Source organism: Thermonema rossianum DSM 10300, assembly GCF_000426825.1.
Taxonomy (GTDB): Bacteria; Bacteroidota; Bacteroidia; order Cytophagales; family Thermonemataceae; genus Thermonema; species Thermonema rossianum.
The window spans coordinates 115,344-173,014 of record NZ_AUGC01000001.1 but is presented as its reverse complement, the minus strand read 5'-3'; the positions used below and the strand labels follow the sequence as shown (position 1 = coordinate 173,014).

The 57,671-nt window shown below is 48.8% G+C and carries 55 protein-coding genes and 1 tRNA gene (2 of these 56 cut by a window edge); 26 read left to right on the top strand and 30 right to left on the bottom strand.

Features of this window, described 5'->3' with window-relative positions:
• Window positions 1–386, top strand: partial view of a TIGR02757 family protein gene (locus K384_RS00815; protein WP_038028455.1) — the final stretch only. Its footprint begins 403 nt before the window's first position; 386 of the gene's 789 nt are visible here — the last part of the coding sequence; its start codon lies off the left edge, out of view; its stop codon occupies window positions 384–386.
• A gap of 39 nt (window positions 387–425) precedes the next feature.
• On the opposite strand, the gene K384_RS00810 is transcribed toward K384_RS00815, so the two are convergent.
• Window positions 426–498, bottom strand: a tRNA-Met gene (locus K384_RS00810).
• A 113-nt stretch (window positions 499–611) separates the two neighbouring features.
• Between K384_RS00810 and era the strand changes: the two genes are divergently transcribed.
• From era to K384_RS00785, 5 genes are all read left to right on the top strand, one after another.
• Window positions 612–1,508, top strand: a complete 897-nt coding sequence (gene era / locus K384_RS00805) for a GTPase Era (RefSeq protein ID WP_038028454.1) — start codon at window positions 612–614, stop codon at window positions 1,506–1,508.
• 54 nt (window positions 1,509–1,562) lie between these two features.
• Window positions 1,563–2,870 carry a ribosome biogenesis GTPase Der gene (der, locus tag K384_RS00800; protein WP_038028452.1) on the top strand — a complete coding sequence of 436 codons (1,308 nt, stop codon included), beginning with the start codon at window positions 1,563–1,565 and terminating at the stop codon, window positions 2,868–2,870.
• 51 nt (window positions 2,871–2,921) lie between these two features.
• Window positions 2,922–3,158, top strand: coding sequence for a hypothetical protein (locus K384_RS00795; protein ID WP_038028450.1), 237 nt, complete (start codon window positions 2,922–2,924; stop codon window positions 3,156–3,158).
• A gap of 101 nt (window positions 3,159–3,259) precedes the next feature.
• The gene (locus K384_RS13545) at window positions 3,260–3,946 is read left to right on the top strand and encodes a sugar transferase (protein ID WP_071837409.1); all 687 of its coding nucleotides are present in this window, start codon (window positions 3,260–3,262) and stop codon (window positions 3,944–3,946) included.
• A 51-nt stretch (window positions 3,947–3,997) separates the two neighbouring features.
• The gene (locus K384_RS00785; protein WP_051632982.1) at window positions 3,998–5,119 is read left to right on the top strand and encodes an MraY family glycosyltransferase; all 1,122 of its coding nucleotides are present in this window, start codon (window positions 3,998–4,000) and stop codon (window positions 5,117–5,119) included.
• A 28-nt stretch (window positions 5,120–5,147) separates the two neighbouring features.
• On the opposite strand, the gene K384_RS00780 is transcribed toward K384_RS00785, so the two are convergent.
• From K384_RS00780 to K384_RS00750, 7 genes are all read right to left on the bottom strand, one after another.
• On the bottom strand, window positions 5,148–6,110 hold the full coding sequence (locus tag K384_RS00780) for an AAA family ATPase (RefSeq protein WP_038028449.1): 963 nt from the start codon (window positions 6,108–6,110) through the stop codon (window positions 5,148–5,150).
• 13 nt (window positions 6,111–6,123) lie between these two features.
• Window positions 6,124–7,488, bottom strand: coding sequence for a peptidylprolyl isomerase (locus tag K384_RS00775; RefSeq protein ID WP_038028447.1), 1,365 nt, complete (start codon window positions 7,486–7,488; stop codon window positions 6,124–6,126).
• The gene (locus K384_RS13690; protein ID WP_038028444.1) at window positions 7,472–8,329 is read right to left on the bottom strand and encodes a hypothetical protein; all 858 of its coding nucleotides are present in this window, start codon (window positions 8,327–8,329) and stop codon (window positions 7,472–7,474) included. The genes K384_RS00775 and K384_RS13690 overlap by 17 nt, the downstream gene beginning before the upstream one ends.
• A 1-nt stretch (window position 8,330) precedes the next feature.
• Entirely contained in the window at window positions 8,331–10,625 is a 2,295-nt protein-coding gene (locus K384_RS00765; protein ID WP_038028442.1) for a peptidylprolyl isomerase, read from the bottom strand.
• A gap of 66 nt (window positions 10,626–10,691) precedes the next feature.
• The gene (locus tag K384_RS00760) at window positions 10,692–11,120 is read right to left on the bottom strand and encodes an ATP-binding protein (protein WP_038028440.1); all 429 of its coding nucleotides are present in this window, start codon (window positions 11,118–11,120) and stop codon (window positions 10,692–10,694) included.
• On the bottom strand, window positions 11,110–11,451 hold the full coding sequence (locus K384_RS00755) for an STAS domain-containing protein (RefSeq protein WP_038028439.1): 342 nt from the start codon (window positions 11,449–11,451) through the stop codon (window positions 11,110–11,112). The genes K384_RS00760 and K384_RS00755 overlap by 11 nt, the downstream gene beginning before the upstream one ends.
• 92 nt (window positions 11,452–11,543) lie before the next feature.
• Window positions 11,544–12,437, bottom strand: a complete 894-nt coding sequence (locus K384_RS00750) for a class I SAM-dependent methyltransferase (protein WP_038028438.1) — start codon at window positions 12,435–12,437, stop codon at window positions 11,544–11,546.
• Between the two features lie 244 nt (window positions 12,438–12,681).
• On the opposite strand from K384_RS00750, the gene K384_RS00745 reads away from it, so the two are divergent.
• The 4 genes from K384_RS00745 (at window position 12,682) to infB (ending at window position 18,578) form a co-directional block, all read left to right on the top strand.
• Window positions 12,682–13,668 carry a Ppx/GppA phosphatase family protein gene (locus K384_RS00745; RefSeq protein ID WP_051632981.1) on the top strand — a complete coding sequence of 329 codons (987 nt, stop codon included), beginning with the start codon at window positions 12,682–12,684 and terminating at the stop codon, window positions 13,666–13,668.
• A 100-nt stretch (window positions 13,669–13,768) separates the two neighbouring features.
• Entirely contained in the window at window positions 13,769–14,245 is a 477-nt protein-coding gene (locus tag K384_RS00740) for a ribosome maturation factor RimP (protein ID WP_051632980.1), read from the top strand.
• A gap of 14 nt (window positions 14,246–14,259) precedes the next feature.
• Window positions 14,260–15,504, top strand: a complete 1,245-nt coding sequence (nusA, locus tag K384_RS00735; protein WP_394330432.1) for a transcription termination factor NusA — start codon at window positions 14,260–14,262, stop codon at window positions 15,502–15,504.
• A 143-nt stretch (window positions 15,505–15,647) separates the two neighbouring features.
• Window positions 15,648–18,578: a translation initiation factor IF-2 gene (gene infB / locus K384_RS00730; protein ID WP_157629992.1), complete on the top strand. Its 2,931-nt coding sequence runs from the start codon at window positions 15,648–15,650 to the stop codon at window positions 18,576–18,578.
• Window positions 18,579–18,772: 194 nt separating this feature from the next.
• Here infB and K384_RS00725 read toward each other — a convergent pair whose 3' ends face one another.
• From K384_RS00725 to K384_RS00710, 4 genes are all read right to left on the bottom strand, one after another.
• Window positions 18,773–19,711 carry a polymorphic toxin type 23 domain-containing protein gene (locus K384_RS00725; protein WP_169737591.1) on the bottom strand — a complete coding sequence of 313 codons (939 nt, stop codon included), beginning with the start codon at window positions 19,709–19,711 and terminating at the stop codon, window positions 18,773–18,775.
• Complete coding sequence (locus tag K384_RS00720) at window positions 19,629–20,414, bottom strand: ABC transporter substrate-binding protein (RefSeq protein WP_245605264.1); 786 nt, start codon at window positions 20,412–20,414, stop codon at window positions 19,629–19,631. Before K384_RS00720 ends, K384_RS00725 begins: the two co-directional genes overlap by 83 nt.
• Window positions 20,415–20,453: 39 nt before the next feature.
• Window positions 20,454–21,530: a M42 family metallopeptidase gene (locus K384_RS00715; RefSeq protein ID WP_038028431.1), complete on the bottom strand. Its 1,077-nt coding sequence runs from the start codon at window positions 21,528–21,530 to the stop codon at window positions 20,454–20,456.
• A 153-nt stretch (window positions 21,531–21,683) separates the two neighbouring features.
• Window positions 21,684–22,139 (bottom strand): Hsp20/alpha crystallin family protein, encoded by a 456-nt coding sequence (locus tag K384_RS00710; protein WP_038028430.1) that lies wholly within the window; start codon window positions 22,137–22,139, stop codon window positions 21,684–21,686.
• A 230-nt stretch (window positions 22,140–22,369) separates the two neighbouring features.
• Between K384_RS00710 and hemG the strand changes: the two genes are divergently transcribed.
• Window positions 22,370–23,692: a protoporphyrinogen oxidase gene (gene hemG / locus K384_RS00705; RefSeq protein ID WP_038028428.1), complete on the top strand. Its 1,323-nt coding sequence runs from the start codon at window positions 22,370–22,372 to the stop codon at window positions 23,690–23,692.
• A gap of 59 nt (window positions 23,693–23,751) precedes the next feature.
• Entirely contained in the window at window positions 23,752–24,537 is a 786-nt protein-coding gene (locus K384_RS00700; protein WP_038028426.1) for a polyprenol monophosphomannose synthase, read from the top strand.
• Here the strand turns inward: K384_RS00700 and K384_RS00695 are convergent.
• On the bottom strand, window positions 24,512–25,150 hold the full coding sequence (locus K384_RS00695; RefSeq protein WP_157629991.1) for a hypothetical protein: 639 nt from the start codon (window positions 25,148–25,150) through the stop codon (window positions 24,512–24,514). The genes K384_RS00700 and K384_RS00695 overlap by 26 nt on opposite strands.
• Before the next feature lie 83 nt (window positions 25,151–25,233).
• On the opposite strand from K384_RS00695, the gene K384_RS00690 reads away from it, so the two are divergent.
• Genes K384_RS00690 through K384_RS00680 form a run of 3 tightly spaced genes read left to right on the top strand, consistent with a single transcriptional unit; the run spans window position 25,234 to window position 28,939 of the window.
• On the top strand, window positions 25,234–26,175 hold the full coding sequence (locus K384_RS00690) for a bestrophin family protein (RefSeq protein WP_071837415.1): 942 nt from the start codon (window positions 25,234–25,236) through the stop codon (window positions 26,173–26,175).
• Window positions 26,176–26,189: 14 nt separating this feature from the next.
• Entirely contained in the window at window positions 26,190–27,536 is a 1,347-nt protein-coding gene (locus K384_RS00685; protein ID WP_038028425.1) for a LysM peptidoglycan-binding domain-containing protein, read from the top strand.
• A gap of 5 nt (window positions 27,537–27,541) precedes the next feature.
• The gene (locus K384_RS00680) at window positions 27,542–28,939 is read left to right on the top strand and encodes a serine/threonine protein kinase (protein ID WP_038028424.1); all 1,398 of its coding nucleotides are present in this window, start codon (window positions 27,542–27,544) and stop codon (window positions 28,937–28,939) included.
• Here the strand turns inward: K384_RS00680 and K384_RS00675 are convergent.
• Entirely contained in the window at window positions 28,919–29,806 is an 888-nt protein-coding gene (locus K384_RS00675) for a fructosamine kinase family protein (protein ID WP_084147062.1), read from the bottom strand. The genes K384_RS00680 and K384_RS00675 overlap by 21 nt on opposite strands.
• Before the next feature lie 87 nt (window positions 29,807–29,893).
• Here K384_RS00675 and K384_RS00670 point away from each other — a divergent pair, with 87 nt between their 5' ends.
• Entirely contained in the window at window positions 29,894–31,795 is a 1,902-nt protein-coding gene (locus tag K384_RS00670; protein WP_038028422.1) for a leucine-rich repeat domain-containing protein, read from the top strand.
• Here the strand turns inward: K384_RS00670 and rimO are convergent.
• The 8 genes from rimO to K384_RS00635 all read right to left on the bottom strand — a co-directional run bounded on the left by rimO (window position 31,737) and on the right by K384_RS00635 (window position 40,660).
• Window positions 31,737–33,062: a 30S ribosomal protein S12 methylthiotransferase RimO gene (rimO, locus tag K384_RS00665; protein ID WP_038028420.1), complete on the bottom strand. Its 1,326-nt coding sequence runs from the start codon at window positions 33,060–33,062 to the stop codon at window positions 31,737–31,739. The genes K384_RS00670 and rimO overlap by 59 nt on opposite strands.
• A gap of 43 nt (window positions 33,063–33,105) precedes the next feature.
• The gene (locus tag K384_RS00660) at window positions 33,106–33,624 is read right to left on the bottom strand and encodes a carboxypeptidase-like regulatory domain-containing protein (protein WP_051632976.1); all 519 of its coding nucleotides are present in this window, start codon (window positions 33,622–33,624) and stop codon (window positions 33,106–33,108) included.
• On the bottom strand, window positions 33,581–34,549 hold the full coding sequence (gene ftsY / locus K384_RS00655; RefSeq protein ID WP_038028417.1) for a signal recognition particle-docking protein FtsY: 969 nt from the start codon (window positions 34,547–34,549) through the stop codon (window positions 33,581–33,583). Before ftsY ends, K384_RS00660 begins: the two co-directional genes overlap by 44 nt.
• Window positions 34,550–34,637: 88 nt before the next feature.
• On the bottom strand, window positions 34,638–34,796 hold the full coding sequence (locus K384_RS13540) for a DUF4295 domain-containing protein (protein ID WP_071837408.1): 159 nt from the start codon (window positions 34,794–34,796) through the stop codon (window positions 34,638–34,640).
• Window positions 34,797–34,839: 43 nt separating this feature from the next.
• Window positions 34,840–35,028 carry a 50S ribosomal protein L33 gene (rpmG, locus tag K384_RS00650; RefSeq protein WP_038028416.1) on the bottom strand — a complete coding sequence of 63 codons (189 nt, stop codon included), beginning with the start codon at window positions 35,026–35,028 and terminating at the stop codon, window positions 34,840–34,842.
• A 102-nt stretch (window positions 35,029–35,130) separates the two neighbouring features.
• Window positions 35,131–37,083: an ABC-F family ATP-binding cassette domain-containing protein gene (locus K384_RS00645; protein WP_038028415.1), complete on the bottom strand. Its 1,953-nt coding sequence runs from the start codon at window positions 37,081–37,083 to the stop codon at window positions 35,131–35,133.
• Window positions 37,084–37,163: 80 nt separating this feature from the next.
• The gene (gene porZ, locus K384_RS00640; protein WP_038028414.1) at window positions 37,164–39,449 is read right to left on the bottom strand and encodes a type IX secretion system anionic LPS delivery protein PorZ; all 2,286 of its coding nucleotides are present in this window, start codon (window positions 39,447–39,449) and stop codon (window positions 37,164–37,166) included.
• Window positions 39,450–39,463: 14 nt separating this feature from the next.
• A complete protein-coding gene (locus tag K384_RS00635) occupies window positions 39,464–40,660 on the bottom strand; it encodes a hypothetical protein (RefSeq protein WP_038028413.1) in 1,197 nt (398 codons plus the stop codon).
• A 188-nt stretch (window positions 40,661–40,848) separates the two neighbouring features.
• Here K384_RS00635 and K384_RS00630 point away from each other — a divergent pair, with 188 nt between their 5' ends.
• On the top strand, window positions 40,849–41,694 hold the full coding sequence (locus tag K384_RS00630; protein ID WP_051632975.1) for an OmpA family protein: 846 nt from the start codon (window positions 40,849–40,851) through the stop codon (window positions 41,692–41,694).
• Window positions 41,695–41,776: 82 nt separating this feature from the next.
• On the opposite strand, the gene K384_RS00625 is transcribed toward K384_RS00630, so the two are convergent.
• The 4 genes from K384_RS00625 to K384_RS00610 all read right to left on the bottom strand — a co-directional run bounded on the left by K384_RS00625 (window position 41,777) and on the right by K384_RS00610 (window position 45,316).
• On the bottom strand, window positions 41,777–42,589 hold the full coding sequence (locus tag K384_RS00625) for a hypothetical protein (protein ID WP_157629990.1): 813 nt from the start codon (window positions 42,587–42,589) through the stop codon (window positions 41,777–41,779).
• Window positions 42,590–42,641: 52 nt separating this feature from the next.
• The gene (locus K384_RS00620; RefSeq protein WP_157629989.1) at window positions 42,642–43,337 is read right to left on the bottom strand and encodes a hypothetical protein; all 696 of its coding nucleotides are present in this window, start codon (window positions 43,335–43,337) and stop codon (window positions 42,642–42,644) included.
• Between the two features lie 17 nt (window positions 43,338–43,354).
• A complete protein-coding gene (locus K384_RS00615) occupies window positions 43,355–44,653 on the bottom strand; it encodes a hypothetical protein (protein WP_038028409.1) in 1,299 nt (432 codons plus the stop codon).
• 273 nt (window positions 44,654–44,926) lie between these two features.
• Complete coding sequence (locus K384_RS00610) at window positions 44,927–45,316, bottom strand: energy transducer TonB (protein WP_051632974.1); 390 nt, start codon at window positions 45,314–45,316, stop codon at window positions 44,927–44,929.
• Window positions 45,317–45,367: 51 nt separating this feature from the next.
• Between K384_RS00610 and K384_RS00605 the strand changes: the two genes are divergently transcribed.
• The gene (locus K384_RS00605; protein WP_038028408.1) at window positions 45,368–46,144 is read left to right on the top strand and encodes a carboxylesterase family protein; all 777 of its coding nucleotides are present in this window, start codon (window positions 45,368–45,370) and stop codon (window positions 46,142–46,144) included.
• Here K384_RS00605 and K384_RS00600 read toward each other — a convergent pair.
• On the bottom strand, window positions 46,119–47,537 hold the full coding sequence (locus tag K384_RS00600) for a methyltransferase RsmF C-terminal domain-like protein (RefSeq protein ID WP_051632973.1): 1,419 nt from the start codon (window positions 47,535–47,537) through the stop codon (window positions 46,119–46,121). The genes K384_RS00605 and K384_RS00600 overlap by 26 nt on opposite strands.
• Before the next feature lie 89 nt (window positions 47,538–47,626).
• Between K384_RS00600 and K384_RS00595 the strand changes: the two genes are divergently transcribed.
• Genes K384_RS00595 through K384_RS00585 form a run of 3 tightly spaced genes read left to right on the top strand, consistent with a single transcriptional unit; the run spans window position 47,627 to window position 50,126 of the window.
• Window positions 47,627–49,012: a UDP-N-acetylmuramate--L-alanine ligase gene (locus K384_RS00595; protein ID WP_038028407.1), complete on the top strand. Its 1,386-nt coding sequence runs from the start codon at window positions 47,627–47,629 to the stop codon at window positions 49,010–49,012.
• A gap of 15 nt (window positions 49,013–49,027) precedes the next feature.
• Window positions 49,028–49,843, top strand: coding sequence for a 3'-5' exonuclease (locus K384_RS00590; protein ID WP_038028406.1), 816 nt, complete (start codon window positions 49,028–49,030; stop codon window positions 49,841–49,843).
• 49 nt (window positions 49,844–49,892) lie between these two features.
• Window positions 49,893–50,126 (top strand): DUF2061 domain-containing protein, encoded by a 234-nt coding sequence (locus tag K384_RS00585; protein ID WP_038028405.1) that lies wholly within the window; start codon window positions 49,893–49,895, stop codon window positions 50,124–50,126.
• Here the strand turns inward: K384_RS00585 and bshA are convergent.
• Entirely contained in the window at window positions 50,123–51,262 is a 1,140-nt protein-coding gene (gene bshA, locus K384_RS00580) for an N-acetyl-alpha-D-glucosaminyl L-malate synthase BshA (protein ID WP_051632972.1), read from the bottom strand. The two genes, K384_RS00585 and bshA, sit on opposite strands and share 4 nt — an antisense overlap.
• 161 nt (window positions 51,263–51,423) lie before the next feature.
• Here bshA and K384_RS00575 point away from each other — a divergent pair, with 161 nt between their 5' ends.
• Genes K384_RS00575 through K384_RS00560 form a run of 4 tightly spaced genes read left to right on the top strand, consistent with a single transcriptional unit; the run spans window position 51,424 to window position 55,946 of the window.
• Entirely contained in the window at window positions 51,424–51,984 is a 561-nt protein-coding gene (locus K384_RS00575; RefSeq protein ID WP_038028402.1) for an NUDIX domain-containing protein, read from the top strand.
• Between the two features lie 4 nt (window positions 51,985–51,988).
• The gene (locus K384_RS00570; protein ID WP_051632971.1) at window positions 51,989–52,951 is read left to right on the top strand and encodes a YihY/virulence factor BrkB family protein; all 963 of its coding nucleotides are present in this window, start codon (window positions 51,989–51,991) and stop codon (window positions 52,949–52,951) included.
• Window positions 52,938–54,818: a DUF4153 domain-containing protein gene (locus K384_RS00565; protein ID WP_084147060.1), complete on the top strand. Its 1,881-nt coding sequence runs from the start codon at window positions 52,938–52,940 to the stop codon at window positions 54,816–54,818. Before K384_RS00570 ends, K384_RS00565 begins: the two co-directional genes overlap by 14 nt.
• A 9-nt stretch (window positions 54,819–54,827) precedes the next feature.
• Window positions 54,828–55,946, top strand: a complete 1,119-nt coding sequence (locus K384_RS00560) for an endonuclease/exonuclease/phosphatase family protein (RefSeq protein ID WP_051632970.1) — start codon at window positions 54,828–54,830, stop codon at window positions 55,944–55,946.
• On the opposite strand, the gene K384_RS00555 is transcribed toward K384_RS00560, so the two are convergent.
• Complete coding sequence (locus tag K384_RS00555) at window positions 55,909–56,982, bottom strand: AI-2E family transporter (RefSeq protein WP_038028400.1); 1,074 nt, start codon at window positions 56,980–56,982, stop codon at window positions 55,909–55,911. The two genes, K384_RS00560 and K384_RS00555, sit on opposite strands and share 38 nt — an antisense overlap.
• Before the next feature lie 85 nt (window positions 56,983–57,067).
• Here K384_RS00555 and K384_RS00550 point away from each other — a divergent pair, with 85 nt between their 5' ends.
• A complete protein-coding gene (locus K384_RS00550; RefSeq protein WP_038028399.1) occupies window positions 57,068–57,565 on the top strand; it encodes a hypothetical protein in 498 nt (165 codons plus the stop codon).
• 20 nt (window positions 57,566–57,585) lie between these two features.
• Here the strand turns inward: K384_RS00550 and K384_RS00545 are convergent, their stop codons facing one another.
• Window positions 57,586–57,671 carry the 3' end of a tetratricopeptide repeat protein gene (locus K384_RS00545; protein ID WP_038028397.1) on the bottom strand. 634 nt of this gene lie beyond the right edge of the window, so 86 of the gene's 720 nt are visible here — the last part of the coding sequence; its start codon lies beyond the right edge, outside the window; the stop codon is at window positions 57,586–57,588.

Below are 57,671 nucleotides of genomic sequence, written 5' to 3'. Positions count from 1 at the left end.
ACGTAGGTCCCCATCTTGACTCTTTTCATCGCTACTTTTTCAGTCTTCCTTATGCCCCCCGGCGTACACGCAAACATATACCTACGCCTGCCCGGCAGTCGGCATGCAAACGCCTGGCTATGTATTTACGCTGGATGGTGCGCCGCGACCAACAAGGTGTGGATTTTGGCTTATGGCAAAAAATCAAGCCGGCTCAACTCATCTGCCCATGCGACGTGCATGTGGTGCGCACCTCCCTGCGTTTGGGCTTGCTTCAAAAAGAGCAAGTCAATTGGCGGGCGGCTGTCTCACTTACCGCGCAGCTGCGTTTGCTCGACCCGAACGACCCCGTACGCTACGATTTTGCCCTTTTTGGCATGGGGCTCGAAAGCCGGTACGGTAGCTAAAAACAAAAACGACCGGCGATTGCCGGTCGTTTGCCTTAGTAGCGGGGGCAGGACTCGAACCTGCGACCTTCGGGTTATGAGCCCGACGAGCTACCAACTGCTCCACCCCGCGATGTTGTCTCATTTGCGATTGCAAATATATGCGATTGTTTAAAACAAAACAAGTATCTTTGCAAAAAAATTTAAGTTACTTAAATCTTTTACACAGTACACAATTCATTTTCAATGCAAAACGAAGCAAAACACAAGGCAGGATTTATTAGCATCATTGGCAAGCCCAACGTGGGAAAATCCACCTTGATGAATGCCTTGGTTGGCGAGAAGTTGTCCATTGCCACCCCCAAAGCACAAACAACCCGCCACCGTGTCACAGGCATTCTCAACGGTGAAGACTATCAGATTGTTTATCAGGATACGCCCGGTATTCTGGAACCCAAGTATGAGCTGCACAAGCGTATGATGAACTATGTGCAGCAAGCCCTCGAAGACGCCGATGTGCTATTAATCGTGGTGGAACCACAAGAGCAGTGGGAAGATTCTGCCTTGCTTGACTACCTCACCCACACTGCCCAACCTATTATTGTGGCCATCAACAAAGCCGACACCACCGAACAAGGACAATTGGCACAGGCAGTAGCATACTGGGAAAGCCGCCTGCCCAATGCCAAAGCTGTCATTCCGGTATCTGCGCTTTACAACTTTAATTTGGATACGCTGCTGAGTGCCTTGCTCTCTTACCTGCCCGAACACCCCCCTTATTTCGATAAGGAACAAATCAGCGATCAAAGCGAGCGCTTTTTTGCAGCTGAAATCATCCGGGAAAAAATATTTCTGCTTTACCGCGAAGAAATCCCTTACAGCTGCGACGTGCAGATCTTTTCTTTTAAAGAAAAAGAGCATATCATTCACATACAGGCAGATATTATTGTAGAGCGGGAAAGCCAAAGAAAAATACTGATTGGCAAGGGCGGCAGTGCCTTGAAGCAGGTAGGTATTGCAGCCCGCAAAGACTTGGAAGCTTTTCTTGGCAAAAAAGTCTATTTGGAGTTGCACGTGAAGGTCATCAAAAACTGGCGCCGGCAAGAGCGCTGGCTCGAGCGGTTCGGCTATAAAAAGCCGTAATCTCCCTCTTTTCTTTTCGTCATATCAAAGAATACTGAAAACAGAAAAATACTTATGGGAAATATAGTAGCAATCGTAGGGCGCCCCAATGTGGGGAAATCTACGTTTTTTAACCGTCTTATTGGCGAACGCAAAGCCATCATGGATGACGAAAGCGGCGTGACGCGCGACCGCCACTACGGAAAAACCGAATGGACGGGCGTGCCTTTTACCGTGGTGGACACAGGCGGTTACGTTGTAGGTTCGGAAGATGTTTTTGAAGCCGCCATTCGCCGCCAAGTAGAAGTGGCCATCCAAGAGGCCGATGTCGTGCTGTTCATGGTAGATACGCAAGCCGGCTTGCACCCCCTCGATGAAGAGTTTGCCAAAGTGCTGCGTCGCTACGAAAAGCCCGTACTCTTGGTTGCCAATAAAGCCGAAACACCGGATCGCACACAGCAGGCGGCCGAGTTTTATGCTCTTGGCTTCGACAAGATTTTTCCTATTTCGGCACAAACAGGCAGCGGCACGGGCGATCTGCTCGACGAGGTAGTGAAGCACTTAACCCCCACCCCCGACGTTGACCCATACGAAGGCATTCCCCGCATAGCCATTATAGGAAAACCCAACGTCGGAAAATCGTCTTTTGTAAACCTGCTGTTGGGAGAGGAGCGCAACATAGTAACCGACATTGCGGGTACCACGCGCGATGCCATAGACACCCACTACAAAGCCTTCGGCAAAGAGTTCATTTTGACCGATACCGCCGGCTTGAGGCGCAAAAACCGCATCAAAGACAGCATTGAGTTCTACTCGGTAATGCGTACTTTGCGCGCAGTAGAACAAAGCGATATTTGTATTATGATGGTCGATGCCCAAGAAGGCATCACCGCTCAAGACATTTCCATTTTGCGCCTTGCAGAAAAGGACGGCAAAGGCATGGTGCTGATGGTCAATAAATGGGACCTTATAGAAAAAGACCACATGACCTATAAGCACTATCTGGATGCCATTCGCCAAAAACTCAGCCCCATGGATTATATCCCGGTGCTGTTCACCTCTGTGCTTAACAAACAACGCGTCTTTCAAACCATCGAAACAGCCATCCGTGTATATGAAAACAAACAAAAACGGGTGCCTACCTCCAAGCTCAATGATGTGATGCAGCAGGTGATTGCACACTATCCGCCGCCGGCATACCGTGGGCATCATATCAAGATTAAATACATAACCCAACTGCCGACGCGTGTTCCCTCTTTTGCTTTCTTCTGCAACCATCCCAAATACATACCCGAAACCTACCGTCGCTATCTGGAAAACCAGCTCCGCAAACATTTTGACTTCGAAGGGGTTCCTATCCGCCTTTACTTCCGGGAAAAATAGGCATCATTTTTGCTTTTGTAAACAACAGAAAGTATTAAAAATTCAACAATCATGAAAAAAGCTATTTACCTGTCTCTATTGTTTGTTGCAAGCCTATTGGTTGCATGCTCCGGAAGCGAACAAACCCAAGAAGGCAATAAGGCAGACAGCACAAACTCTACGACCGGCGTGCCTTCTTCTGCAGAAAAAGCTCCGGTTGAAATGCAGCCGGAATCTACTACTATACCCGCTGACAGCGCTCCGGAAGAAGTAAAGGTGGTGAATAAAACAGAGGTAGAGACTCCATGAGGAGAAAGGCAACTTTTTTCACATGTCTCAGATTATTTTTATTACTTTGTATTCTTGGCAAGAAGTTTGAAATTGGTATAACTTTGTAAAATTAAAAGCTTATGTTACAGCAAGTATCCAAAATCCCTTCCTCAACTTCATCATCATTTTTGTCTCCCAATTTCAAAATATCTATCACTACCCCCTTAGACAAGCCGGGCAATGCACTGCTCAAACGGGGGTTCGACATTGTCTTTTCGCTATTGGTCATCCTATTTATTTTCAGCTGGCTCATGCCCATACTCGCTCTGCTTATTAAGTTGGACTCTCGCGGTCCTGTTTTTTTCATACAAGAGCGTGGTGGAAAAAATGGCAAAACTTTTCGATGCATTAAATTCCGAACCATGAGGCACGCCCCCCATTGCAACAAATATCAACCAACTCTAAAAAATGACTTTCGTGTAACACGCATAGGAGCTTGGTTGCGCAAAACCAGCTTAGACGAGTTGCCTCAATTCTTCAATGTGCTGCTTGGGGATATGTCGGTGGTAGGTCCTCGCCCTCATGCAGTGCAAGAAGATGAGAAGTTTTCCCAGCTCATAGAGAACTATTCTTTACGATACTTAGTAAAACCGGGTATCACGGGCTTGGCGCAAATCAACGGAAATCGTGGCTTTGACATCCAACTCTATAAAAGCCGGGTCAAGTATGACTTGTATTACATTCAGAACTGGAGTTTCTGGCTTGATTTAAAAATAGTTGTTTATACCGCACTCAAAGTAGTTTTTGGAGACAAATATGCTTTTTAAAAGTCTAAAAAATATGTATCTTTAAAGGATGGACAAGGATGAGATAGGTGTATGTATTACCAATTGGCTTTAGTATTTGTATGTGCGGCACTGGGGGCGTGGGTCAGTATATCGGCAGTTATCAGGCTTGCCCGGGAAAAGGGCTTGCTGGATTACCCGGATGTCCGCAAAACGCACTTCATTCAAACCCCCACCTTAGGTGGCGTGGGTATTTTCATTGGTTTCATCCTTAGCTTTACCATATTTAGCACCTACGATACCAACGGTCACCAACTCTTGGGAATTATAGCGGCGGTCATATTTCTCTTCTTTACAGGCACAAAAGACGATTTAGTGCCCTTGCCGCCACTCAAGAAGCTGCTTGCTCAGCTCTTTGCCATCTGTTTGGCAACATTCAAAGGGAATGTATGGCTGCACGGTTTATATGGTTTGTGGGGGATTGACGCTTTGCCGCCCGTGCTCGCTTACACACTCACTTTTTTTGTATATGTGGTCATCATCAATGCAGTAAATTTGATAGATGGCATCAATGGGTTGGCCGGCAGCTTGGTTTTTATAGGCACCCTGTACTTGGGCTTTTGGTTTACCATCCATGATGTACAGTATCTTGCGGTCATAAGTTTTGCGGTATCCGGCAGTGTGCTTGCTTTTCTTTACTTCAACTTTCGCACTCAGGCCCAAGTATTCATGGGCGATACCGGCTCCCTGGTCTTAGGCTTTTTATTGGCAGTCTTGTGTATTGGATTCATTGAGCATGCTCATCAACAGCAGGTCTATTCGCCGGGCGTTGCCCCTGCCATGGCCATGGCTGTGTTGGCAGTGCCGCTGATTGACACAGTCAGGGTGTTTATCATACGGGTTATGAACAAGCGTTCGCCGTTTTCCGGTGACAGGAACCATCTGCATCACTCTTTGCTCAATGCGGGCTTCAGCCACCTGCAGGCAAGCGGTTTCTTGCTTGTATTTCAGCTGTTGGTGTTAAGCAGCATGTCTTTCTTGCCCGACAATGCCATGCATATTCACCTTTATGCACTCATTTTTTGGGGCATTGTACTGCACCTATTGCTTGCCTCTTTGGAGAAACGGCACCGCCTGCTTATTCGGCAGCAGTCGGCAGCATCACAACAAAAAACCAAGCATCAGAAGGCCTCTTCCCAACCGCCGGCAGCTTAGGGCATATGTTTTTCTTTTGCCTTCTGCTTTATAAAAGTTGCCCAATAATTGTATCAAGACCAATACCCTCTGCTTCTGCCTTGAAGTTCCGCACAATACGGTGGCGCAACACAGGCAAAGCAACTGCCTGCACATCTTCTATATCGGGCGATAGCTTACCATGCAGCAAAGCATGACATTTGGCGCCCAATATCAGATATTGCGAAGCGCGTGGTCCTGCCCCCCACTCTAAGTATTCTCTTGCTACTGTGTTTTTTTCGTCGGTAGGGCGCGTTTTCTGAACCAAACGAACGGCATATTCTATGACGTTGTCGGCAACCGGCACCTTGCGCACCAAATCCTGGAAAAGCAACAACTCCTTTTCCTCCAATACCTTATTGACCTCCGCAGTGTAAGCACCGGTTGTGCGTTTGATTACTTCCACTTCTTCCTCAAAAGAAGGATAGGTAAGCTGAATTTCGAACATAAAACGGTCAAGCTGCGCTTCGGGCAAGGGGTAAGTCCCCTCCTGCTCAATGGGGTTTTGGGTTGCCAGCACAAAGAAAGGGTTGGGCAAAGGATAACGCTGCCCTCCTATGGTTACTGCCCGCTCCTGCATGGCTTCAAGCAGGGCAGCCTGCGTTTTCGGGGGCGTACGGTTGATTTCGTCTGCCAGAATAATATGTGCAAAGATAGGTCCTTTGACAAACTTAAAGTTGCGCTCTTTATCCAGCGTTTCCGAGCCGGTAATATCTGCCGGCATAAGGTCGGGGGTGAACTGTATCCGGTGAAAAGAAAGGTCGAAACATTGGGCTATGGTTTGTATGAGCAAGGTTTTTGCCAAACCGGGCACGCCTACCAACACACAATGGCCTTTTGAAAACAAAGCTATCAACAATTGGTCTATCACTTCATCTTGCCCCACAATCACCTTGTGTATTTCTTCCTTCAGCTTGTGATAGGCGGTGGCAAAAGCCTTGGCTGTGTGGTTATCTGCTTGATGGTTTTCCATAGGTTGTCGCGGGTTAGTCTATTCCAAAGATTTTGCATGTGCGGTACTCCGGCGCTACTTGAATATACAATTCATCTTTGGCTTTTAAAAACCATTCATTGAGTGCTTTGTTTTTCTTTTCCTCCAAAGCCATTTCGGCAATGCGGTCAAAATCTGTTTCCAAAGAAGCAAAATGAGCCGGATATTTTGCCTTGAAATAAATAATGCGCAGGGCACGCTTGCCATCAGGCATACGATATTCCATAGGCTCCGAAATAGTGCCTACTTTCATGGTGTCGAGCACACGGTAAAGGTAAGCGTCCAACTCTTTGTCAGGCACACGGTAGCTTCCTTTACGGCTCATAAAATAGCCCCCGTTGGCAGCCGTATTGAGCGATTGCATGCCTTTGTCTTGCGAAAACTCAATGGCTGCTTTTTCAAAGGTGATGCTGTCTGCCATGATAACCTGCCGCAGGCTGTCCAAAAACTTATACTCTTGCTCCTTTTCAACCTTCGACCAATCGGGGATAATAAGAATGTGCCGGCAGCGGAATTCGTCGCCACGGCGCTCTTCCAGCTTTACAATATGAAACCCGAAGGGGGTCTCAAACACACGGGACACTTCGCCGGGCTTCAGCCGGAAAACAACCGCCTCGAACTCAGGCACCAAGTTGCCACGACGCTGCCAGCCCAAATCACCTCCAAAATCCCGGGTGCCGTCTTGCCCGTAGAGCTTCGCAAGTTTTTCAAAAGGTTCACCGTCTTCCACAATACGCTTTCTGATGGACTCGAGCTGTTCTTTTACCCGCTGCCGCTCTTCTTCCTTCAAAGGCAAGACACGCACGATTTGCGCCACCTCAAATTCGGTAGAAATGATGGGGATGCTGTCTTTGGGCAAACGTTTAAAATAGCGCTTTACTTCGGCAGGTGTCACCTCAATGCCTTCGGTTATTTTTGAACGCATGGTTTGCGTAATGCGCTCTTCTTTGAGCGATTGCTGTAGTTCCCGCTTGAGGTCTTCGAACGATTTTCCATAGAGCTCTTCCAGTACTTTGGGCGAGCGGCCTTGCAAAAGGGCATCGATACGCTGCTCCGTTTCAACCTCAATCAGTTGGTCATTCACGGTCACGGAGTCAATTTCTGCCTTGGCAAGCAGCATCTTATTTATCAGCATGCTTTGTAAAAGCTGACACTTGGCCTGTTGGGTGCGCGGCAAGCGCCCATCGTTGACCAGTTCTTCGAAATACAACTCCAAATCCGACTGCAAAATAACATAGTCATCGACCCGGGCGATAATCTTATCGAGCACTTGTTGCTGAGCCTGAACCATGAAATGATTGGTGCCAAACAACACCAATGAAAAGATAAGGGATAAATAAACTTTAGTTGTTTTTTTCATAAATCTCAAATAATTTTTTCTGTTCTGCTTCTTTGTACACATCTTCTTCCAAGCGCTGAATGGCTTGTATGCGTCGCCGGTTGTAAATCATCTCTTTGATGCGGTCTTCTACATACTCGAGTGGTGCGGTAGCCCCTGCCGGCAAAAAATCCTTGACATACAGCAAAGCCACGCCGGCTTCGGTGGCTTTTTCCCAAATCTGCCCTTTCTGTAGCAAACGGCCGGGGTTCTCTTCTTCGGCAAAAGGCGTAGCCACAAGCACTTGACGCAAAGATACCCAGTTGGTATCGTTCAAAGAACAATTAAGCGCATACTGCAAACAAAACGCTTTCAATTGGCTTACATCTTCCGGTTTATTGCTTTTTATCTTGCGTTTGATGTCTTCCAGCTGCTTGCTTTCCGCGGGAAGCTCCACCAGGCGCACTTGTACCAATGGCTCTTGCAGCTTGAATTCTTCCTGATGCTTTGTATAAAAAGAATCGAGCTCGGCCTGCGTAATGAGGGTATCTAAATGCTGCTCAAGGTACTGTTCTTCAAATTCAAACAAAATCAGTGAATTGCGATAATCTTCTACTTTTCGCTCCAGTGCTTTTTCATCAATTTTTGTTTCTTGTAAAGCTTTTTGTATGAGCAGTTGTTTACGCACCCAGAGGTCAATATAGCGCTTGACCAGCAAAGCGCTGTCCTGTGGTGTAGCGCCTTTGGGCACTACTGCCTGCAAATCGTCTTCATACAGCACCTTGTCTTTGACACGCGCTACTATATGCTTATTGGTACCGCTCTCCACCTGGCATGCCACCAGCAACAAAGCGGCACCCCAAACCAACAAATAATTTTTCATTTTATTTTTTTACTAATGCCAACAGGTTTTCTTCTATAATACGCACAGGATAACGCGCCTGTAATTCCTTCACCCATTCTTCTTCAAGAAACTTCTGATAGTCATTGATTACTTCGCCCCGTGCTTCCTTATAGTCTTTTAAACGAGCAGGTTCCACTTTTATGATGCGCACAAAATAGTGCTTACCCTCCTTGGAAAAAGTATAGTCGCCGGGCTTTAGTTCGACATTGTCCAAAACAGGCTCTTTGCCTACTTCAAACGCGCCGGAGCGCACCTCTACGCCATCGACCAAGCCGGCAAGGTTTTGGGGGTCGGTGGAAAATACCTGTAACTCTACTTTCCGGCTATTGCGATAATGCATATAGTCTTTTTGTACAATCTGTGTGGAAGTAACTCCCCGCTGCGTCAAGTATTGCACGACGGCTTCGATACGGCGCTTCGAAAGCCCCGCCGGTTCTTGCTTTTCTTGATAGCCTGCCACTTCAATCTTCATACTCTCGTCGTCGAGCAGAAGACTCACCAATTGGTCTATTTTGGTAAGATGTGCACGGGCAAAAGTCGCCTCACCTTTAGCATAAGTAATCACATAGGGCTCGGCTATACGGTAGCGCCCATTAGCGGCTTTTAGCAGGTCTATTGCGTGTTGAAGTGCTTTTTTGTCTTGACTTGCCATCACCAGAGCCTCTACCCGTTCCGGATATTTGTAACGCTCGCGATGCTGTTCAAAGAAACGGCGTGCCCCGGCCGTGTCCTCAATGGCACGTGTCCACACTTTGTCGGTCATCACTTGGAAAAGCAACATCCCCTCATAGTATTCACGCAGCAAGTGACGATATTCAGGATATTTTTCGCTTAAATGGGCTTTTTCAAAAGCCAAAGCTTGCTCATTTGTGTAGCGCTCGAAAAGCGCATCTAAATACATTTGTGGCGACATGTGTGCTTGAGGAACCTGCACCCGCTTCACATAGTCCACAAACTCTTTTACTGTCAGTTCTAACTTTTCTTGTACTTGCGGATGCTCAAAAGAAATCAAAAGCTCGTTCAATAGTTTTTCGGGTAAAACAGGCGCCCAATGAGCCTGCAGCAGCGATGAGTCGGCATAAGCCCGGAGTTGCTTATATGCTTTTTCATTGACTTTTAAATTATTTTCCCGCTTCAGGCGGCGCACCAAGGCTTGTTCGCTCACCTTCGAACGGCTATCACGCGCCACACGCCGTTTGATGAGCTCTTCCACCTCCTCGTAGGGCTCCAGCTCTTGCCGCTTGATGAGCTTGACAATATGCCATCCATAAGGGGTCAAAAAAGGCTCGGAAATATCGCCGGGCTTTTGCAAGGAAAAAGCCACAGCTTCAAACTCCGGCAAGGTAGTCCCTACGGTAAAGGGCGGTAGCTCCCCACCTCTGCTTTTGGTGTTTTGGTCTTCAGAATACTTTTTACATAGCTCATCCCAAGATTCGCCTTGCTGCAAGCGGCGATAAATATCCCAAACTTTATTGCGCAGTGCAATGGAGTCTTTTTCGGAAATGCCTTTGGGCACACGCAACATGATGTGGGCTACCTGCACCTTGCCACTGTTGGGACGCTTGTCGTGTACTTTCAAGATATGATAGCCGTACTTGGTACGGAAAACGGGCGAAACCTCCCCCACAGGTGTTTGGTATGCCATGTTTTCGAAGGGATACACCATCTGCAGTGCAGTAAAATAGCCCAAATACCCCCGGTTGGTTTTGGCCGAAGGGTCGTCGGAATGGCGGCTTGCCAGCACACCAAAATCCGCCCCGCTGACTGCCTCCCGGCGTATTTGCTCTATACGTTCATAGGCACGCAGGGTATCGGCCGGTGCAGCGTCTTCGGGCACGGCTATCAATATGTGTGAAGCACTGACTTCTGTTTTCATGCGTTCGTAAGCCTGCTTTGCCAAAGAGTCAATGGTGCGGGTATCTTTTAAATAAGGCTTGGCAAGCTGCTCTTTGTAGGTTTCAAACTCCTGCAAAAACTGCCCGGTCGTATCAATACCTTGCTCACGCGCATACAACACCTTCAGCTTAAACTTCACATACAAGTCCAAATATTCGCGCAAGCTTTGCTCGCTGTAAGCCGCCTCGTCTTGGGCAAGGTTCTTCTCATAAACAAATAAAAACTCTGAGCGGCGAATGGGCTCATTGCCTACATAAGCAATGATAGGGTCTTGTTCTTCAAGGCGGGCTTGTTGTTTGGCGGTATGTGCTGCCGGCTTGCACGATACTAAAAAAAGGAGTAAACCTCCTATCAAGTAATAGACTCTGAAAAGATTCATATAGCTTTACTGTTTGCCTTTGAGAGAAATGGCATCTGCAATTTTACGAATTTTCCACGAAAGGAACTAAGAGGCTTTTTCAGATACCAGCGCCTTCTGCAGACGCCACACGCGGCAACCTTCTCTTTCAAAAACATCTACTTTATCCATGATAGAGCGCACCAAACGCAGCCCCAAGCCCCCTTTACGGCGGCTTCGAATCAAAGCTTGAATGCGGGGAGGCACATATTCTTTCATGTCAAAAGTGGAGCGCCCCGAAGTATCGACTATTTCAATAGTAAGCCACTCATCTTGAACAATAATCTCTACGGCAATGCGGTCGGTAGCAGCTGCCGGCACATGAATAATCAAATTACTGCATACCTCATCAACAGCCAACACCAGCTGATTCAATGTAATTTCAGATAACTCCAACGGACGAAGCGCACGCCAAACGAAACGGCGCAAGTCAGACAAATAACGACTATCGTAAGGTATGTGCAGGTTAAGCCTCATTTAAATAAGCATTAGCTTCACTTCGGTTATGGTAAATATTGAGCAAACGATCCACGCCTAAAATTTCAAATACATTGGCAACTTTGGGCTTCATCGAGCAAATCGCCAGCTTGATATGCTTCTCTTCAAATTCATCCAAATGCGACAAAATCACCCCCAAGCCGGCAGAAGAGATATACTCCAACTCTTCAAAGTCTATGAGTATCTTTTGAGCACCTTGGGCTTCCGCTTTTTCTATCGCCTCATCGAAAACAATAGAAGAAGCTGCATCCAACTCGCCCTTCGGACACAATACCCATATGTCGCCTTCTTGTATAATAGCCACTTCCATTTTATCTCTTTGCTGTTTGATGATACGCAGGTAATCAAATGAAGGTTTTAAAAAAGCAAATTGAGCAAAGCATCTTTGGTAAAGAAAACCACCTACACCATGCTTTTAAAGCGCAAATAGGTTCCTAAAGGAAGTTTGCGCCGGGCGTGGTCTGCCACATAAAGTTCGCCCACCTCCGGCTGCCGGGCGGCCGGTAAATGCCGGAACACTGTCTTCACCAAACTCTCGGCCACCAAAGCCGAAAAGCCCACTGAATAAAGATTCAGGAGGAAGAAATGCCGGCGCTCATCGAGCAATTCCGCACACAAATGCACAAGCTCGTTGATATGCTCCTCCAGCACCCACTTTTCCCCGTTGGGACCTCTTCCGTAAGCCGGCGGGTCCAATAAAATGCCTTGGTATTTACGTCCGCGCTTCACTTCCCGGCGTACAAACTTCATGGCATCCTCTACTACCCACCGGATGCCATCCAGCTTAGATGCTTCTTGGTTCTGACTTGCCCAATTCACTACCTGCCGCACTGCATCCACATGCACCACTTCGGCGCCGGCCTGCCGGGCAGCCAATGAAGCCCCGCCCGTGTAAGCAAACAAATTCAAGACTTTTGGCTGTTGCAACTGCCCACACACCGAAGCGATGTATTCCCAGTTGGCAGCCTGTTCAGGAAACAAACCTACATGCTTAAAGGCAGTGAGTGCCAATCGAAAACGGAGCCTCAGTTGCTTGCTCTTGTAGTGCACAAACCAAGGCTCTTGCACCGGGCGCCGGTGGCGCCACTCGCCCCGCTCTTCGCGTCCTCCTTTGCCCGTCAATGCAAAGTGCACGTCTGCCAAGCGGTTCCACTCCTCTTCGGGCAAAGCGGGGTCCCATACCGCCTGAGGTTCCGGACGCGATAGCACATATTTTCCGAAACGTTCAAGCTTATAACGATTGCCACTATCTATAAGCTCATAGTCTTGCCAGCGGGGTGTTTCTATCTGAATCATAGCCGGTACATTCTAAACTTCAATACCCGGCAAAACTATGCAAATTCGACAGATGTTTTTTATTAAGAAAAGCCACCACCGGACACTTCTCTTAAATAAATTAAAAAAAGCGTCTAAAAACTCACTTCAAAAAGAAAACCTAATCCAATATACTCTTTACAATAAAATAACATTAATTCACTGACTAATAACAGTCAAATTACTATTTTTGGCGTGCATTTTGCTTGCATCTCATACACAGACAATGAAGACACAGTATAAATATTGCGAAAACAAGCTTCAAAAGCTTTATGAACAGCCCCTAAGTGTAATGGACTTAGGGACCAACACCTTTCATTTGCTTATTGCCAAGCTCAAAAAACCACTTCCCGACTATCAGCCCTTCGAGGTGATTCACAAAGAGAAAGTGGCCGTCAAGATAGGACAGGGCGGCATCAGCCGGGGTATTATCAACGAGCAGGCCCAAGCGCGCATGTTCGAAGCATTGCGCTACTTCCGTCTCAGCTTGGCCGAGTACAACATACCACCCGGCGAAGTAGAAGCCATGGCCACCAGCGCCCTGCGGAGCGCAAGCAATGGCGCTTTATTGGCACAGAAAATAAAAGAAGAGTTTGGGATAAACATACAAATCATCAATGGCGAAGAAGAAGCCGAACTGATTTATTATGGCGTCAAAGCCTACATGCCCATAGGCAACGCTCCTGCCCTCATCATGGACATAGGCGGTGGCAGTGTGGAGTTTATCATCGGCACCGACCAAGGGATATTATGGAAAAAAAGTTTCGAGATTGGGGCGCAGCGTCTATTTGACTTGTTCATGCAGTACGACCCCATTCATCCACGCGATATAGCCCGTCTGCGTCACTATTTGGCACAAGAGCTTGAGGAACTGCAGGCTGCCTGCCGCCAATATGCACCTGCTTATCTTATCGGCTCTTCCGGCACCTTCGACACCCTCAAAGACATAGAAGAGGCACAAGCAGGCATGCATTGCACTGAAATCACCTTTTCCCAATTCGAAAAAATCCATTGGCAACTACTCAAGAAAAACCGGCAAGAGCGTCTGCGCATCCCCGGCATGTCCGAAATGCGGGTCGATATGATAGTGGTTGCCTCCATTCTGTTGCACTATGTGATGCAACAAGCGGCCCTCCCCTATATGAAAGTGTCGCTATATGCTCTAAAAGAAGGTGTTTTATTCAAAAAGTTAAATCATTTATTGACTACATAAACAGCTTTTTGTACCTTTGCTGTAAGAACGGTTACTATTGCAAGAGGGGTAGCGATACCCCTCTTTTGCTTATGGCATCCGTAAAACACAAGTCTAAGGTATGGAGGTACAGGAACTAAAAGAGCGCATACGGGAGCTTATTATGCCCCTCATTCAAGAGCCTTATTATTTGATAGACATAGAAGTGAAGCCTTTCCGCCGTAAAACGCGGGTAGCCATCTTCGTAGATACCGACGCCGGCATTCAAATAGATGAATGTGCGGAACTGAGCCGCCAAATAGGCGATTTATTAGATGAAGTAGCAGAGTTGGACGAAGGATACACTTTGGAAGTATCGTCGCCTGGTTTGGACCGTCCACTCAACAGTGAGCGCCAATTTCGAAAAAACATAGGGCGCCACGTAACTGTGCATCTGTCCGATGGCAAGCAGATGCTTGCCCGCCTCGATGCTTACACCGGAACCGCCTTGCAGCTCACGAAGCTTGACCCCCACCCTACTGCCAAAGGTAAATGGAAGGAAACCCCTATGGAAGTCAAGCTTGAAGATATACAAAATGTGTATGTTGTTGTTGAATAAAAGGAAGAAAAGATATGATTGATAACAGAGAATTGACCGAATCGTTCATGGAGTTGGCCCGGTCCAAAGGTATTGACCGTCCTACCATGATTCGTATCATAGAAGACGTATTCCGCACTATGATACGTAAGCAATATGGCGATGATTCTAATTTTGATGTCATCATTAACTCCGACGGCGACCTCGAGATATTCCGGTATCGCGAGATCGTGCCCGACGACTCTCCCGAACTGGCCGATGACAATACCAAAATAAGCCTTTCGGAAGCCCGGAAAATAGAAGCCGATTTTGAGGTAGGCGAGGAGATTGCCGAGCCCATCGACCCGCAAAGCTTTGGGCGGCGTGTTATCATGACCGGACGCCAAACCCTCATCCAAAAAATAAAGGACTGGGAAAAAGAACGCATGTTCTTGAAATACAAGGACCTGGTAGGCACCATCGTAACCGGTGAGGTGTATCAAATCTTGCGCAACCGCGACATTATTGTACTCGACAACGAAGACAATGAGTTGCTGCTGCCACGAAACCAACAAATCCCCAAAGACCGTTACCGCAAGGGCGACAGCATACGTGCGGTGGTGGACAAGGTAGAGCTCATTCATGGTTCGCCAAGAGTCATTTTGTCACGCACCTCCCCCGTCTTTCTTGAACGCCTCTTTGAACAAGAAGTGCCCGAAGTGGCCGACGGTATCATAGCCATCCGCAAGGTAGTGCGTGAACCCGGTGAGCGCGCCAAAGTAGCCGTGGAGTCATTCGATGACCGCATAGACCCGGTAGGGGCTTGTGTAGGGATGCGCGGTTCCCGCATCCATGCCATCGTGCGTGAGCTGAACAACGAAAACATAGACGTCATCAACTACACCGACAACCTCGAGCTGCTTATTGCCCGCGCTTTGGCTCCGGCCAAGCTTTCGGCAGTCAAGCTGGAGGAAAACGGGCGTGTATCCGTGTACCTGAAACTGGACCAAGTGCCCCTGGCCATAGGTAAGAACGGATTGAACATCAAACTGGCCGGCAAGCTTATCGGCAAAGAGATAGACGTGTTCCGTGAAATAGACGAAGAGGATGAGGAGGATGTGGATTTGAGAGAATTCCGCGACGAAATAGACGAGTGGATTATAGAAGAATTTCGCAAAGTGGGGCTCGATACCGCCAAAAGTGTGTTGGCAGTGCCCAAAGAAGACCTGGTGCGCCGCACCGACCTCGAAGAAGAAACCATCGACTACGTGCTGGAAATCCTTCGTAAAGAGTTCGAATAAAATTCACCAAGGACCTCTTCGTACGCCCAAATACTTTTCAAGCCGAAGAGGTCCGGCGTTTTTAATACCAAATTAAATTGTGTAAATTTGCGTTGACTCCTGCAACAGGGTCACTCTAAATTTAAATTATTAAGGAACAGTATATGAGGCTTAGTCAGGCTGCAAGAAAACTAAACACCGCAACTACTACCATCGTGGAATTTCTCAAAGAGAAAGGCCACGAAGTGGAGAATAATCCCAATGCAAAAATTACCGATGAGCAATTTCAGTTGTTGGTAAAAGAATTTCAAGACGCTGCGCTTGAAAAACAGGAAGCCTCAACCAAAACCATCCGCCATATCGACAAAACGGTGGTCATTAAGTCCGAAGACCGGACCAATAAAGATACTGAAAACGAAGACGAGGAGGAGGAAGTACTTGTAAAAAGCAGGGAGTCCAAAACCATCGAATCGAGCACCAAAAAAGAGGACAAAGCGCAGCCACACGAAGAAAAGACAAGTGAGCAGCCCCGGACAGATGAAGAAAACACCGGGGATGATGCAATTGAGCGTCCTAAAGTGGGTTTAAAAATCCTGGGTAAAATAGATCTGGACGCCATAGAGAAGAAACCTGCCAAGAAGCAAAAAAGCAAAAAGAAAGCAACTTCTAAGCAGGAAGTAGCTCAAAGCAAAAAAGAAAGCAGCCCTGTTGCAGAAAACAAAGAAACACCTGCGCCTCAAACCCAAAAGCAAGAGACAAAAGAAGTGCCGCCTGCTAAAGAAGAAAAAGAAGAAGTAGTGGAGGTATCCCAAGAAGAGAAAAAAGAAGCCATAGAAGAGAAACAGCCTGCCGTAGAGCAAGTGCAAGAAGAAAAGCCTGCCGAAGTCAAAAAAGAAGAAGCAGCTGTCGAGCCGGATAACGCAAAAGAGGTTGAAGGCGAAGAAGAGGAAGAAGATGTTATTCGCGGGAAAGCTGAAAAGCTGGAAGGCTTAAAAGTACTTGGCAAAATAGAGCTCCCCGACAAAAAGAAGAAAAAAGCCAAGCCCATTGCTTCTTCCGACGAACGGAAGCGCAGCCGGGTACGCATAAAGAAAAACAAAAAAGACGGCGACAACAAAACAGACAACCGTCAGTCCAAGGACAACCGCAACCAAGACAATCGCTCTCATCGTACCAAGAGCAAGAAAAAAGCTGTTGAGAAAAAAGAAATCAGCAGTAAGGAGGTAAAAGAACAACTCAAAGCCACCTTGGCCAAGATAAGCGGTGCCGGAAAGAAAAAGGTAAGCCGCAAGCGCAAAGAGAAAGTAGAGATAGAAGGGCAAGAGGTAGAAAAGAATGTATTGCAGGTAACAGAGTTCATCTCTACAGCCGAGCTGGCCAGCTTGATGGACGTGCCGGTCAACGAAGTAATCACCAAATGCATTCAATCCGGCATTTTCGTATCTATTAACCAACGCCTTGAAGCCGACATTATCGAGCTTATAGCCTCCGAATATGGTTATGACGTGGAGTTCATCAGTGCGGAAGAAGAAATTACGGTAGATATAGAGGAAGAAGAAGACAATCCGGAAGACTTGGTGCCACGCCCGCCGGTAGTAACCGTCATGGGGCACGTGGACCACGGGAAAACTTCCCTGCTCGACTACATACGGAACACCAACGTAACGGCCAAAGAAGCCGGTGGCATTACCCAGCACATCGGTGCCTATAGCGTCACAACCGCCGACGGCAAAAAAGTTACTTTCCTTGACACCCCGGGACACGAAGCCTTTACCGCCATGCGTGCCCGCGGTGCCAAAGTAACGGACGTTGCCATTATCGTAGTAGCTGCCGACGACAGCGTGATGCCTCAAACCGTGGAAGCCATCAACCACGCACAGGCCGCCGGCGTGCCTATTGTCATTGCTATCAACAAAATAGACAAACCCACTGCCAACCCCGACCGGGTAAAAGAGCAGTTGGCAAAAATCAATATTCTGGTTGAAGACTGGGGCGGTCCTTATCAATGCCAGCATGTGTCTGCCAAAACCGGCGAAGGCATTGATGAGCTATTAGAAAAAGTATTGCTGGAAGCCGAATTGCTGGAGCTGAAGGCCAACCCCAAACGCAAAGCTTCCGGTACGGTCATCGAAGCCGCCCTCGATAAAGGAAAAGGCTACGTAGCCACCTTGCTGGTGCAAAACGGCACCCTGCATGTAGGTGACATTGTACTGGCCGGAACCCATTACGGTCGTGTGAAAGCTATGACCGACCACACCGGCAAGAGAATCAAAGAGGCCGGTCCTTCCACACCGGTGCAAATCTTGGGCTTGAATGGTGCCCCACAGGCCGGTGACAAGTTCAACGTGATGGATAGCGACAAGGAAGCACGCGAAATTGCCAACAAACGCGAGCAAATCTTGCGCGAGCAGCGAATCCGTGCTACCGAACGCATCTCACTCGAAACCCTGAGCCGCCGTCGTGCGCTGGGCGATTACAAGCAGCTGAACCTGATTGTGAAAGGCGATGTGGACGGTTCGGTAGAAGCGCTAAGTGACGCACTGCTCAAGCTATCCAAGCCCGATGAAATAGAAGTGCGCATTGTGCACCGCGGTGTAGGTCAAATCACCGAGTCAGACGTTAACCTTGCGGCTGTATCGGATGCCATCATCATTGGTTTCCAAGTGCGCCCATCGGCAAATGCCAAAAAGCTTGCCGAGCAAGAGCATGTGGAAATACGTCTCTATTCTGTCATCTACGACGTAATCAACGACGTAAAAGATGCCATGGAAGGCATGCTGGCGCCCACAGTAGAAGAAGTAATTGTGGGCAATGCCGAAGTGCGCGAAGTATTCCACATATCGAAAGTGGGCACAGTAGCCGGTTGCTATGTAACCGACGGGTATATTAAACGTAACCTCCCTATTCGCGTTGTGCGTGATGGTACTGTGATTCACACCGGCGAGCTGGCAAGCTTGAAGCGTTTCAAAGACGATGTATCGGAAGTAAAAGCCGGCTTTGAATGTGGTCTGGCAGTAAAAAGCTTCAACGATATACAAGTAGGCGATATCATAGAAGCATTCGAACGCCGCGAAGTAAAACGCACCTTAGACTAAAACACAAGTAAACGGCATAAAGCAAAGCGGGGCTTTCAAGTCCCGCTTTTTTTAATTCCCGCAAGCAACTCATAATAGGGCTTGCTACTTCAGTGCATAAAAGCTGTGCCTACCAGCATGCGCACAAGGAAACTGCATCAAACGCAACGAAGTAAGTTGGTTCACGAAAAAGACAAGCAAGTGATTTTCCTGCTTCAATACCGGAAAAACGAGCCCACGCCCATGCCAAGAAAAAGACGCGCCGGGCGAACACGCTGATTCTCCTCGAATAAAAACAGTGTGCCGTCGTCGGCAATCATGGGCACATGATAGTTGTCAGTGCGCCAAGGTTTAGGCAAAAAAATCATATCGTGCATCAAGCGGTTTTGTGTCCAGTGCCGAATTTGTTCGGCATCAAGCCCTATAGACAGGCTCACCGGCGGTGCCTGTGGTCCATACCGCACATAAGTTAAAGCAAGGATGCCATGCGAGCTAAGCCCATAAGGTGCCATGCGCATATCTAAAAAACCCACCTGTGCCGGATAAGTAGCCGAACGCACTCCGCTTGCCCGGCGCGTGTCGCCCGTCCACAGCAGGTGCTGCAGCTGCCAGCGCTCTTGCCCCCGGTGATATTCCACCCAAACGGCAGCCGTTCGATAGCGGTCTTGTGCCGGTGCCCCCAACAAATCATTGAAAAAATAACATAGCCATTTGCCGCTTTGCAGTGCTACTGCCCCTGCTGCTTGCCCGGTGTGTGCGTTGTCTATGAAAAAATACCAGTCATAACCCGCTATATTGGCTCGCTGCGTAAGATTCTGCCCAAACACAGGGGGCAAATACCAAGCCGTTGAGTCTGCCATGACTTTTTTCCCCCATCCGGCACGCCCCCCTATCAAAAATAAACCTTCTACCACCCCTTGCTTTTCACTCCAATGCAAGGGATAGTATGCAAGGCGTGCAGCGGTATGCCATTGCCAACAAGCCCCCTTTTGGGCAAAGGCAGCGGTTACGGCCACCCGTTGCCAAGCCGTCGTAACGGCAAGCTCAATGCCTATTTGCACTTGTGCAAGACTAACGGGCGGCAGCAGACAAAGCAAGCATGTGCCCCACCAGCTGCTCAAAATACGCAGGCGCTTCACGCATGCGGCTGCCATACCATGAAAACATTTCGCCATCGACCAGCACCACTTTTGCCTTCGGACAAAGCCGCCGGACTTCATCCATATGTTTTTCTTTAAAAGGATAAGGTTCGGAAGATAAAAACACCCAGTCCGGTTCTGCTTGCATGGGTAGCTCTACTGCCGGATAACGCGCCTGCCTGCACACATTTTCAAAACCCAGAAAGTGCAGTACCTCATTTATGAAAGTATTGCTGCCCGCTGCCATGTAGGGCTTCCGCCAAATAAGATAAAGCACGCGCCTATGCGGAAGAACCGCTGCCCTGCGGTGCACCTTCTGCCAAGCAGCCGCTATTTCTTCACGCAGCTGCCTGCTTTCTGAATGCCTGCCTACCAAAGCCCCCACCCCTTCTATCATCTCCAGGGCATCGGCAATGGTTTCTATGTCGCTCATCCAAACAGGATAGCGCTTTTCCAGTGCTTCAATCTGTGCCTTTTCGTTTTCTTCTTTGTTGCCTATAATCAAGTCGGGTTGCAAGCGCTCCACTACTTCCATGCGCAGCTGTTTGGTGCCCCCTATCTTGGTTTTACTGTGATACCACCGCCGGGGATGCACGCAAAACTTCGTAATACCCACTACTTCTTCTTCCAGCCCAAGCGATGCCAGCAGTTCCGTTTGCGAAGGCACCAAAGAAATGATGCGCCGAGGCGACACGGGCACCTCGACGCACCTTCCCATTTGGTCTATGACGGTATGAGTTTTCGCCTTCATTTTCAATTATGAGAAGTAGCGAAAATCCTGCCCTGCTTTTAAATGCAAGATAGTATGGTACATAAGCTGAATGATACGCTCCACATCTTCTTTATGCACCATCTCCACGGTTGTATGCATGTATTTCAGCGGCAAGGAAATCAGGGCTGAAGGCACACCACCGTTTGAATAGGCAAAAGAGTCGGTGTCGGTGCCTGTAGAGCGCGACACCGCCGCCCGCTGATAAGGAATACCCTCTTTTTCGGCTACTTCCATAATAAAACGAAGCAGGTTGTTTTGCACGGCCGGTCCAAAGGTCAATACCGGTCCCTTGCCTGCCTTGAAATCGCCATCTTGTATTTTGTTGTAAAGCGGCGCTTGTGTGTCATGGCATACATCTGTTACAATAGCCACATTGGGCTTAATGCTGTCGGCCATCATTTGGGCACCGCGCAAGCCTATTTCTTCCTGTACGCTATTGACCACATATAAGCCAAAATCCGGTTTTTTACCATTTTCATGCAAGCGGCGCACCACTTCTGCAATCATAAAGCCGCCAATGCGGTTGTCGAGGGCACGCCCTACCCAGTAACGGTCGTTCAACTCCATGAGCTCATCGGCAAAAGTCACCACGCAGCCCACATCTACGCCCATCTCCAAGACTTCTTGTTTCGACTCTGCCCCCACGTCTATGTAAATATTTTTGATTTCAGGTTTGGGGTCACGCTCTTTGTCGCCATGGCGCACATGAATGGCCGGCCAGCCGAACACGCCCTTCACGATGCCTTTGGGCGTGTGAATATTCACGCGCTTAGAGGGGGCAATCACCGGGTCGGAGCCTCCGTTCCGGATTACATAAATGTAACCGTTGTCATCGATGTAGTTCACAAACCAGGATATTTCGTCGGCATGGGCTTCTATAACCACTTTGTAATCGGCTTCGGGGTTCACGATGCCCACCACCGAACCGTAATTATCTACGCGGTAATCGTCGATATAAGGCTTGATGTAGTCGAGCCATATTTTTTGCCCTTCGGCTTCAAAGCCCGTAGGCGATGCGTTGTTTAAGTATTTTTCTAAAAACGCGCGGCTTTTGCTGTCCATAAAACAATGATTTTTTAGTTGTGTGGAAAAGTTAATCAAAAATAAGGTTTTCCCGGTGTATGCGAAAACAGAAAAAGCACAAGCAACTAAAACACAAAAAAGGGCGGAGGATAAGACTTCCTCGCGCCCTTGGGGTATCTTCCGGAAGCTACCTTACTTCACTTCAATCAAGCGGGTAGCTTTCTTCTTGGCTTCTTCGCGTTTAGGCACGCTCACATGCAAGATACCGTCTTTGTACTTGGCTTCGATTTTTTCGGTATTTACGGTATCAGGCAGCACAAACGAGCGTTTGAACGATTGATAGCTGAACTCGCGGCGTACGTAGTTGCCTTTTTCGTCTTTCTCTTCGTTTTTCACTTCTTTTTCCGAAGAGATGGTCAATACGCCGTCTTCTACTTCAATTTTGAAGTCTTTTTTGTCCATACCGGGAGCAGCTACTTCCAACTCGAAGCTGTCCTCGGTTTCTTTTACGTTCACAGCCGGCACAGTGAAGCTGCGCATCGGCATTACATCACGACCAAAGAACCAGTCATCGTTGAAGAAGTTTTCCAGCATGTTGGTCAGGCTGGGGAACAATCCGGTGTTTTCGTTTCTTTTTACCAGTGCCATAGTCTCATCCTCCTTTTTTAGGGTTTAACATTTGTTTTTTGTTGTTCACCCTTCTTTTATTCAACTCTTGTGCCAGCGCCCAAAAACAGACATTTTGTCATTATTTTTTACAAAAACTTAACAAACAAAAGACACTTTGTCATAAAACACTTTCAAATTGGCAGATAAAAGGCACTACATGCAGTCTAAGTTTTTGTAAATTTGCATGCTCATAAACTGAATCATAAGCTATGATAGTAATTGTTGGAGGTGGCATTAGTGGTTTAAGCCTTGCCTACTACCTACAAAAGCAAGGAGTTGCTTTTAAGCTGATAGAACAAAACAAGCGAACCGGAGGATATATACGTTCCATTCGCCAAAAAGAGTACTTATTTGAAGAAGGTCCCAACTCTTTGTTGGTAGATGCCGAAATACAGGCGCTGCTCGACGAGTTGAACCTGACGGAAGAAATCGTGGAGGCGAACCCTGCCAGCAAGAAGCGTTATATTTTACGCAAGGGGCAATATCGCGCCCTTCCGTCTTCGCCGCCCGCTTTGCTGTTCAATGGTTTCTTTTCATGGAAAGCCAAGCTCGACATTTTCCGTGAGATGTCGCGTCCTCCGGCACCTCAAGAAGGAGAACATGTGGCAGATTTCTTCGAACGGCGTTTTGGAAAAGAAGTAGTCGATTATGCGGTTACGCCTTTCGTTTCCGGCATTTATGCCGGCGATCCGTACCGCCTGCGCCTTGACAAAGTATTTCCACAAATGCCCGACTACGAGAAAACGTATGGGTCGGTACTTAAGGGCTTTATAAAAAACAAAGGAGGCGCCCGGCGGCGCAGCCTTTCATTCCGGAATGGCATGCAAACCTTGCCCGAACGGCTCACACAAGCTGTCAAGGAGCATTTGTTGCTGCAAACCACAGTCGAGCGCATAGAAAAACAGGGTAGCGAGTGGTTGGTGCACGTCAACGGGGGCGAAATCATCCGTGCTTCGCATGTGGTGCTGACAGTAGGCGCCCATCAAGCCGCCCGCTTGCTACCGGAGTACTACACGGCAGCGAAGGAAGTATGGCAACAGGTTTACTATCCACCTTTGGCAGTGGTGCACAGCGCTTATTACAAGCATCAGTTTAAACAAGTGCCGGAGGGCTTTGGCGCCTTGCATCCTATAGTAGAAAACAGTTTTAGCTTGGGAAGCATATGGAGCAGCAGCCTTTTCCCTGAGCGCTGCAAAGACAATGAAGTGCTCATCACCACTTTTGTTGGCGGTGCTCTTCAACCCAACAAAGCACAATACGAAGACCGGCGCATTATGCATGAAGTCAATTTAGAACTCAAGCAGTTGCTTCATATACAAGGCGTACCGGTATTGCAGCGCATTACCCGCTGGGAAAAGGCCATTCCACAATACCACGATTATATGGATGCCGTGGAAGCACATGCCCGGCAACTACAAAGCGAAGGTATTTACGTAAGTGCCAACTGGATAGGGGGCGTTTCTATTCCCGACTGCATCAAGAAAGGCAAACGCTTGGCCGAAACCCTTGCCCAAACAGTAAAAACATCTTAAAAAGACAAGGAAAAATTACACCAAAATGCTTATTATTCCGTTTTGTAAAATAAAACATCATGAGCGATACACCCGCTGTGAAAGGTATCGTAGTAGTACCCACCTACAATGAAATAGAAAACATAGAACCACTCATTCGCACAGTGATGGGCTTGGCTGTGCCTTTCGACTTGCTCATCATCGATGACGGCTCGCCCGATGGCACTGCCGCGCGTGTGCGTGCGTTACAGCAAGAGTATCCCGGGCGCCTTCATCTCATAGAGCGCCCGGGCAAACAAGGGCTGGGCACCGCCTATATTACCGGCTTCCGCTATGCGCTGGCACACGGCTATGATTATGTATTTGAAATGGATGCAGACTTTTCGCATAATCCACACGATTTGCTGCGATTATATGCAGCCTGTGCCGAAGAAGGCTATGACGTGGCTATAGGCTCACGCTATATTACCGGCGTGAATGTTGTCAATTGGCCCATGAAACGCGTCCTGCTCTCTTATTTTGCCAGTCAATATGTGCAGTTTATTACCGGCATGCCTGTGAAAGATGCCACCGCGGGCTTTAAATGCTACCGTCGCGAAGTGCTCGAAACCATCGATTTGGACAGCATCGCTTTCGTGGGCTATGCCTTTCAGATAGCCGTTAAGTTTCAAGCATGGAAATATGGATTCAAGCTCAAAGAGGTGCCCATCGTATTCACGGAGCGCACACGAGGGCAGTCCAAAATGAGTTTTCGTATTTTCAAAGAAGCCTTTTGGGGGGTCATCAAACTCAAAATCGAAAGTTTGTTTAAAAGCTATCGCCGCCCCATGCCGCAACCGCTTAAAACCACACCCCAAAGCGGATAACTAAAGGACTGGCATAAATCGTGCGATTGCTGTCATAATTCATGTTGTAAAGCAACATCAAGTTGAAGCTGCCGGCTTCGCCCATAGCCTGCCGGTAGCCGCCGCCAAGCAACGGGCTCACCAGCCAGTCGCGCACGCTTTCACCTGTATTTATGTCGTATAGCTCGGCATTCAAGGCCTCTACTTCCCCCCATGCAAACACGTTGGGATGCACGACATATTGCAAGAATGAGCGCCCCCCATAAATGCTGGTGCTGAAGGTAGTATTGCTATATTTCCTGCTATAATAAGAATACTGTGCACCCAAGCCGGGGCGCAGCCGTTCGGAAGCCAAATACATGACACTGGGCGCCACTTCTATGTTGGTAATGGTGCCAAAAGCCAACCCAAGACTTCCCCCCACAGCCCAACGCCTTCCTTCCATCTTGTTTTTCTGCTTCACGGCAGCGGGCTTTTGTGGGGCGTCTTCCTGCCCGGTAGCAGGGGGCGACTGCGGCACTTCCTGCGGTGGTTGTGAAGGCTGTTCAGTAGGGTCTTTGTATTGTGCTATGCCCTGCATGGCAAAACATAACAGGCATATAACCAACAAAAGTCTTTGTGCGGCGTACATCATAACACTCATTTTGAAGACTCTAAAATTAAAAAAATTTCCCTGCCGAATCAGTTTTTTTATCTTTGTTTGAAACCATCCTGCTTATGATTATTTACAATACCAAAGACTGGGTAAAGATATTTTTGAGTGCCTCCGGCTTTGGCAATGCCTATAATGCAAAGTATTTGTTCAAAACACAGGCTTTTATTTTAGTTTATTGCTTTGCGGTGGTGTATCTGCGGCACTATCACTATCCGCCGGAGCGGCTCGCCATACGGTTGGATCCTACTTTTTTATCTTTGGTAGGGGTCATTTTGGGACTTTCCTTGGTGTTTCGAGTGAACTCTTCTTATGAGCGATGGTGGGAAGGGCGCAAACAATGGGGCGCCTTGGTAAACCACTGCCGCACCTTAGCTGCCAACTTTCATGCGGTATTGCCCCTGCACGACCACGAAAACCGGCGCTACATAGCTGCCCATATTGCCAACTTTCCTTATGCTTTGAAAGGCCACCTGCGTGCACAAATACATTGGGAAGTGTTCGAGTACCCTTGTCAAGAGGAGAAAGAAGCCATGCAGCGTACCGAACATCTGCCCTATTTTGTTGCCGGGCAACTTTTTGCAAAAATGGAAGCACTGTTCCGGGCAGGGCAGCTGTGCGAGGCAGACAAAATCAACCTTAAACAGCAGATACAGGGGCTTATTGACGTACTGGGCGCCTGCGAACGTATAAAAAACACACCTATTCCTTTCTCTCATACCTCTTTTATCAAAACATTCATTATCTTTTATGCTTTCTTCTTGCCCATTGGCTTGGTTGATAAATTCGGGTGGTACACCCTGCCGGCGGTGTTTCTTATCAGCTATGCATTGGCAGGCGTGGAAGTGATTTCAGAAGAGATAGAGCAGCCTTTTGGCACGGATGCCAACGATTTGCCTCTGCGCCACCTGTCCAATGTTATCAAACAGAATATTTATGATATGTTACAAGTAAACCCACAGGCAAGCCTTCCGGTAGCCATCACCCATGACGGAGTGCTTATTTAACTTTCACTTATGCTATGATACAGGCAATTGAGCAGTTCTTCCCACAGTACAAAGTCGAAAGTCTTCTGAAAGAAGACGACTACTTCGTATATCACCTGGCACGCCACAGCAGTGGGCGCTTGGCCATGATTCAGAGCATAGCACCCGCCTATCAGGGGAAAAGCGCCGTGATAGAGCGCATCCGGCAATATGCCGGGACAGTCAATGAGCTGCAGCATCCCGTCTTGCCCCTGCTCTATGATTGCTTGATTACCGAAGACAATGCCTTTCTCATTTGGGAACACCTCGACGGGCAAAACATAGAGCACTACATGCAGCAGCAGAAGCAAGCCCTCTCGGAGCGAAAAGCGCAACGGTTGGTGCTTTCGCTTATCAGTGTGTTAGATTTTCTTATACAAAAAGGCGAAGCGCCCCCACGCTTAGATACGGAAATGATATGGATTACTTCCGACGAGCGCATCAAACTGCGCGGTATTATTGACGAGTCCACGCCCAAGGGCATGCCCTACCACCCCAGCCGGGAGCAGCTGCATGCTCCACAAGATTACGTGCAGGCGGTAGGCTTGGTGTGGTATCATCTGATTACCGGCAAACACCCGCTTCGCTTAGGCGAAGAACATATACTAAAAGGCAGCTTACCCCCTGCCGGTAAGTTTTATCCCGGTGTGTTCGAGCACATCGAAAACTGCTTGGCAAAAGCCATTCATCCCACCCCCACCAAGCGTTACAAGGACTTGCAAGAGTTGCAACAGGCTATTCTTTCTGCCCGCATACAAGCCATGACACCCGAAGAGTACAGCTTCGTAGAACTCAATGCCCCCCTGATTTTACTCATATTCATCACCCTGCTGACAGGCTTGGCACTGTGGCGAGGCAGCCGGCGCGACCTTCACAGTGCAACCCGGGTGGCTTATTATCCACAAGACACCCTCGCGTGGAAAGAGTTCAAAGAGCGGCAACAGTTTATAAAAGAGCAAAAAGCAGCTACCGACAGTCTCTTCCTACTGCCACAAGAAGAAGGAACAGACATCACACGTGATTACCTGCACAAGGTCAGCCGGGGCGAAACACTGACCGATATTGCCGAGCGTTATAACATGACCACCGAGCACCTCTTGCGTATCAATAACCTTGCATCGGGCGACAACATACAGGCCGGCGTAGGATTGAAGGTAAAAGTTCGTGCCATCCATAAAATCAATTTGAACGAAAGCCCACAATCCATCGCCAAGAAATACAACATCAGTATGGCAGAACTGTTGAAAGCCAATGGGCTTTCCGGAATCGATACCAACGACAGGAAAGCACTGGAAAAAGTATTTTATCCCGGAAGAGAACTCATCATTCCCATTAGCCGATAGCAACTATGGATACGCAAATAGAATTTTTGAACTATACAGTTACCGAGATACTGGAAGAAGAGCGCACCTGGAGCATTTACCGCGCGCGCCATCGTCACTTGGAACGCAAAGTGCAAGTGGTGGTGGTGCAATCCCCCAACAAAGAGGTGAGCACCCAATTAAAAACCTTGGCGGCACAGCTCTTCAAACTACAGCATCCCTATATAGCTACCCTGCTCGACTTCGTGGAGGTGGGCAATATTCTCTATTTCATTTACCGGGATGTGGAAGGGCACCCCCTTTCGGCGCTGTTAAAAGCGAAAGAATTCAAGCTGCAGGAAATACAAACCATACTGCTGCAGTTATTGCATGCCTTGGCACATGCCCACCAGCTGGGCTTGGCTCATGGGGCTTTGTCGCCGGAATATATTTTTCTCGATGCAAGGGGCAGCCTCAAAATACTGCACTTCGGTTACATAGCCCGGCTGCTTAAAGCCGGCGAAGCCCGGCATCCCGACACCTATGCCTATGTGGCACCGGAGCTTGTGCAGCATGGCATTGCCGACAAACGTAGCGATATTTATTCAATAGGTGCCATCTTGTACCATTTGCTTACGGGCCAAGCCCCCATAGATGAAAAGAACCTTGATATTTTAAAAATACGGCAAAACCTTCCCGCCCCCTCTTCGGTATCGGCCCGTGTGCCAGCTTTCTTTGATTCCATTCTGCAGAAGTGTATGGCAGAAAACCCGGCTTTGCGCTATGCAGGTGTAGAAGAGCTGGAAGACGAGCTTGTAAGGGAGTGGAACGTGTGGCTACGCACCCAAAACAAGGATGAGGGAAGCCGCAGCCGTAGTTTACTCGCCGGCTTCTGGACGCTCGTAGCCTTAGCGGTAGCCGCCTCTATATGGATCATTGTGCAAGAACTATTTGCAGGTGACAGCAGCCGCCCGTTGGAAGAGGCCGCTGCACAGGAGCAACAAGAAGCAAGCACAGAAAACCAAGCTATTTCAGAAAACACACAAGCAGAAGTAAATACCCAACCCCGCGCGGAGGGACCTAATGAAGAAATAGAAGAAACCAACGAAGCAAACGAAGAGCCGGCGGTTTCCACTACTCTACTAACGGGCACGCAACTGCAGGAACAACTATTGGTGGACAACCTCTATCTTTCTTCACAAGGTGGTTTGCTGGAGCATAAAGTGAAAGCAGTAAACCTGAATACCCTCCAAGCGCTGCAAAACGTAGAAATAGAAGTGCGCTACCTCGACAACACCGGCGAGCTGATAACCTCCGAACGTATAGTGTTTGAAAGCATAGCACCCGGTGGCAAAGCCGAAAAAGTAATGAAGAAAGAGCTGCCGCGGGAAGCTACCGTTGAGGTGCGCCCGCTGAAAGCCACCCTAAGCACCGAAACGCTGTAAAGTGCGTTCTATGGCAGGACGATAAGCATCGCCAAACAATATTAGATGAACAAGCAGGGGATAAAGATTCCAGACAGCCACACGCTCTTCGAAGCCTGCTTGCCAGGGATACATTTGCCGGTAAGCTTCCCAAAAGACAGCATCGAACCCACCAAAAAGCTGCATCATAGCCAGGTCTATTTCCCGGCAGCCATAATAAGTAGCAGGATCAATGAAAACAGCCCGCCCCTGCCGGTCTGCCATCACATTGCCACTCCACAAATCGCCATGCAGCAAAACCGGTGGTTCGTCGGGCAGCAGGTCAGGCAGCCGCTTGGCTAAGCGAAAAGCTGCCTGCTCGTGCCGGCGCTGCAGGCGTCCCATGGCGCTTGCTTTTTCAATCAAAGGAAGCAAGCGCCGCTCAAAAAAGAAGGCTGCTCCATCCTGGCAGGGCGTGTTATCTTGCGGAAGCGCTCCTATGTAGTTATTGTAATCAAGTCCAAAAGCATCTCCGCGGCTGCGGTGCAACAAAACAAGTTGTTCGGCTACATTTTCCCAAAATCGTTGTCCTTGTTTTGCACCTTGCTCTATGCCTTCGAGCAGCAAAAAAGCACGCCCCGCGCATTCTCCCTGGCCATATACCTGCGGCACACGCACCTTGCCTTGCAATAAATGCAGGTTTTGCGCTTCCGCCTCAAAAAAAGAAACCGGATGCCGGCTGTTCCACTTGATAAAAAAAATTTCATTTTCGCAACGAAGCAATGCCGCCTCATTGATGCAGCCGCCATGTAGCCTTTCCACCGCCTTAAGGCGTGCCTTCTTGCCTGTAACCTGCTCAATGGCAGCACAAAAAAACGCAGACTCGTTCATCCCGTTTGTTAAAATCATTTTTTAATTTTTTGAAAAAAAAATAAAAATTATTTTAAATTGATTCACCTTTTGTGTATCAGCTTATTAACACTTAATCTATGAAACATGTCTAACTCAGCACAAGCCCTGCTTCGAGAGCTGTTGCAAAGCCATTCGCCCGGTGAGCTGCTGCAGGCACTCGAATCCATCGAAAAAACAGCCTATCCCTCTGCTTTCCTCACGCACCTTATTGTGCTTCAAAGCTTTTATACGGGCGAAGCTTACCGGGAAGTGCGCGAAAAAGCAGCCCGCCTGTTCCAGAAGATAGCCCCCCGCGAGCTGCAGGACTTTTTGCGTGCCGTGCCTTGGCGGGAAGAGTTCATCACAAATACCGAGATGCGCGAGCGCTATCTGCGCCACCTTACAGCCCATCCCATGATAGACAATCACACCTTAGGAAAAGCTGCACTGTACCTCTGGGGGGGCGATTTCAACTTTTATATCCGTACACGCATGCTGCAAGCCGAAGAAGTGCTGCAAGAGTATTGCCTGGGTGATATATTCTACCTCTACCACACCCCCATAGAGGCACTTCCCGACGAGTTAGGCAATTTATCGAACTTACAATGCTTGCTTATACAGAAAAACAAAATCAAACAACTGCCTCAAAGTATTGGGCTGTTGCAACAACTGCGCGTCATTGATGCCTCTGAAAACGAGCTGCAAAGCTTGCCCGACAGCATTAAATATATGAAGCGGCTTCAAAGTCTTCATTTGGCACATAACCATTTGCATGTGCTTCCGCCCGAAATAGGCGAACTTCAGCAGCTGCGCAAGCTGTGTTTGAAAGACAACAAAATGCGCGTGCTGAGCTACACCATGCAATGGATGGAAAACTTGGAATACCTTGACTTGAGCCAAAACCCTAATTTGAATTTCTTCCAATCTTTTGAGTATTTAAAAAATTGCCCGCAATTAAAAGAAATCAAACTCCGCAAAAACAACTTAAACGCCCCTTTACGCAACCTGCAAGAGCTGCAACAGCTCGAAAGCATTGATTTGAGCGACAATCCCCGCTTGCCCGTTGAAGAGACCTTTGCCGCTGCCCGTCAAGGTGCTTTTGGCCGGCTCAAAGCGTTGTTCATGGAAAACACCTCCTTGCTGTCACCGGACGCCCTGCAGCCTCTGGCAGCGCGCTTACAAGTTCTGTCCGTGGCTCATAATTCGCTTGACGGCATAGACCTTGCCTTTCCGGCTTTGCTCACCCTCAATTGCGCCCACACATCCATACACCGGCTCGATAGCAACCAAATGCCCAAACTTCAACAGCTGCATGCAGGTCATACGCTTCTGCAACAAATCCCGCATTGGCCCTCGCTTCAATACCTTGCCATGGACGGCAACCAAGCATGGCTCGATGCCGGCGGCCTGCAACAGTTGCCTGCTTTGCCTGCCTTGGAAGTGCTTTCACTGAAAGAGTGCCAACTGGAAGCCCTGCCTCATTTAGATGAGTGCAACCAATTGCACAGCCTTTATTTAGACGGCTGCAGCTGTCCCAATTGGGAAACGCTTTTATTGGACATCTATGACATTGCGCACCTGCGCTGTCTTTCGCTGAATGGCGTGCAATGGCAGGAGATACCCCGGCGGTTGGCGCGTTTGCGCTTTATAGAAAGCTTGCATCTTGAACAGCTGCCCGAAAATACCGATTGGGATAGGCTTTTCGAACTGCTGACCCACTTGCCACGCCTGCGGCACCTGTCCCTTGCCCACAACCCCGGCTTGAAACAACTCCCCCAAGCAGCGCTCAAGCTTAAGCAGCTGCAATACCTCGACCTGTCATTTACCGGCATACGCCGGCTGCCGCACGAATTGAGTAAAAACAAAGAGTTGCAAAAAATAAAAATAGACGGCGTACCCAATGCATTCATCAGGCACGCCCAGCATTTTTCTTACGACTGGTTTGAATTCAGTGCTTGTGCTCAGTCAACGGACGGGCAAACAAGTCAAACTCCGCCGCATCGGTGATTTCAACCTGCACAAAATCGCCACGACGCAAGTAAATGCCCGAAGCAGGAATCAATACTTCGTTGTCCACCTCGGGCGAGTCGTACTCGGTGCGTCCAATGAAATATTCCCCTTCTTTACGGTCAATCAGCACTTTGTATTGTTGTCCGATACGGGCTTGATTCAGCTCATAGGAAATATCCTGCTGCAGCGCCATCAGGTCGGCTGCCCGCTCTTTCTTCACCTCGTCGGGCACGTCGTCTTCATAAGTATGGAAAGCGTGCGTGTCTTCTTCATGGGAATAAGTAAAGACACCCAGACGCTCAAAGCGCATATCCTCCACAAAGCGCATGAGCTCTTCAAACTCTTCTTCTGTTTCTTGCGGATAGCCTACAATCATGGTAGTACGCAGGGCAATACCGGGCACCTTGTCGCGTATTTCATGAATCAGGCGCTCGGTGCGTTCGCGCGTAATACCGCGGCGCATGCGTTGTAACACTGCCGTAGAACCATGCTGCAGCGGCATATCCAAGTATTTGCAAATATTGCTGCGCTCATTCATCACTTCGAGCACATCCATAGGGAAGCCCGCCGGATAGGCATATTGCAGGCGAATCCACTCGATGCCTTCCACATCGGACAGGCGCCGCAGCAGCTCTGCCAAGGTGCGCTTGCCATACAGGTCTATGCCGTAGTAAGTCAGGTCTTGGGCTATAAGGATAAGCTCTTTCACTCCTTTTTTAGCGAAATTTTGCGCCTGCTCTACGAGCACTTCCATGGGGCGCGACTGATGCTTGCCCCGCATCAAAGGGATGGCACAGAAAGAGCAGGGGCGATCGCAGCCCTCGGCTATCTTCAAGTAGGCATAGTGCAGCGGATTGGTTACCAGCCGTTCACCCACCAGCTCGTGTTTATAGTCTGCCTTCAGTGTTTTCAGCAAACGTGGCAGTTCATTGGTGCCAAAGAAGGCATCTACTTCCGGAATTTCTTTTTCCAAGTCTTCACGGTAACGCTGCGACAAACAGCCCGTTACATACACTTTCTCCACCAAGCCTTGCGCCTTGGCATCGGCATAGTACAAAATGGTGTTGATGGATTCTTGCTTGGCGTTGTCAATAAAGCCACAGGTATTGATAATGACTACTTCGGCTTCGCGCTCTTCTTCGTGGCTCACATCGAAACGGTTGGCTTTCAACTGTGTGAAAATCTCTTCGGAATCGACCCAGTTCTTCGAGCACCCCAGCGTGATAATGTTGACTTTGTACTTTCGGTTTCCTTTGGTTTTCATAAAATCAAATATTCCTTCTCCCTGTGTTTTCTTTCGCTTGCTGTCAATAAGCAGCCTTATAGTCCACGACCAAATCCACCCGGCTCAACTCACCGGCTTTTACTTCTACCGGCTGAATATGCCCTTCCCCGTCGAAGCGGTTGGCAAACCAGCCCTCTTTTTCTTTTACAAAGAGTGAATAACGCCCGGGGGGCAAGGCTACCTCAAAGCAGCCGTTGGCATCGCTGCGCGTTTTGGCTACCGGTTTGCTGTGAATAGCTGTGTAAAAAGAACCATTTTTTTCAGTTTGTGCGTCGGTAGTCAACTCATACACATACACCTCACGTTCAATGCCTTGTGCTTTACGCTCGGGAGCATTGGGCGCCGGCATCCAGTTGCCTTCGCGCCAGAGCACCTGCCCGGCAATGCCTTCTTTGATACTAAAACGGCAACCCATACTTTCTTCGTTTTCTGCTTGTGTGGTATTCTTCTGTGCCTGGCATGCCCAAAGGCTCAACAGCAGGCAAAGGCTCAAAGGCTTAAGCCGAAGTGCTTTCTTTGAAAAGAGAATCAACAAATTCATGGCGGTTAAATATTTGAAGGTCTTCTATTTTTTCTCCTACTCCAATGTATTTAATAGGGATTTTAAACTCATCGGAAATGCCGATAACCACGCCGCCTTTTGCGGTGCCGTCAAGTTTGGTAATGGCTATGGCATTGACATCGGTTACTTTGGTGAATTCGCGTGCCTGAATGACTGCATTCTGCCCGGTACTTCCGTCCAGAACGAGCAGCACTTCATGTGGTCCATCCGGAATGAGCTTTTGAATGGTGCGTTTGATTTTGCCCAGCTCATTCATCAGGTTGGTTTTGTTGTGCAGGCGTCCGGCTGTGTCTATAATCAACAGGTCGGCTTTTTCTTCAATAGCGCGTTTGGTGGCTTCGTAAGCTACCGAGGCGGGATCTTTGCCCATGCCCAGGTCCACCACCGGCACACCGGCACGCTCGCCCCACATTTTGAGCTGATCGACGGCAGCCGCCCGGAAAGTATCGGCTGCGCCCAGCATCACCTTTTTGCCCTTTTGCTTGAATTGTGCTGCCAGCTTGCCAATCGTGGTGGTTTTGCCTACTCCATTGACACCCACCACCAGCATCACATAGGGTGTATCGCGGGGGGGCAGCTCAAAGTCGTTGAGTTCTTCGGTTTGGTTTTCGGCCAGAAGAGCGGCTATTTCTTCCCGCAGAATGCGGTTCAGTTCGGCAGTGTTCACATATTTATCGCGCTGCACACGCTCCTCTATACGGCGGATGATTTTAAGCGTAGTCTCTACGCCCACATCGGCGGCAATCAAAATATTTTCCAGCTCGTCGAGTACTTCGTCATCTACTTTCGATTTGCCCACAATGGCCCGCCCCAGACGGGAAAAGAAATTCTGCTTGGTTTTTTCCAAGCCTTTGTCGAGGGCTTCTTTTTTTTCTTTCGAGAAAAATCCGAAGAGTTTTTTCACGGCTTTCAGTGTTTAGTTGGCTCTAATATAACAAAAAAAGCCCGCTTAAAGGGCTTTCTTTTCTTGAACATGCCTATGTGATGACGGCTTATTTTTTGTTGATAACCTCTTTTACCATCACTACGGGAACAATTTCTTCTTTAAAGGTGTAAGCTCCTGTTTTGGGAGACTTCACAGCCTTTACCACCTTGGCGTAACCGGCCTCGGCGTCTTTTTTTCTAAGGGTTGCAACTACCTTCTTTGCCATGATTGTCTATTTTTTAAGATTCTTTTGTAAACAGAAATAAGCACTACTTAATCTCGCGGTGCAGGGTGTAGCGCTTGAGAATGGGATTGTACTTGCGCAGTTCCAAACGGTTGGGCGTGTTACGACGGTTTTTGGTCGTAATATAACGCGAAGTACCGGGCATGCCCGATGCTTTGTGCTCTGTACATTCTAATATCACCTGTACGCGGTTTCCTTTTGCCTTTTTAGCCATTGTCTTCTATCTTTTGATATATTGTGAATTGGACGGCAAATTTAAAAAAATTTTTTTGTATTCAAAACGATATCTGCATGATTTTCATGCTTTCTGTTTGAATCACTCTCCTTTAATGGTTCGAATCTCGTTTTCGAACTGCTCCGCTTCCTGTATTTGCTGTTCCCATTGCACGGTAACGGCTGCAATTTCGTCTTTGAGTTGGGCGTAGCGCTGCTGCACGGCCACCACTTGCCCGGGCTCGTCATAGAAACCGGCTTGTGCCATCTGTTGCTCTATTTGCTGCTGCTCTTCTTCAAGAGCTATCAAGCGGGCTTCCAACTGTTCTATGGCCTTCTGGCAGCGACGCCACTCACGCTGCAGCTCTTTGAGCCGTTGGCGCCGCTCTTGATTAGACGACAAGGATGCCTCTTTCTTCTGTACTGCGGCTGCCTCTTGAGCACTCACCAGTGCACGCTGCCACTCTTCGGCATACCACTCTTCAAATTCTTGGTAAGTACCCAAGAACTCTTTGATTTTACCGTTGTCTATATACCACACCTTGTTGGCAATGGCTTGCAAGAAATGGCGGTCGTGTGATACTGCCACATAAGAGCCTTCATAGTCTTGCAGGGCATCTATCAACACATTGACGGACGGAATATCCAAGTGGTTGGTGGGTTCGTCGAGCAACAGCAGGTTGGCTTCCGACGACAACACCTTGGCTAATGCCACGCGTGCGCGCTCTCCGCCCGACAGCACCGATATTTTCTTGAACACATCGTCGCCATGAAAGAGAAAACCGCCCATCAGGCTACGCAAATAGCTCTCTGTCTTTTGGGGGCAACTGCTCACCATCTCGCCCAGAATATCGTTGTTCAGGTTCAAAGCTTCAATCTGATGCTGTGCATAGTAGGCAATATCGACCTGATGCCCCACCTCCCGTATGCCTTCGTGCGGCTCGGTGCCTGCCAAGATGCGCAGCAGGGTGGATTTGCCCTTACCGTTGGCACCAATCAAAGCAATGCGGTCGCCACGATATACGGTAGCATCGGTGTTTTCGAGCAGCCGTAGGTCACCAAAACGCTTGCTCACTTGCTTAAGCCGTACCAACTCTTTGCCGGGCATGCGGGCTATAGGGAATTTCAGACGCATGGTTTCCTGCTCACTTTCGGGCAGCTCGATGCGCTCCATGCGCTCCAGCATCTTGATTTTCGATTGCACTTGCCGCGCCTTGGTGGCTTTTGCCCGGAAGCGTTCGATGAAACGCTCGGTCTGTTTTATTTTTTCCTGTTGGTTTTCATAAGCCGCTATCTGCAAAGCGCGCCGCGTTTTTTTTTCTTTTTCGTAAAAATCGTAGTTGCCCTCATAAACTTCCAGTGCCCCTTGGCGCACTTCTACAATGCGGCTTACCAAACGATTCAAAAAATAACGGTCGTGCGATACTACCAGAATAGCCCCCGGATATTGCAACAGATATTGCTCCAGCCATTGAATGGAAGGTAAGTCCAAGTGGTTGGTAGGCTCATCGAGCATCAAAAGGGAAGGTTTTTGTAAAAGCAGCTTGGCAAGCATCACACGCATGCGCCACCCGCCCGAAAAAACAGACAGAGGGCGCTGCAAGTCTTCGGTTTTAAAGCCCAAGCCTTCCAAAATGGCTTCTGCCTGTGCCGGCAAGCGGTAGCCGTCCATGGCTTCGAAACGGGCCTGCAGCTGTGTGAGCTCATGCACCTTCGCTTCGCTGTATGAATCGGCAAGCTCTTGCGTCAGTTGTTTGATGCGCGCTTCTATTTGCCACACTTCGGCAAAAGCCTCCAAAGCCACCTCGCGTATGGGCTTATGGCTTTCAAGCGAAAGCATGTCTTGATTTAAAAACCCAATGGTATAATCGGCCGGCTTGGTAATGCTGCCTTCGGCCGGCATGTACTCACCGGCTATCAGACGCAAAAGTGTGGATTTTCCCGCACCATTCACGCCAATCAAGCCAATGCGATCGCGCTCGCCCACATGCAACGACACTTTGTCGAAAAGCACACGGTCGCCAATGTAGTAACTAAGGTTTTGAATATTGAGCATAAGTTGTCAAAAATATATTCACGGGGAAATGCCCGGGGCATTCCGTCTGCAAATATAGTAAGAATCAACGGGCTGCCCGTTCAGCGCACAATAGCCAGCCTTCCCATGGCTTGTATGGTACCGGCATCGTCCGAGGCAAAAATCAGATAAACGCCGGTTGGTGCCGGCTCTCCGTTCAAGCTGCGGGTATCCCAGACGAAAGTGCCACCGGCTGCCCGCCCTTCATAGATGAGCGCCCCCCGCACATTGACTATTTTCACCCATGCATTGCGGGCTAAGCCTTCCACAGCTACCTGCCCTCCGAAACCCGGGCGCACGGGATTGGGAAACACACGCAACGCCTCGAAGCGATTCCCGGCAGCGGTTACCCCCTCACGAAAAGAGCAAAGACCGGCAGCGGTCAAGAAAAATACTTCGCCCGTGCTTTCAAACAAAACCATGCGGCGCACCTCATCATCAAGCAAGGGACTGTTGCTGCTTTGAAAGCGATAAATCAAACGGTCAATGTTTTCATCGAATACAAAAACCCCCTGTTCGGTGCTCATCCATTTCCGGTTGGCGGGGTCTATCATAATATCAAGCACCCGCTGGTCGTTGAGCAACTGAAAGTTTTCGAAAATAGGGAAAGAAACTTCGAAAGAAGGACTAAATACTTCCGACGTATTGAAAACAGTCATTACCCCATCGGCAGAGCCTATCCACACGATGCCTGCGTAATCCACTGCCAGCGAAAGTATTTGCGAATTGGTCAGCTTGGCGTTCGAAGCCGTCAGGTGCTTTTGCTGCCCGGCGGCAGGGTCCAGCACCCATAGCCCGCCGGCAAGGGTGGGGTCTAAGCGCACCCACAAGTAACCGTTGAAGTCTTCGACTATTTCCAAAGGAAAGCGTGTGGCGCTATTGAACGAGAAAGATTGCCACTGCCCTGTTTCGCGCACCCACACATGCAGGGAAGGTTCTCCTGCCGGCGGGTTATATTGCGCCACCCACATATTGCCCTGTGCATCGGGATAAATATCGCTTACAAATAAACTTTGGTCGCCAAAAAATGGTGTGCCGGCTGTCATTTCATCTATTACACGAAAAGAGCCGTCAGCTGCACGTACCAAGATACCGTTGCCAAAAGAGGCAAACCAGTATTCTTGAGTAAAGGGGTTGTATGCCACATCTACCAGGTCATAGAGAAAAGGCAGGCTTTCGGCTTGCGGATGACCGGCCGCATAGTTTTTCCATACGCCTTTGGAAAACTCATAAAAGGCGGCAGGCCGCAGGTAAGCCTGACGGCTGTCGTTGTAGCCGCCGGCTGTAATCAACACGGCATTTTGTGCATAACAGGCTCCTTGCGCTTCAAGCTGAAGAGGTCCCGGCGAGGCATAGCTCCGCCAAGTGCCCTCCCGGTTACTAAGCAGGCCGGTGCGGGCGTCTGCCACATACAGCGCCCCTTGTTCATCGACAGCCAGAGCACGTGGTTCTGTAAACAAGTTTTCTGAGACGGTTTGCAGCACATTGCCCCCCGCGTCCAAAGCATAGAGCGCCGAAGACGAGGCTACCCACAACGCAGACGCCGTGGCAGTGATATCGGTGAGGGTTACCGGCACGGTGTTTATTTTCACCCAAGCCCCGGCTTCATAGGCATACAGTCCCTGTCCTTCCATCAAGGCAAATATTTTTCCTTGAAAAGCAAGCAGGCGGCGGGCTTGCCCGGCGGGTAAGCCTTCTGCCGTAGTGAAGTAAGTCCATTGGTTAAAATCCTGAAGATTTGCCTGCGCTGGTGCCCGGGCAATGCCTTCCGCTGTGGCTATCCAGGCGCTGTCTAAAGCGAAAAGCAAATCATGCACCTCTACTTGGTTGCCCGAGCTGCCCAAATTCTCCCAAGATTCATTGAGCAAGCCGGAAGCAAGGTCAACAACCCACACGCCCTCTTTTGCCGCAGCATACAGTTTTGTGCCGGCCGGATACAAACGCCGGAAATGCAGATTCTGCGCCGTTGGCAAGGTTATTTTCTCTACTTTGAACTGTCCGCCGGCTACATGCAGCCTGTCGAGACGCCCGTTGGTATAGGCAATAAAAAAACTGCCGGAAGTGGCATGATAAACCATAGCTGCAGCCCGGTTGCCCGAAAGGCCGTCCAAGGTAGAAAGCACCATGCCTTCACCGGTTTCATCCATAAAATAAATACCTGCCCGGGCGGCATAGAGCACCTGTCCTGCGCCTGCAGCCACAGTTACCCCTTCACGCAAAGGGAAATGAAAGCGCCAAGTGCCCACGGGAATGTCGCCTTGCGCAGGGCAAACCCATGGTATTAGCGCCAGCAAGCCTGACAAGTACAAACGGAAGTATTTACTCACTGTGAATAATGCATGCTTCATGACTCTATGTTTTTTTAATGCCGCTGCCGGCGCCCTACCAAAAGACTGCTGTTGCCGTCGCGCCAATGATAGCCATAAGGGAAGCCCAAGGCAGGCGGCTGAAGTGAATCATACAAAGCTTCCAAGTCGGTTTGATAGGTGTACTTGCCAAAGTCGCGGATGGGGCGGGCGTATTTTCCGTACAACGAAATTTTCCAGTCTTTTCGCTTGCTCCACTCTGCCCAGCGTAAGCCCGTATCGTCTTGTACAATGGCGCTACATTCATCCAGCAAAAGGCTTTTTACCGTTTCAAACCCCGGATTGAACAAGACATAAGAAGCCGCTTTCATGTAGGCAATTTTATTGGACTGCTGTTTTACGAAAGCCACCCACACCGGCTTCTTCTGTAAGCTTTTATCCGACAAATCCACGCCAAAGTAATAGACGGTTTGAGCATAAGCTCTTTCCGGATGCTTAAAAGACACTTTCACACCCAAGGGGCGGCGGTCGTCCGGGCGTTCCCGGTGCGGCACCGTGCGCAGGCTGTCATTTTCCAAATAAACATCTTCCACATGCAGAATATCATTGCCTTGCCGCACCAAGAAAAGCACAAGCAAAGGCAACACTCCCTGCGCCGAACGGTAGAGATCCGAGCTCATATAACTGGTGATAAAATAGTTACGCACAAACAGGTCTTCCAGTGCCCGCTCTACATCTTGAAAATAGCGGCAATAGAAGGTTTCGGAGCGTCCCATGTAGTCATCGGGCAAGTAGCCGGGGCGCTCCAAGCCCACCAGTACATAAGTGCGGCAGGCAGGAAACAACACCTGTGCGTTCAATATATCAGGACCACTAAACGGATAAAACAAAGTACCTTCATGACGGTGCAAGTCCGCCACCTGCTGCTTTGCCCACTGTTGCAAGGGCATCAGATATGTGGTGTTCAGCTGCTGCCAACGGGCATCCATCGTTTCAATGGCAGTTTGCACACAAGGCAGGCCGGCAATGGCACGTGCCGAGTCGTTTTGCACGCGCTGCGGCATGGCTGCCAGCAGGGCGGCAAAATCGTGGTATCTCTTACCTGCTGCCGAAGGCTCAAAAACGGGCAGCTCAGGTGCGGTCATCCGGGCGGCTGCTTCTTGGGAGCCTTCTTCCGCCTTGCGCTCATCGGTGGCGCTATTGCATCCTAAACAGCCAAGCAAAGCTATGAATAGTAAGTTGTAAAATTTCATATATCCTGTTTTGTAAAGTTAAAACTCCCATGTCCCTTTTGCCAAGGGCGCTTTTTTCAGGGAATATAATGACAAAAAAACACAATTTTATTGCACGGGTCTGCCTTTTTCTCTAAAAGAAGCGTATTTTTATACTGAATGGCTTAGTTTTGGCTTATTAAATCATCATAAAAACATCCTCATTAGCAATGAATTATCCTGCTCATTTTAAACTTCTTTTATTCATCGTTTGCCTGCTTCCGGGCAGTTTGCACCCCGCTTTTGCACAAAAAAGACAAAAGAAAACGCACATTACGGTTCCGGCTATCTATAAAGTGGATACAGACCAAGACCAAGTGCCGGACGTAAGGGATCAGTGCCCGGGCACCCCTTTGGGCGTTAAAGTCAACCAATTTGGTTGCCCCCCTGACACCGACGGCGACGGTGTTTTCGACTATGAAGACGAATGCGTAACGGTGCCCGGACCCGCCGAAAACAAAGGATGCCCATGGGGCGACAAAGACGGCGACGGCATCACCGATAACCTCGACCGCTGCCCCGACGTGCCGGGCATCAAGCAATACTATGGTTGCCCGCCCCCGGACCGCGACAATGACGGCGTCATTGACCCACAAGACCGTTGCCCCGACACCCCGGGCGTCATCGAAAACCAAGGCTGCCCCGAAGTGGTCACCAAAGAAGAAAGAGAGCTGCTCGAAAAAGCCAGCAAAGTAGAGTTCGAATATGGCAAGTGGACCATCCTGCCCAAATGGTATCCCGTTTTGAACGAAGTGGCCAAAATCATGTTCAAATACCCGGATGCCTATCTGCTCATTGAAGGGCATACCGATGCCATAGGCTCGGAAGAAGACAACCAAATTCTGTCGGAAAACCGTGCGGCAGCCGTGCGCGAGTATCTTATCAACCAGGGCGTGGAGCCTTTCCGCATCGAGAGTGTGGGTTATGGCGAATCGCAACCCATAGACACCAACGACACGCCCGAAGGACGCCAGCGCAACCGCCGCGTGAAGATGACGATTTACTATAAGGAATAAAGCTCTGTTCTTTATCTACAAATCGCCCCTCTGGTGGTAAAAACCGCCGGGGGGCGATTTTTTATTTCTAATACTTTTTCATCTAATCCCAAATACGAAAAACAGGCAGCTGCACACTAATTAGCGAACCATAACGGTTCAACGAAAAAGAGGTGGACTGTCCGCCCCAATCTACGGAAGTGCTCAGGTGGGTAGGTGTATAAACACGATACATTATGTTCACGCCCGCATACTTTATTTGTACTCCCCACAGCCATTGAACACTTTTGAAAGGCGATGCTTTCACCACACCGCGAAAAAGCTCATCCACTGCCATGCGTCCCCCACCAAAATAGCTGTTTTTTCGCAAGTCAATGATTTTGGTTTTACTGAAAGAAATGCCTCCCAAAATCCTTACCTCTATATTCTTATGCAAAGCGGGGAGTCGCCAAGTAGGAATGAGTTCATATCTGCTACTCTGCGCCCTAAGAATTCCTGTAAACCAAGGTGGTTGCAGCTTGATTTGTCCGGGCAGATAGTGATAATAATCATAAGGCTCAGGTATGATTCCGCCGTACAACGAAGGGTCCACTTGCCACTGAAAACCGGGGTGAATCCCCCTTGCCGCATCGTAATAGCTCGCTATTGACAATGGCAAGGAAAAAAAATGCTCCCTGTAAAAGGAAAACATTACCCCCCAGCTGCTATGAGGGTGGTTATAATGCCCGTAAACTCCCAAAGCACCATAACTGCCCCCATCTCCCTCAGACAGCACAAAAACACCCCGGCGATCGATTGCCACCGCTTGCCGGGGTGTTTGTAGAATATTCTGCCCAAACTCTATACCCCATACCAGACGTTGGGCTTTGCAGCCCAAGCTTATCAACAATAATAACAAGACTGCTTTTCTACTCACACCTCCGTCAGTTTTGAAGCTGTAGCATATGGTGGCATAGCATATTCAACCATCATTTCTTTTTCAAAGGCAAACTGAAGCTTAGTATGAACTGCCACCCACGCAAACGCGCGTCAAGATTCTGCTGCTTGCCTCTAAAGTCGATGGTTCCCAGCCACGGGTTTAAGCCATAAGTATATTCCCAGTGAATTCCCATATACCCCCTGCGATAAGCAATACCTCCGGTAAAGAAATAGTTTGCAGGTAAAGCAGCCCGCTTCAAGGCACCGGACAGCTCGGTATTTTCGAATGTGCGCCAATTGTGAGCAACCAGCGACATACCTCCATACAGCTGCAGGCTGCCGGCACCGGAAAAAGAAAAATTTCTACCTACAAATGCATCCATACCATAAGAAAACGAATAGATACTGCCACGATATTGTATGGTAAAATTTGCGCTATCGCTTGCAAAAAGCTTTGCACTGCTTCCTCTAAGGTAGCCCCTTGCCTGCAAAAAGACATTTTCATTCAGCTCGTATTCTACCATACCTCCAATTATGGCCGTTCCATAAGGGGAGATACTCTTAAACCACGGCTGTTCTCCGCTATTCATGGATAGCCCGTAGCGGTTCAGTCTCAATAAATCGCCAAAATTGAGACTTGTATGCACACCTACACGCCATTTTCCGGTATTTTCCTGCCCCTTTACTTGGCATGTACCAAACACCACTAATAGTGCAGCAATCAAAACTCCATATGATGTTCTCATGACTGTAAATAATTAAGTTATTGTGGCTGATAAATATAGAACTCTAAAAGATCGGTAGAATACTTAGTGCCTTGAGAGCGAATATCATCACAATATTCCACAATAGCTCCTCCTATGTAATCATCGTAAGCATGAGTAATATAAGTAGCAGGTTGTAACGTAAGATCTATGTATCCAGGCCACACATTATATTCCGATTCTTCACCACCATCAATTTCAAACCACTCGTAATAAACAGCCGGACCATAGGTATTCCAGTTCCAATACAAAGTCTGAATTCCCGCATTATACCATTTCACCGAACAGTCAGCAAACCCCAAGAAGCGACATTCCTTAAAGTATTTTTGGGGAATACGCTTAGCTACTACACGATACTCAACCTTAGTACTACCAGGTTTTACGTAAGCAATAAGTATCTCAAACTCAAGCTTACCTTCAAAGAAATCCCAATTATCAGGATCTATTCCTGCTACCTTTCGCAGAGCCTCCATACTTTTAAACTTGACATTTCCTATATAATCTGGAGTCACATTACTACGTCCATCTCTTGGACAGCTTGGATTCGACACAGGAGGATAAGGTGTGCTGCCTCCACCCGGGGTGCTGCCTCCACCACCACAAGTAAAGCTTACATCATAATAAGCATCTCTAAATACATACAAGTAAGATGCATCTTCATGAATAGCCACACTACGAAGCATTTCCTCACAAGGTGCAATACGGCTGTTGCTACTTTGAAAACCCTCTTTTCTTACAGCTATAACCCACTCACTTTCAGAAACTAACACAACAGGTTGCTCTTCTACATCTTCTCTCTCCAATTCGTAGTAGTTTCCTTTGTAATCAAAAGCGGGAATTGTATTTCTATTCCTATCAGAAGGCATATAAGCAACAAGAAGTGGCTGGTTGCTACTATCCCAACTTTTTGCATTAACTGCTTCATTGACTTCCGGCACTGATATTTGTAAAAGGGGATAATTAGCAATTATATTATCAATATCAATCTCATTATTGGTAGCATACAACTTTGCTAACCGTTTAGCATGTTTGCCAGACAAAATTTCGCCCAATGTCAGTAGTTTCGTTCCTTTTCCTGAAGAATGGGAATATAAGCGGTCTTTAAGATGCTTAGCAATTAAAAACTCAAAGTCACCTCCCTCCTGTTTATTAACAAGTGAATGAATATATACCCTGACTTCAGGCTCCCCCATAGAAATTGCCAAATTAAATGCAATCTTTCTTTTTACATCATCGGGAGCTACAAAAATTTCACTGACAACAGGTGCCCTACTTGGTAGAACTTCTATTTTGTCCACTTCTTTGCAGCTACTAGTTAATAAAAAAAGTAGAGTAGAGTAGAGTAGAGTAGAGTAGAGTAGAGATTGATTTTCATATTTTTACTTATTTTAGTTTACCAGTTGCAAATATATAAAAAGACAAGCTAAAAACAATTTTTTTGTTAAAAAACTTCTGCAATTCTTACACATCTTACCCTTGTGTCCTCCCTTTATTTTACTCTTTGTAATAAAAAAAGGCAGGCTATGAACCTGTCTTCTCTTTTTTAAGAGAGGAAACGTGTATTTATCTGTTTATTTCGGACTAAACGTAATGGGGCGGGTTACTTCCACCTTTACCGGTTTGCCGTCTTTTTTGCCGGGCTTCCAAGCCGGTGCTTCCCGAATCAGGCGCAACGCTTCCGCATCGCAGCTTTCACACAAACCACGGACTATCTGGGGGTTGGTGAGCTTTCCGTTCTCATCCACTATAAACTTCACCACCACACGCCCGGTGATATTCTTTTGCTTTGCCTCTTCGGGGTAGCGCAAGTTTTTTTCTATGTAATCGTAAAAAGCTTTCAAACCACCGACGGGCTCCGGCTGCTCATCTACTATGGTATATACCTCTTGTGCATAAGTGGCATTCAAATTGCCCATTACAATACCTGACAGCAGCCATAATACCAATTTTAATCGTTTCATTTCGTTATATTGTTGATGGTTCAACCCTAAGATAACAAAAACCTTTCCAAAATGCTCAATGCCAAAAAGTTCTTACCGGCAGTGCTTTGTTTCTGCTTGTTGACGGGCAACAGCCGTGCCCAAATACCGTTTCGCCACGCCTCCTACATCATGGGCAACGACACCTTGCCCTACCGCATCTATGTGCCCGGCACACTGCCCGATGCCCCCCTGCCACTCCTGATATTTTTGCATGGTGCCGGCTCCCGTGGTAAAGACAATGAACGTCACCTCACACACTTCCGGCAAGCTGCCGAATACATTCAAAAACATTACCCTTGTGTGATTTTGGCACCCCAATGCCCCAAAGACAAACGATGGGTGGAAGTTGACTGGAGTCTGCCGTCTCATCAAATGCCCGGCGAGCCTTCCCACCCCTTAGCTATGAGCATGCACTTGCTCGATTCCCTCGTACGTGTCTTGCCCATAGACACTGCCCGGCTTTACATTACCGGTTTGTCTATGGGGGGATACGGCACCTGGGACTGGATTCAGCGCCAACCCGGACGCTTTGCGGCAGCCGTGCCTGTCTGCGGCGGGGGCGACACCACCCGCGCCGCTTCTCTGCGGCACCTTCCCATCTGGATTTTTCACGGGGCACTCGACAGGGTGGTACCGGTCAGCCGCTCACGCGATATGTACCGGGCACTTCAAAAAGCAGGCAACGGACAGGTGCGCTATAGCGAATACCCCGATGTATATCACGACAGCTGGAAACGGGCATATGCCACCCCCGAACTGTGGCAGTGGTTATTTTCCCAAACTAAGAACGCAGCTGCCAAGCATTAGGATAGTAGTTGTTGTAGCGATGCCCCAACGATTTCACCCAGCCCAAATTACGTCCTTCATAGCGAATGGCATACCAACCGTTCTTTTTGGGAAGAACAAAATTCTGCATGGGCTGCTTACGCAAGAACTGCAGGGCGTCGTCGAAGTCCACCTCTATGGCCGGCACCCGCGCGCTCAAGGCAGGCGAATAGGCTAAATAAGGATGCGGATTGAAGGTACCTTTGAGCAGCTGTCCAAAAGGCACGCCCACCTGTTTTATATTCAGGTGTTGACTCAATAAATCCAGCTCGGCTGCCTCCCACTCTACGGGCGTGAGCGTCAGCGTGTCTTTGGTGTCAGGCATATGCCACAACTGCCAACGCTCCGGTGTGGCCGTCCATTCCTGCAAGAGCGATGCATGGGACTTGCCTGCCTTGGTCCATACCTTCTGTTTGGCTTTCTTGTAAGAAGAAATGCGTTTGCTCCTTTTCTGCAGCACCGAAAGAAAGAACCCCTCCCCTTCTGTTTGGTGTGGAAAGAAGCGGTAGGCATACAAAGGTCTGCCGCCCGGCGTTTTTTCTTCCACCGCCACAATGCCGCTTCCTTCGGGCAGCTGCAAAGGCACGCTCACCATGTCCAGCTCATCTAAAAAGTAGTGCAGGTTGTGCTCGTTTTCTTCCCGGTTGAAAGTACAGGTGCTGTATATCAAAAAGCCTCCCTGTCGCAAAGCAGGTAAAATATCTTCCACAATTTCTTTTTGCAGCGCGGCGCATTGCAAGGGCAGTTTGGGACTCCATCGCTCACGCGCTTCCATGTCTTTGCGAAACATGCCCTCGCCGGAACAAGGCACATCGGCCGCCAGCACATCTATCCACTCGGTTATCTTGCCAAACGAAGCGGCTTCGTCGTGCGTAATGATACACTGCTCGCTGCCCCAACGGTTCATGTTTTCAACCAATATGCCGATGCGGTTGGGCATGATTTCGTTGCTTATGAGCTTGTCGCCTGCATGCAGCAAAGAAGCCAAATGCGTGCTTTTTCCTCCCGGCGCGGCACACAAATCAACCAGTGTCAGCGGACGTGCCTCTTGGCGGCGCAAAAAGTCCAAAATACGCCCTGCTGCATACCCCACAAACATAGAAGCAGCTTCCTGCACGTAATAAGCCCCTGCCCAAAAGTAAGGGTCATGGGCAAAGAAGGGGCGGGCAGACAAATAACGCCCCCATGCACACCAGGGCACCGCCGGCAGCTCATCAAACAGCCCCTTCCCTTTCACCGGGTGCAAACGCACCGACGTCGGTGGCTTGCCATCCAAGGCTTGCAGCAGCGCCCTGCGCTCTGTTTGCAAAGGCAAGGCGCTTTCCAACAACTCTTCAAATCCGGCAGGTAACGGGCTTTTTTCGGACGTATGCATAGCAGTGCGCTGAGTTAAAAGATTTCCTGAATACGCAAAACTACTTATATTTGCTAATTGTAACAGCATGTTTCAGCAAACGGAAACTTATGGTCCGGCACCAGAAAATTCATTTTATTGCTATTGGCGGCAGCATTATGCACAGCTTAGCCATTGAACTGAAACGACAAGGTTGGGAGGTCAGCGGTTCAGATGATGAGATATTCGAGCCTTCACGCAGCCGCTTGGCAGCTCATGGGCTGCTCCCCGAAAAAGAAGGCTGGTTTCCCGAGCGTGTGCATAACGGACTGGATGCCGTCATCGTAGGCATGCATGCCAAAGCCGACAACCCCGAATTGCAGAAAGCGCAGACACTGGGCATCCCCGTGTACTCCTTCCCTGAATTCATTTACCGTTTTGCCGAAGACAAACAGCGCATTGTTGTTGCCGGCAGCCATGGCAAAACCACCATCACCTCCATGATTATGCATGTGCTCCATCACTATGGGCGCAGCTTCGATTATGTGGTAGGTGCCAAGGTGGAAGGCTTCGAAAACAACCTGCGGCTGTCGGAAGAAGCCCCGGTGATTGTCATCGAAGGCGACGAATACCCGGCCGCTGTTTTCAGCCCCGAGCCTAAGTACTGTTATTATCACCCACACATTACCGTTATAAGCGGCATTGCATGGGACCACGCCAATGTGTATCCCGAAGAAGCGGTATATGTGCAGCAATTCGAAAAGCTTGCCGAGCTGGGCAGCGTAAAAGCCGGCAGCATTGTTTACAACAAAGAAGACGTACGTCTGAGCCGCATAGTAGAGGGCAAAGAGCGCCCCGACGTGAGCCTGATTGCCTATGAAACGCACCCCTACCGCGTGCAGAACGGGCGCTATGAACTCAAACTGCCCGATAAGCGCTATCTGCCCGTGGAAGTGTTCGGCAAGCACAATATGGCAAACATAGCTGCTGCCAAGGCGGTGTGTTTGCGTATTGGCATCACGGAAGATATGTTTTACGAAGCCATCCGCAGCTTCAAAGGAGCCCAACGCCGCCTGCAGCTTATCAGTGAAAACGGCTCTGTGTCGGTATTCAGTGACTTTGCCCATGCCCCTTCGAAAGTGCGGGCAAGCATTGCTGCCGTCAAAGAGCGCAACCCCGACAGACGCCTGCTTGCCTGTCTTGAACTGCACTCATACAGCAGCTTGAACCAAGCCTTTCTGCCGCAATATGCCGACAGTATGAAAGCAGCCGAAGTGCGTGTGGTGTATTTCAACCCCAAAAAACTCAAACAAAAAGGGCTGCCCGACTTGCAGGCAGACACCATACGGCGTGCTTTCAATGACCCCGACTTGCATGTGTTCGACGATAGCCAAGCCATGCAGGCATTCATTGAAAAGCATGTGGAACCCGGCATGAACGTGCTGCTGATGAGCTCAGGCAATTTCGACAACCTGGATTTACAGGCCGTCGGGCAAAAACTCTGTATCAACTCTTAAAAAACAACCACTGCCATGTTGCACCTTAAACTGAAAAAACCGCTTGTCTTCTTCGATCTGGAAACTACGGGCTTGGATATCGTACGCGACCGCATCATAGAATATGCCTTTGTGAAAGTACACCCCAACGGCAAAGAAGAGAGCATGAGCGGGCGGCTCAATCCGGAAATGCCCATTCCCATAGAATCCAGCATGGTGCATGGCATCTACGACGAAGACGTAGCCGGACAACCTACCTTCAAGCAAATAGCCAAAACCCTGGCGCAATTTCTCGAAGGCTGCGACCTGGCAGGTTTCAATATTGCCCGCTTCGATATTCCCATTCTGGTGGAAGAGTTTTTGCGGGCAGGTGTGGATTTCTCGCTGAACAACCGGCACATAGTCGATGCGCAGCGCATTTTCCACCTCATGGAACCGCGCACCCTCTCGGCGGCTTACCGCTTCTATTGTGGTGAAGAGCTTGAAGATGCCCACTCTGCCGAAGCCGATGCGCGTGCCACCTTGGCCGTGCTAGATGCCCAAGTGCGCCGCTACGAGGGCAAGAAGATGAAGGATAAAAACGGCAAAGAGTTTATTCCCGTAAAAAATGATGTAAAAAGCCTGCACGAGCTGTCGAACATGCGGCGGGTCGATCTTGCCGGGCGCTTCGTTTACAACGACAAGGGCGAAGAAGTGTTTAACTTTGGCAAATACAAAGGGCAAAGCATCCTGGAAGTACTCAAAAAAGACCCCGGTTATTACTCTTGGTTCATGGATGCCGATTTCCCGCTTGAAAGCAAGCAAAAACTGACTGAAATCAAGCTTAGAGCCGCCATGATCGGCAAGTTATAGAACTGCCTTCCTGAGTTAGCTATGAATGTATAACGCTATGAATCAATCAATGAAAGAATCGCACTTGCGCAGCTTGGTAAAAGGCATCAGCTGGCGTATTGCCGGCACCATGGACACCATCTTTGTGTCTTACCTCATCACCGGCAAAGCCACCTATGCCTTCAGCATAGGTGCCGTGGAACTCATCACCAAAATCTTTCTTTATTACCTGCACGAGCGTGCTTGGGCGCAGGTCAAATGGGGATGGGTGCCGGCAGAAGAGCGCCCCAAACAAAGTGCCTAAACTGCGCTTTTGTGCTGTTCCAGCACCTTGGCGTAGTACTGCTCATAAAGCGGCACAATGCGCTCCAGGCTAAACATTTCGGCGCGCTGTCTTGCCTGACGCCGGAAGCGTGCAAGCAGCTCGTCATCGCGCAACAGCTGCAAGGTATGGCGCGTCATGCTTTCCACATCACCCACCGGGCTTACAAAGCCAGTTTTGCCATGTTCATTCAATTCGGGCAGCCCGCCTGCATTGGATGAAACCACCGGCACTTCGCAAGCCATGGCCTCCAGAGCAGCCAAGCCGAAGCTCTCTTTCTCGGAAGGCATCAAAAACACATCGGCAACCGACAACACCTCTTCCACAGCCTCCAATTTGCCCAAAAAGCGCACATCGTTGCATATCTTCAACTCGCGGCAACGCTTTTCGGCATGGCTCCGTTCGGGACCATCGCCTATCAGCAACAACTTAACGGGTATTTCTTGACGCACGCGGTAAAACACTTCAATGACATCATGCACACGTTTCACCTTACGAAAGTTGGAAGTGTGCACCAGTAATTTTTCACCCTGTGGGCAGATGGCTTTCCGGAAATGCTCTTTTTGCTGACGCCTGAAGCGCTGCAGGTCAATGAAGTTGGGAATGACTTCTATTTCGCGCCGTATGTCGAAAAAAGACATGGTTTCGTCGCGCAGATGCTTCGACACGGCCGTAACCCCATCGGACTGGTTGATACTGAAAGCCACCACCGGAGCATAGGATGGCTCTTTGCCTACAAGGGTAATGTCGGTACCATGCAGTGTAGTGATGAAAGGCACATAAACGCCCTTGTCAAGCAAAATTTGGCGCGCCATGTAAGCTGCCGACGCATGGGGAATGGCATAGTGTACGTGCAGCAAGTCCAAATCGAAGCGCTCGGCTATATCGACCATCTGGCTTGCCAAGGCTATCTCATAAGGCGGGTATTGAAAGAGCGGGTAATTGGGCACACGCACTTCATGATAAAACAAATGCTCATTGAAAAAGTCGAGCCTTGCCGGTTGTGTATAAGTAATAAAATGCACGTCGTGCTCTCTTTGTGCCAAGGCTTTGCCCAACTCGGTGGCCACAACCCCACTGCCACCAAAGGTCGGATAACACACTATGCCTATTTTCATGCGCTTTTTAAGATAGGTGATACTTGTTTGAACAAAACATGCATTGCCCCTGAATGGTTCTAAGGCGATAAGCCCAAATGGCTTTTGTTGCTCTATAGTTGCAAATTAAGCATTATCTTGCATTTTTCGGTTATATTCACACTTAGTGAAGACAAGCGAACATGAAAGACAACACGAAAGAAAAGAATCCTTGGACCCGCCTGGGCAGTACCCCCGTTTACGACAACCCATGGATTGCCGTGCGGGAAGACAAGGTATTGAAGCCCAACGGCGAGCCCGGCATTTACGGTGTGGTTTCTTTTAAAAACAAAGCCATCGGCATCATTCCTTTGAGTGAAGAAGGCGACACATGGCTGGTGGGGCAGTATCGCTATACCTTGGACGAGTACTCTTGGGAGATTCCCATGGGGGGCAGCCCCATAGGAAAGGAAGACATTCTAAGTACCGCCAAGCGGGAATTGCAAGAAGAAACAGGCTTGACAGCCACCAAATGGGAACTACTGGGGCGGCTGCATACCTCCAATTCCGTTACCGACGAAGAAGGTTTTGTTTTCCTTGCCACCGGGCTTCGGCAAGGCAAAACCAACTTTGAAGATACCGAAGTGTTGAAAATCAAACGACTGCCCTTATCCGAAGCGATAGAGTGGGCCATGAGCGGGCGTATCACCGATGCCATCAGTGTGGCAGGCTTGTTGATGCTGGCACGCAAACTGGGAATATGAGCATATGGCAAAATCGAAGTTATATCAAGAAATAAGGCACTGGCTTGAAAGGCAATTATACTACCGCTGGGCGCGCATGAAAGCCCGCCACTTGTACGTAGGCGGGCGCAAGCGCACAGCCCCCCTCTTGTTGGTCATCAAGCGGCTGAGCCATAAGCTACGCAAAGACCAAATTGCCACACGTGCCTCGGCTGTGGCTTTTGACTTATTGCTTGCACTCTTTCCCTTCATTCTCTTTTGCCTTACACTCCTGCCCTACTTGCCCATTGACCGGGACGCCGTGTTTGAGTTCCTGCGCGAAACGCTGCCCACAGAAATTTATACCTTCATTTACTCTACCGTGGAAGACCTGTTGCAAAGCCAACGCGGCGACCTGCTTTCATTGAGTATCTTTTTTGCCGTTTATGCTGCCTCAAAAGGCATGGATGCCCTGGTGACTGCCTTCAACCGCTCGTTCCGGCTGGCAGAAAAACGCTCGTTTTTGCGCCGCAAATGGGTGGCTTTGCAGCTTACTTTTCTCACGGCTTTTATGATTTTTCTGGCTACCGCCTTACTGATTGTAGGGCGCTTTGCACTGCACCTGCTCGTGGAATGGGGCATCCTAAAACAAGGGTGGCTCACAAGCCTGCTGCATATGGCGAAATACATACTTAGCTTTTTTGTGCTGTGGCTGTTCACCTCGGTTATTTACTACATTGCCCCGGCAAGCAGCGAGAAATGGCGCTTTTTCTCGGTAGGCAGCTTGGTGGCAGCCGTGGGCATCATCTTGGTTACGGTTGGCTTTTCCGTCTATCTTGAATATTTTAACACTTACAACAAATTGTATGGCTCTATAGGCACACTCATTGTGCTGATGTTGTGGGTGTATCTCTTGGCTTTTACGCTGCTTTTGGGCTTTGAAGTCAATGCGGCATTACTGGAAGCCCATGTAACCTACCGAAACGAGCAAAACGATGAAGATGAATAAACTGCGCAGTTTATGGCAATATATAAGTAGCTGGCAGCTGCTTGTCAGCTTCTACCGGGCTTTCGAAAGTGCCATTTTTCGCTTTCCCATGGTGCTGTTGAACAATGTGGTGGGTGTTTATGCCGCCATACGTCTTACGGCACCACTACCGCCGCCCGATGAGTGGCACCTAACTAAGTTGGTCCTCTGCTGCTTGGTGGGCTTCCCCTTGTTTTTGAGCCTGGCTTTGCTCAAAGAGCGGCGCCAATACAATACCAAACAGCGCTTGCTTGCCGACGGAGCAGGTATTTTGGTGCTGTCTGTCTTGTATCTGACCTTTTCGCCCGGCCATATGAACATACAGGACGCCTGGCTGTTTGCCCTTAGCCTCGGGGCGGCTGTGCTGCTGCTTAGTTTCGTCAATTTCATCTCGCGCTACACCGATACGGCTTTCTGGCAATTCAACCGGCGTTTGATTGAGCGGGCTCTATGGAGCGGCATTTATGCCGGTATCTTGCTTGCAGGCACCTTCTTGGCTTTCTTTTCACTTAAAGAACTGTTCAACCTCTACGTTTCAGAACGCACCTATGCCATTGCAGCCATTTTAATTTATGGACTCATTGCCAACACCTATTTCATGGCGGGCGTGCCGGAAAATATAGAAGACCTGGAGCAAGACATCCACTACCCGCAGCAATTTTTGCAGTTGGTAGCCTTTGTTTTATTCCCCTTGTTGCTGCTCTATACGCTTATTCTTTACGCCTACCTTGTAAAAATATTGGTGGTGTGGTCACTGCCCAAGGGGTGGCTTTCCTACTTGGTGCTCAGCTATGCGGCTTTGGGAATTACCGCCCTGCTGATGACTTATCCCATTCAGCAACGCCTTACCAACCGGTGGATGTACTTCCTTATCCGCTTTTTCTTTCCACTCCTGCTCCCCCTCCTGGCTTTAAATGCCGTGGGCATCGCAGTACGTATTGATGAATATGGCTGGACCGAAGCACGTTATTTTATCGTCATTTTGAATGCATGGTTATGGTTGATGAGTCTTTACTTTGTGTTTAGCAAGAAAAAACTGCTTTCCTTTCTGCCTTTTACCCTGTTTGTTCTGTTTCTGTTTGCTTTGGTCAGTCCGTGGAACCTCTTTTCTGTTTCTCTCAAAAGTCAGCAAAGTGAACTCATTCGCCTGCTCAAGCAGCACAATGTATTGGGGGCCGACGGACTCATTCGCTTCAATACCGACTTTCAATGGCAACCTGACACCCAAGAGCGTGTTATCTCTATTATTCGTTTTTACGAAAAGCGCCAAAAGCTGGACTACCTCATGCCCTTGTTGCCTCGTGCCATGGACACCCTCTTTACTGCCGACAAAAGCGAAAGCTACCGGGCTAATGTACTGCTCAATGCACTGCAAATCAAACAAGATATTCCGATTCACCTCAGCCAAGCCCGGCGGGTAGAGGTTTACTGCCCTTCTGAAGCGGTGATTCCGGTGCAGGGCTACGATTTCCTGCTGTTGGTAGTTTGTAGTGACTGCCCCAGTGCCCCGGCACAAACTGTTGCACTACCGGGTCGCCCTCTTTTTTATCTTAATTTTCCACAAGCTCCACACAACAGGCTCATCCTTCAAAGCAGCGATGCCACCCGGGAGGCTATTATCATAGACCTAAACCCCCTGCTGGCTTCCGTAGAGTCAAGGGCTAAAGGCCAAGATGCCACATGGACCACCTCCCTGGAACTCGCACCTACCGAGTTTTCGCTGATTCAAGAAGGGGCACACTACCAAGCGAAGCTTCTGTTGCAAAGTTTGTATGTAGAGTATTACCCGGATAGCCCGCCACGCATCATAGAAATGCATGGACGGCTGTTACTTCGCTTCATTGATTAAGTTTATGGTATGAAACAAGCCCGTTATAGCTTTGTCTCTTGGATTTTCCTGCTTTATGGATGCTTTGCTCTGCTGTGCTATGCTTCGCTGTGGATTCCGCCCGGCGAAGGATGGTGGTGGGCAGGCTTTTTGAGTTTATCCATTCCGCTTGTAGCGCTTTCGTTTTTGCTGTGGCTGTTGTTCTGGATGCCCCGCCGGCGCTTATATGCATGGTTATCGGTTTTATGGATGCTGGCAGCCACGCCCACACTCGATGGCGTCTTTCAGCTCAACTGGAACAGCTATGCCCCTTCACAGGGCAAAACAACCGGCAACATGCTCAGCATCATGAGCTACAACGTGCGTGTATTCAATGTGTATGAGCACCTGCAAGCAGAAGACAGCCTGATTTCGCGCCAAATGATACAGTGGGTAAGTGAGCACCCCGCACAAATCAAGTGTTTGCAAGAAATTTATAATGAAGACAGTTCGAAGGTATTCAACACGGTAGCCAAAATAGCGCAAAAAGGCAAGTATAACTACTACTTGGCACCACTGCCCTCCAACAATCCTTATAAAGTAGGCTACTTCGGCATGGGCATTTTTTCTGTTTACCCTATAGTGCACAGCGGCTATTTAGAATTGGGGTACCGCCGTTCCAACCGGGCAATTTTTATTGACATCGTACATGAAAAAGACACTGTGCGCATTTACAATGTGCATTTGGCTTCCATGAGCATAGACATCAACGGGCATACGCCGTCTTCCTCCAAAGCTGCCCACTGGGTGAATGTATTACGCAAGCTTAAAGAAGGGTTTATACGGCGCACCCATGAGCAGGCGCGCCTGCTCGAGCATATCAAGCGCTCCCCTTATCCGGTCATCGTATGTGGGGACTTCAACGCCGTTCCTCACTCCTACACCTACCACACATTCAAAAAGCATTTGTCCAATGCCTTTGAAGAAGCAGGCACCGGCTTTGGATTTACCTACTCCAACCCGCCTTTGCTGTTGCGCATAGACCACCAATTCTTTGACGATACCTTTTGGCAAGTATTGGGGTGCCATGTATTACGTCATGTGCCCTACTCCGACCACTATCCGTTGGTAACTATTTATCAAAAGCGCTCAAAGGCTCATCGCCAATGAGCAACGCCACGGGGCGTCCCGAGGGTATTTCCTCCAGTATGCACTTCACGATGGCAGCGTAGGGAATGGCCAATACCATACCGGCTGCGCCCCATAACATGCCGCCAATGACCAATACCAAAATGATAGTGAAGGCATTCAAGCTGACCTGATCACCTACTACCAAGGGGGTTATCACGTTGTTTTCCAGCAGCTGCACTCCCCAAAAACAAAGCCCTATGCCCAGCGGATACCAAAGACTATCTTTGGTAATGAGTGCGATTATCATGGGAATCAAGCCGCCCAGAGCGGTACCGATATAAGGTATAAAGTTGAGCAGGCCGGCCAGTACGCCCAACAGCAAGGCATTCTCCATGCTGAAAGCCAGTAAAACTCCCGTATCTAAGGCTGCCACTACCAAGAACACAAGCAGCATTCCCAGTATGTAGCGAAAAATCACATGCTGCAGCTTGCGCAATACGCGTTTCAAATTGCCACGGAAGGCGGGTGCCGTCACGGTGAACAAAAAGCGGCGCAGGCGCTCTTTGTAGTAAAGCATAAAAAAAGTGTAAATAGGTATCAGGGAAAGCGAAGCAAGCAAGCCTCCAAAGAACTGCCCGCCACTGCTGGCCAGCCGGTTTAAAATAGACAGGTTTTTCTCGGGGTTATTTACCAACACTTGCAAATAGCGCTCTTGTTCTGCCTGCCCAATACCCCAACGCGCCTCTATATAGTCGCGAAGATGTGCTATCCATGATGTAAAGCGGGCACTTACCTCCTGCCAATTGGTGGAAAAGTCTTTCAACTGCAATGCAATGACAAACAACAATGACAACAGGATGCCCCCTACCAGCAACAAAGCCAGAAAAATAGCAAGCATGGCAGGCATACGCGTCTTCTTTTGCAGCCACCCCACCAAAGGATTCAGCAAAAGGGCAAGCAAAAACGAAGTGGCCAAATCTATAAAAAAGGAAGCGGCAATATGCAGCAAGTAACCGCTTGCCAGGAGTACTATCAAGCCCGAGGCTGCTTTCTGTAAGTGGTTTCTTTGTGGCATGGAGGTTTTCTTTTAAGTGAAACAATCACAAGACTGCGCCTTTGCTTACAAGTTATTCTTTTTCTTTGAAAGAAACCACCCACCTATGTATCCCATCCGTTTAACACAAGAGGAAATCAAAAAACATATTCACCGCCTTATGGAAGGCGATTTTCACGCTGAAGCGTTCATAGCCTCAGTTGCTGTAATAGAAAGAGTTTTACGCAGAACCCTCCGGCAGCTCATCATTTCAGCCGGCTTTAAGAGCACAATTGCCGATAAGCTTATAAGACGAGCAAGTGGGCTCAATGGCATTCAAGAAGCATGGGAAATATATGACCCTCAACACCGGAAATTAAAAGACATACTCGGGGACGAGGCAGTCAAAACCATTAATGAAGCCGGTGAAAAAAGAAATAAGCTTGTACACGGTCAACGCGTCTTCAAGCCCGGTGATTATGAAACCGAAGTAAATAAGTTATTGGATGTTCTTCAAGTCATTACAGACACTTTCGAAAAACATTACGGCTATAACGGATGGGAAAAGGCACGCCGCCGCAATAAAAGTGTTTTACATACCGACCCCAAAGTAAAAAAGAGTTGAAGGGGTGTGCCTCTTCTGCCTTACTCCGACAGTGTCTTCAACAGCTCTTTGGCTACCGGTGCATAATATTGCCCCTTGGCAAGCTCTTCCAAGATACGGCGGGCAG

Coding starts and splice junctions, on each gene's coding strand:
- era (WP_038028454.1), top strand. CDS start 612: ATGCAAAACGAAGCAAAACACAAGGCAGGATTTATTAGCATCATTGGC.
- der (WP_038028452.1), top strand. CDS start 1,563: ATGGGAAATATAGTAGCAATCGTAGGGCGCCCCAATGTGGGGAAATCT.
- K384_RS00795 (WP_038028450.1), top strand. CDS start 2,922: ATGAAAAAAGCTATTTACCTGTCTCTATTGTTTGTTGCAAGCCTATTG.
- K384_RS13545 (WP_071837409.1), top strand. CDS start 3,260: ATGTTACAGCAAGTATCCAAAATCCCTTCCTCAACTTCATCATCATTT.
- K384_RS00785 (WP_051632982.1), top strand. CDS start 3,998: ATGTATTACCAATTGGCTTTAGTATTTGTATGTGCGGCACTGGGGGCG.
- K384_RS00780 (WP_038028449.1), bottom strand. CDS start 6,110: ATGGAAAACCATCAAGCAGATAACCACACAGCCAAGGCTTTTGCCACC.
- K384_RS00775 (WP_038028447.1), bottom strand. CDS start 7,488: ATGAAAAAAACAACTAAAGTTTATTTATCCCTTATCTTTTCATTGGTG.
- K384_RS13690 (WP_038028444.1), bottom strand. CDS start 8,329: ATGAAAAATTATTTGTTGGTTTGGGGTGCCGCTTTGTTGCTGGTGGCA.
- K384_RS00765 (WP_038028442.1), bottom strand. CDS start 10,625: ATGAATCTTTTCAGAGTCTATTACTTGATAGGAGGTTTACTCCTTTTT.
- K384_RS00760 (WP_038028440.1), bottom strand. CDS start 11,120: ATGAGGCTTAACCTGCACATACCTTACGATAGTCGTTATTTGTCTGAC.
- K384_RS00755 (WP_038028439.1), bottom strand. CDS start 11,451: ATGGAAGTGGCTATTATACAAGAAGGCGACATATGGGTATTGTGTCCG.
- K384_RS00750 (WP_038028438.1), bottom strand. CDS start 12,437: ATGATTCAGATAGAAACACCCCGCTGGCAAGACTATGAGCTTATAGAT.
- K384_RS00745 (WP_051632981.1), top strand. CDS start 12,682: ATGAAGACACAGTATAAATATTGCGAAAACAAGCTTCAAAAGCTTTAT.
- K384_RS00740 (WP_051632980.1), top strand. CDS start 13,769: ATGGAGGTACAGGAACTAAAAGAGCGCATACGGGAGCTTATTATGCCC.
- nusA (WP_394330432.1), top strand. CDS start 14,260: ATGATTGATAACAGAGAATTGACCGAATCGTTCATGGAGTTGGCCCGG.
- infB (WP_157629992.1), top strand. CDS start 15,648: ATGAGGCTTAGTCAGGCTGCAAGAAAACTAAACACCGCAACTACTACC.
- K384_RS00725 (WP_169737591.1), bottom strand. CDS start 19,711: ATGGCAGCCGCATGCGTGAAGCGCCTGCGTATTTTGAGCAGCTGGTGG.
- K384_RS00720 (WP_245605264.1), bottom strand. CDS start 20,414: ATGGGAAGGTGCGTCGAGGTGCCCGTGTCGCCTCGGCGCATCATTTCT.
- K384_RS00715 (WP_038028431.1), bottom strand. CDS start 21,530: ATGGACAGCAAAAGCCGCGCGTTTTTAGAAAAATACTTAAACAACGCA.
- K384_RS00710 (WP_038028430.1), bottom strand. CDS start 22,139: ATGGCACTGGTAAAAAGAAACGAAAACACCGGATTGTTCCCCAGCCTG.
- hemG (WP_038028428.1), top strand. CDS start 22,370: ATGATAGTAATTGTTGGAGGTGGCATTAGTGGTTTAAGCCTTGCCTAC.
- K384_RS00700 (WP_038028426.1), top strand. CDS start 23,752: ATGAGCGATACACCCGCTGTGAAAGGTATCGTAGTAGTACCCACCTAC.
- K384_RS00695 (WP_157629991.1), bottom strand. CDS start 25,150: ATGATGTACGCCGCACAAAGACTTTTGTTGGTTATATGCCTGTTATGT.
- K384_RS00690 (WP_071837415.1), top strand. CDS start 25,234: ATGATTATTTACAATACCAAAGACTGGGTAAAGATATTTTTGAGTGCC.
- K384_RS00685 (WP_038028425.1), top strand. CDS start 26,190: ATGATACAGGCAATTGAGCAGTTCTTCCCACAGTACAAAGTCGAAAGT.
- K384_RS00680 (WP_038028424.1), top strand. CDS start 27,542: ATGGATACGCAAATAGAATTTTTGAACTATACAGTTACCGAGATACTG.
- K384_RS00675 (WP_084147062.1), bottom strand. CDS start 29,806: ATGATTTTAACAAACGGGATGAACGAGTCTGCGTTTTTTTGTGCTGCC.
- K384_RS00670 (WP_038028422.1), top strand. CDS start 29,894: ATGTCTAACTCAGCACAAGCCCTGCTTCGAGAGCTGTTGCAAAGCCAT.
- rimO (WP_038028420.1), bottom strand. CDS start 33,062: ATGAAAACCAAAGGAAACCGAAAGTACAAAGTCAACATTATCACGCTG.
- K384_RS00660 (WP_051632976.1), bottom strand. CDS start 33,624: ATGAATTTGTTGATTCTCTTTTCAAAGAAAGCACTTCGGCTTAAGCCT.
- K384_RS13540 (WP_071837408.1), bottom strand. CDS start 34,796: ATGGCAAAGAAGGTAGTTGCAACCCTTAGAAAAAAAGACGCCGAGGCC.
- rpmG (WP_038028416.1), bottom strand. CDS start 35,028: ATGGCTAAAAAGGCAAAAGGAAACCGCGTACAGGTGATATTAGAATGT.
- K384_RS00645 (WP_038028415.1), bottom strand. CDS start 37,083: ATGCTCAATATTCAAAACCTTAGTTACTACATTGGCGACCGTGTGCTT.
- porZ (WP_038028414.1), bottom strand. CDS start 39,449: ATGAAGCATGCATTATTCACAGTGAGTAAATACTTCCGTTTGTACTTG.
- K384_RS00635 (WP_038028413.1), bottom strand. CDS start 40,660: ATGAAATTTTACAACTTACTATTCATAGCTTTGCTTGGCTGTTTAGGA.
- K384_RS00630 (WP_051632975.1), top strand. CDS start 40,849: ATGAATTATCCTGCTCATTTTAAACTTCTTTTATTCATCGTTTGCCTG.
- K384_RS00620 (WP_157629989.1), bottom strand. CDS start 43,337: ATGAGAACATCATATGGAGTTTTGATTGCTGCACTATTAGTGGTGTTT.
- K384_RS00610 (WP_051632974.1), bottom strand. CDS start 45,316: ATGAAACGATTAAAATTGGTATTATGGCTGCTGTCAGGTATTGTAATG.
- K384_RS00605 (WP_038028408.1), top strand. CDS start 45,368: ATGCTCAATGCCAAAAAGTTCTTACCGGCAGTGCTTTGTTTCTGCTTG.
- K384_RS00600 (WP_051632973.1), bottom strand. CDS start 47,537: ATGCATACGTCCGAAAAAAGCCCGTTACCTGCCGGATTTGAAGAGTTG.
- K384_RS00595 (WP_038028407.1), top strand. CDS start 47,627: ATGGTCCGGCACCAGAAAATTCATTTTATTGCTATTGGCGGCAGCATT.
- K384_RS00590 (WP_038028406.1), top strand. CDS start 49,028: ATGTTGCACCTTAAACTGAAAAAACCGCTTGTCTTCTTCGATCTGGAA.
- K384_RS00585 (WP_038028405.1), top strand. CDS start 49,893: ATGAAAGAATCGCACTTGCGCAGCTTGGTAAAAGGCATCAGCTGGCGT.
- bshA (WP_051632972.1), bottom strand. CDS start 51,262: ATGAAAATAGGCATAGTGTGTTATCCGACCTTTGGTGGCAGTGGGGTT.
- K384_RS00575 (WP_038028402.1), top strand. CDS start 51,424: ATGAAAGACAACACGAAAGAAAAGAATCCTTGGACCCGCCTGGGCAGT.
- K384_RS00570 (WP_051632971.1), top strand. CDS start 51,989: ATGGCAAAATCGAAGTTATATCAAGAAATAAGGCACTGGCTTGAAAGG.
- K384_RS00565 (WP_084147060.1), top strand. CDS start 52,938: ATGAAGATGAATAAACTGCGCAGTTTATGGCAATATATAAGTAGCTGG.
- K384_RS00560 (WP_051632970.1), top strand. CDS start 54,828: ATGAAACAAGCCCGTTATAGCTTTGTCTCTTGGATTTTCCTGCTTTAT.
- K384_RS00555 (WP_038028400.1), bottom strand. CDS start 56,982: ATGCCACAAAGAAACCACTTACAGAAAGCAGCCTCGGGCTTGATAGTA.
- K384_RS00550 (WP_038028399.1), top strand. CDS start 57,068: ATGTATCCCATCCGTTTAACACAAGAGGAAATCAAAAAACATATTCAC.